The following is a 55,487-nucleotide window of genomic DNA, read 5'->3' on the forward strand; positions in this document are numbered from 1 at the left end:
AGTAGCACCGCTCCTACGAACTCTGCCCCTACTGCTGTTAGTTTAACTAATCAACAAACAGCGATCGCCGAAAACACCAGCACTACAACCCGCATCAAAGTCGCTGATGTTGCCATTACCGATGACGCATTGGGAACCAATAACCTCAGCGTCAGTGGAACCGATGCCAGTTTCTTTGAAGTTGTTGGAAATGCTCTCTACCTGAAAGCTAACACGGCTCTCAATTTTGAAGCCAAAACCAGTTACAGCGTCACTGTTAATGTCGATGACAGCACAGTAGGTTTAACACCTGATGCGACAACCAACTTCATCCTAAACGTCACCAACGTTAACGAAGCCCCTACTGCTGTTAGTTTGAATAATCAGGTAACAGCGATCGCTGAAAACACCAGCACTACAAATCGCATTAAAGTCGCTGATATTGCCATTACCGATGACGCATTGGGAACCAATAACCTCAGCGTCAGTGGAACCGATGCCAGTGTCTTTGAAGTTGTTGGAACAGAGCTATACATCAAAGCGAATACAGCCCTGAATTTTGAAGCCAAAACCAGTTACAACGTCACTGTTAATGCCGATGACAGCACAGTAGGTTCAACACCCGATGCCACAACCAACTTCACCCTAAACGTCACCAACGTTAACGAAGCTCCAGTTATTACCAGCGCTGCCACCGCCACCTTTGCAGAAAACGGTACAAGCACAGTTTACACAGTTACCGCCACCGACCCAGATGCAGGTACAACCCTCACCTATAGTTTATCGGGTACTGATGCTGCGTTATTTAATATTACCAATGGTGCTGTCACCTTCAAAAATGCTCCTAACTTTGAATCACGAACTGATGGCAATTCAGATAATGTTTATGACATTAACGTTATCGCTAGTGATGGTGCATTAAATACCACTAAAGCTGTGGCAATTACTGTTACTAACGTTAACGAAGCACCTACCGTTGCCAATGCGATCGCCAATCAAACGATCGCCGTTAATGCGTCCTTGAATTACAGATTTGAGGCAAATACCTTTAGCGATGTAGACAGTGATCCCCTAACCTATACAGTAACCTTAGCCAATGGCACAGCCTTACCTAGTTGGTTAGCCTTTAATGGTACTACTCGTACCTTTAGTGGAACCCCTACCACCCCAGGCAACCTTGATATCAAAATTGTAGCCAATGACAGTAATGGCGGTACCATCGCCGATGAATTTCAGCTATCCATTGTCACGCCCATTGTTGGCACAGCAGCCAACGACAGCGTATTTGCCATAAGCCCCGCAGAAATCATTGATGGAGCAGGAGGAATTGACGAAGTAAACTATGCCCGTTCCAACTCTGGTGTAACCATTGATCTAGAAACAGGAAAGGGAATAGGAGGTTATGCCCAAGGAGACATCCTGACAAACATCGAAAAACTAACAGGGTCATTCTACAACGATCACTTAAAAGGAAATGCAGCCTATAACTACTTCTATGGTGGAAATGGAAATGACCTCCTCGAAGCAGGTAGTGGAGGCGGATTCTTCTATGGAGAAAACGGCAATGACACCATCTATGGAGGAGAAGGACAAGACCGTCTATATGGACAAACTGGAAATGACCTTTTAGACGGAAAAGCAGGAAACGATATCCTGCTAGGAGGAAATGACCTAGATATTCTCTTCGGTGGAGCAGGTAACGACATCCTATACGGAGACGATGGGAATGATGAGCTAACAGGGACAAATAGCACAGCCAAGGGAATTGGAGAAATCGATATTCTCTACGGTGGGTCTGGCTCAGATACCTTCATTCTAGGAAACACCGCCAATATTTTTTATGATGATGGTAATCCGTTGAATATGGGTAGAACAGACTACGCCCGTATCAAAGACTATAACCAAGCCCAGGACATCATCAAATTAACTAATGGTAAGGACTACTATCTCGGTGGATCACCAGGGGGAATTGTCTTAGGAACTTCTATCTTTATCGACAATGACGGTATAAGGGGTCTGACTAGCAGAGATGAATTAATTGCCAACCTAGAAGGCACGAATCTGATCCTTGGATTAATTACAGGTAGTACTCAAGGTTTCAGTTTTATTTAATATTATCGGAGGAAAAAATGTTCAGCTCTAAAAGGTCAATAAAATCAGCAAGAGCATCTCCTGTTGCTGATTGAATCCAACAATCTCCATTATCCAGACTAAATCCATGCCTAAAAACTTTCGTCTCTTCTTCGCCCTTGCGACATTAACTTTAGTTAGTTCCCTCGGTGTTGCCTCAAAAGCCTCCGCCGATACTGCAACTGTAACTATTTCCGAAGATGTTCCAGCAACTTGTTTATTTAATGATGCGACAAACACGGCAGGTTTATTAGGATACAATATTGCCAGTAAAACATTGAGTACAGCATCAGGAGGTTCAACTGGCTCGATTAGTGTTATTTGCAATGCGGTTACTAGCATTTCAATTTCTTCTGTAACACCAACTATTCCTGTAAACATGACAGTGTCCAGTTTACAGGCAACCATTAGTGATGGTACCAATACTCAGACCAGTAATGGTAATACTACAACTGGAACAGTTCCCTTAGTCAGTGGAACAAACGCTATCACTGTTGGGTTGAGTGTTCAATACGCTGAAGTTTTGGCTCCTGGAAGATATTCCTATGCAATTGAACTAACCGCTAACCCCTAATTTTTTATCAAAAAAAAGGCTCTGTAAATAGCTTGGGTTAAGAAATTAGCCCAAGTTCTTCTTTTGTATTTCGTCTGTTAAAATAAAAAAACAAACCCGTTGTCACTTTCTAATGTGGAAATCTAATGTGGAAATTAATTAACTTATCCCTTCTGAGTTTGGGGTTGCTAGTTCCTATTCTATGTGGTATAACAAAACAAGTTAGAGCAGATACCGTAAATGTTATATTGTCAACCGATGTCCCCTTAGTTGTACTTCTAGATGAAAATTCAATCACTACGGAATTAGTTGATAATGACAAGGAAGTAGTTGAGACTAATCTGTTAGAATATCGCATTTATTCTAGTAGAAATTTTAATATTCACTGCAATACTAATTGCACCGTTGAAATCAGCAATGTGATTAATAACACCGTTGCGGATGACGGTAATTTTAATCCAACTCTAACAGAATTAAAAGCAATTATTTCCAACCAATCAACCACAAAAGAATATAATGCTTTGACTTCTACCTCATCTGGTTTCATTTCCTTGATCTCTGGAGAAAATTCAATGAATCTTGCTATTAAAGCAGTTTATAATCAGATTCCCGAAGCTGGAACTTATAGTTTTGATATCCAACTAAATTTTAACCCTTAAAAAATCAAGACAATGTTTTTTAATCAGCTTTTACAAAATCCAATAGTTCATCATTCTCAACAACTTCTCAAGAATACTGTTATAGCAACAGGGCTAATGTTTAGTTTAGCCTATAATCCCCATCCTGCCCTTGCTCTATCCTTATCTCCTATCTACCTCGAATTAAAAGCAGATAAAACCCAAACAACAGGTATCTTAAAAGTTAGTAATACGAGCGATAAACCCCTTAGAGTCCGTGTTTCTGCCACAGCTTTTAGCTACGACGAGCAAGGTAATTTTAAACGATTAGAGTCGGGAAGCAAAGAAGATTTAACTTCTTATATGCGTTATAGTCCCAAAGAAGTTACTATTCCACCGAAAAGTACGAATAATATTAGATTGGCCGCAATTCTTCCCCCTAGTTTACCTGACGGTGAATATCGAGTAGCTATTTTCGTTAATAGTTTACAGGAAATTAATAACGAGACAACAAACTATCGTGTTAACTTCACAACGAGTATGGGATCTGCGATATATGTGAGAAAAGGAAATATTCACCCCAATCTAAATGTTAATAAAGCTCATTTTAATACTGAAAAATCAGAACTAAGATTAACCATTTCCAATCAGGGTCAAGCAACTGCTAGACCTAAAATAACTTGGCAATTAACCCAAAATAATCAAGAGATTATCAAAGGAGAAGGCGGCGGATCGTTTTTGCCCAATAAAACCATGAGCGTTATTCTCAAACCAAACACCAAAGAAAAAATGATCCTCAATGCAGGGAATTATAAACTATCGGGGGAAGCTGTATGGAATGATGATGGAATGAAAAGTCTTCCTTTTGCATTAGATTTAGTCATTAAATAGTTATCAAAATAGATATTAAAATTAAAAGATAATTTATCAAGTCAAATGAAAATTGGCTTATGGCTAAAGCTACATTTATGCTTATTGATTATCTTAGTTTCACCCTGTAGCCAGCTCCTCGCGCAACCTGCTGAACTCGAAGATATTAATCTATCACCAAAGCAAGATAAATCATCTAATAATTTTGAGCTTATTCCAGTGGGAATTAACCTCAATAAGCGCAATATTATTCCTAGCACTTTTATTCGAGGAGCAGAAGATGGCGAAAAAACAATTAATTTTGAGCAATGGTTAATCCCTCTTTCTGAAATCACTAAAGCATTAAATATTCAAGTTAATTCTTTACAAGATGGACAACTAGAACTTAAAAGTGCAGGTTTTTTGATTCGGATTAAAGCCGAAGATTTAATAACAGATACTCAGTTAGGATTAGTTATTTCTGTTGAACAAATTCAAACCTTATTAGGTATCCCCACAACCTTTGATTTTTCCACTTATGCAATTGATTTAAATCCTCCTTGGTTAAATTTAACTCAAGCAGGAAAATCAAATACACCTTTACCTATTATTATTGAAGGATTGCCTCTAGTGGAGGCTCCCCAATTCAGCTTAACGACAATTAGTAGTAATATTGGTTATTCTAAATTAAATAGTATTAGTAACAGCAATGAACAATTCCAAGGGCAGATAGGATTGGTCGGTAGCCTATTAGGTGGAAGTTGGTATTTAGGCGTAAATCAACCAGAATTAAGCACTAATATTATTGGACGAGTTGGAGAAGCTCAATATTTAAAACAAACTCCCCAGGCTGATTATGTCCTTGGTTCCCATTCAACTTTTTGGAATGGTAATAACTTGGGTCAATATTGGGGATTTACAACGATTCAACGATTCGGTTATAGTCCCCAATTTCAGGATAACTTTGGAGGTTTTAATCCTCGTCAAAGGTTACAAAGTGATGCGGTTTTACAAGATATTATTGGTGATGCCGCTCCTGGTACTTTAGTACAACTAACAAAAGGTTTCAAAAATGAAATTCTTGCGGAAGTTTTAGTTGATGAGTCTGGACAATATCGCTTTGATAATATCCCCACACAAAATCGACAAGGAAATAAATATCGTCTGCTTCTTTATCCCAAGGGGCTTTTGGCGACTAATCCTGAGATTAGAGAAGTTGAGTTTTTAGATTTGCCAGGACAATTAAGTAAAGGCACTTCGGCTCTGATTTTATCAACTGGCTGGAGTCGTAACTTTAACAATGATGATTTTTTCGGAGATATGACTAACTGGAGAGCAGCGATCGCCTATCGTATGGGATTGAGTGATGAGCTAACTGTTGGGATTGGAGCTATCCAAGAGGAATCCACTAATCTAATAGGAGAAATCTTTTATCAACCGAAAGGCATACCCTTAAAAATTGGTGTTTCTGGACTAGCTACCGCCGTGATTGGAGAATTAGATTATGCTATTAATTTTCAATATAAACCCAGTGAAAAATTTAATTTAATTTTACAAAGTGATCCCCTTTCACAAGGCTTTCAACTTAACTTAGGGATATTACCTGGTTTTACTTTACGAGCTAGAGGTAATAATTTTGATAATACAATAGCACTAGGGGCTAACCTCTCTCAAAAAATTGGTAATTTTTTCTTTTTCGGTAGTGGAGAATATGAAATTAATAATGAATGGAATCTTAATTTACGCTCTCGTTTTTATAATTGGGACTTCAATTATCAACAAGATCACGAATTGACCGAAGTTGAATTAGCTTACTATTTTTCCCGTTCTTTTACTAAAGGATATACTTTATGGCTAAACTACCAAAGGAGAAATAATTTTAATAATAATAATAATGATAATGATGGACTTGCCTTTGGGGGGAGATACATTTCTGATGCTAGATCTTTTGATGGTAGAGATTTATGGAGCTTGAATTTTGGCTATAGGATAGGTACAGAAGGTAATGGTTTAGTTACGGCTGCTACGACAGCTATAATTCCAGGATTAGATGTCAGAATTATTTATGAACAAGTTTCCTTATTTTCCAATGATAATCGTTTTGCAATTCAACTTTTGCCCGCTATCAATATTCAACCCCAAATTGGCAATGGGGAACAAAGATTTGAACGTCTGCGTACCCAGGGAGGGATATTTATTCAGCCCTTTATTGACAATAACGAAAATGGTCTGCTTGACAACAATGAAAGAGTTTATTTAGAAGATGTAGAAGCTCTATTGATCCTTAATAATCAGTCTTTAAAACGCTATCCTAAAAACATTGTTGATCGTGGAGTGTATATAAGACTTCCATCAGGAAATTATCGACTAGATTTAGATTTAGCAGGCTATCCTTTTGATACAACCCCTAAAGACTCTGCTCTAGCCATAGAAGTGATTGCAGGGAGTTATACAACAGTACAAATTCCATTCAGCCCTTCTTATACTATTATGGGTGTAGTTTCTGATAATCAAGGAAAACCTATCGCAGGTGCAAGAGTTGAAGCTATTAATCAGAATAATAAAAAAATAATTTTTTCTGTAACAAATGAAGCAGGTATTTATTTTTTAGAAGGTTTAAAAAAAGGAGAATATGAAATTATCATTAATTCTAAGTTTACTGAATCCTTACATTTTAGCATTAAGGAAAATTCAGAAAAGCTTTTAGAGTTGAATCTAACAAAATAATAAAATGTCTATCCTGTATAAACCCACATTCAGCAGGTAATGACATGAGTAAATATACGTTAAGGAAATGTAGGTTGGGTTGAGCGACAGCGAAACCCAACATTACCAAGGATTTCGTTGGGTTTCGTGCCGATTGCTCCGCGAACGTTCACGTTCCACAACCCAACCTACGATATAATGACTTTTCGAGTTGATGCGATTGCATATCACTTCTTTGTCAATTTGTCAATAGTGAATTTTGGCGATCGCTCAAATTAGATCATTCCTGAGCAAATTCATGGCTAAAATTGTTGAGGGAATAGCTATTAATTTGTAAAGTTTTGTATTAGCCTGGGAAATTAATTTCTGAAACTACTGTCAATAAAGGGTTTGAGACTAACATCTTCTGAAAGATCCAAAATTGACAATAACAACCGCATTATGAAATTCTCTGAAATTATAGCAAATCGCTGAAAGTATAGCAACCTCGTTAATAAATAGAAAAAATTCTCAATTAATTATTAAGAAAATCTAAAGGCAATTGCTAAAACTTATAAATATCAAAAGTATTATTGATTTTATATAATTCAAGCTTATCATATAGCCATTATGAATAATATATCTGATAAATAGCATCTAGGATAAAACTAAGAGCATATTATTAGATTATAATTGTGCGATAGCGAAGTGCTATCCAATCTTGTGGAATGTGGGATGGGCATCTTGCCCGTCCTTGTATTATTAGCGGGCAAGACAAGTGAGTTATATTGAAGCCTTATTCAGCAAGCTTTGCAGGACTTATTTTACACCTCATACGACTGAATACTGCTATATATATGAGATTTCTTTGATCCAAAATCAGCCAGTAGTTTTTGATCATAATTTTCCTCAAAAAGTAACTTTTTTAGAAATTTAAGTAACTTTTTTAGAAATTTAAGTAACTTTTATACACTTGCATAATTAGTCTCTTGTATCATACTGTAAGAAATACCAGCAATTCCAAACTCAGAGTGTAGTCAAACAGGCAAAAATCTCGAAGTGCTTACTGGAAAGAGGTTTCATGTCAATATTTAGAATCAAAGTAGGGAAGGGGGGCAGGGGGGTTAGGTTTTTGGAGATTATCGGTTTCATCTAATACTTTTCAAACAACCTCTTAGAGAATGTTTCAAAAGTTGTATCCCGTAATTTTCATCACATTTTTACCCCCCTTTCCCTTTATGAAGGGGGAAAACAAGAAAAACGGGTTCCCTCCCCTTGTGAAGGCTTGTGAAGGGGAGGGTTAGGGAGGGGTGAAACATTTCAAACACCCTCTTAGTTAAGATTAGCATCTACTAAAATTAGCGCCATGAAAATTGTCACCAAAAATCTTTTACAACCAATATTTTCTCTAACTTTCCTTGTGGGACTCTCCGCACTGGTATCATCATGTCAACCGTCCCAATCAAAGGAGACAACAACAGCTATTAAAATTGATGGTTCAGACACTGTTTACCCTATTACCCAAGAAGTCAGCAATGATTATAACTTCCAGAAAAATAATGGTAAATCACCTTCAGTAAAAGCAATTGAACTTAATTCTTCCGGTACTAGTAGCGGGTTTAAAAAGTTTTGTTTGGGAGAGACAGATATTAATAATGCTTCTCGACCAATTCATACTCATGAAATCAAAGAGTGTAATCAAAATAACGTGACATTTCTTGAATTACCCATTGGTTTTGATGCAATAACAATGGTAGTTAACGCTCAAAACAATTGGGCGCAGGATATAACTTTGGCAGAAATCAGAAAAATCTGGGAACCATCAGCCCAAGGTAAAATTACTACATGGAATCAGATTCGTTCCACTTGGCCGAATAAACCCTTGAATCTTTATGGTCCTGACAAAGATTCAGGCACTTTTGACTATTTTACACAAATTGCCGTGGGACAAGAAGGGGCTATTCGTAAGGACTATAAAGCTGATAAAAATTACAAAATCATAGAGAGCAAAGTTAGCAGTGATATCAACGCCTTAGCTGTCATTCCCTACGCCTATTACAACTCTAACAAGGATACATTGAAAGCCCTATCTGTAAATAGTGGTACTGGTGCAGTAATGCCTTCGCGGACAAGTGTGAAATGGGGAAAATACCGACCATTTTCTCGTCCACTGTTTATATATGTCAGCTATAAATCTCTTCGGCAAATCTTAGAGAGCGATTGGTAAAAGAAGGTATAGAGTCAGCATTAAACCGCAAGCCCAGTAAAACGCCGCCTCGTCAAACGATTATTGATGGAGAGGTGGAAGCAAAACTAATCGCCTTGCGTTGTGGAGAACCACCTGCTGGTCAGGCTCGTTGGACATTGCGGTTACTGGCAGACATTGCGGTTGAGTTAGAAATTGTGCCAGCAATTAGTCACGAAACTGTGCGCCAAGTGTTAAAAAAAACGAACTCAAACCTCATCTGCGCCAGATGTATGTGATTCCACCAGCTCCAAGAGACTGAGATTCGAGGAGGAAATGCAAAAAATCTCAGAAATCAGCCTAATCTCTCTTGCTTTTACAGAAGCGAGATTATGTCTGTATTCTATGTTGCCGTTTGAATTTGGAATTGCTGTGTAAATAGATTATTTTTTTCATTATCCAATAAAGTAAAAACCGAGGTATCACCATGTCTAATCTAAATAATATAAGCGGAGTTATTAAACCCACTGGTCAAAATGCTTCTGGTCTTAACTATTGGACTGTAGTTGACTATAACGGCGATGGTGTAGTTAACGATAAAGATTTAGAAGAAATTATCACCAGAGGTTTGAAAAGTGGTGCTGGCTATGATCCCCAAGAGTTATCCGGTTTATTAGGTACACTAAAATCCATTGTAGGCAGTTATATCAATGGGGCAACCGTTACTGAAAAACCTCTCAGTGCGGACGGAAAATATTTCTTTAGCGTTGAGGTAAAAAACCATGATTTTAAACTTGGTGATTTTGTTGGCGGCAGTGAATCCGGTAGTATTGGCGAAGATTTAAAAAATAATATTAATCCTAACGATCCTCAGACTAATCCCAGCTTTAGCAATCCTATTTTTAACTTCACGATTTCCCCTAACTCTAAGCCAACAATGGCTATCACCTTAAACGGGATTCAATTTAGTACCATAACCTCTCTGTTAGCAGTTGCTACTAATCAATTTACCGATGCCATCGGTGTAACTGCCCCTGGTTTGATTAATGCCTTAAAAAGTCTGCCAAACACCACTCTCATTAACTTAATAATAGACGCACGTAGCGAAAATTTTGCGATCGAGTTTGATGTCTCAAATTCCTTGCCCGGTTATCAAATAGATGTAGAAAGATTTATCAACACCTTAAATAAAACAGGTTTTCCCGCTCTACCAACAGATCCAGCAATTCAAGCCCTCAATACTACCCTCAATGGGTTTTCTAAGATTCAAGTAGATAAACCAAAAATATATTTTGCTAAAAGTGATAAAACGACAGGATTTAATATTTCCGTCAAACTGAATACAGATGATATTTTAACCTTAAAATACGAGGGAAACTTAAAATACGAGAAAGACAAAAAAGTTGCTAATCAAGTCATCTATAAAGTTGAATATAAAGATGGCAGTACCACAAACCTTTCCCTGAGTTCGATTTTGGATCTGCCTGGAGGTCTAACGATCAAAAACCCGACATACACAATCAGTAGTGACAACACTAAATTTGATGAAGAAGGGAAAGAGCCGAAATATGTAAAAGGATTTAACTGGACAGGAACAATTGAAATTGACAATCCCATGCCCAAGGAAATAACAAATTTTCTTTCTAAATATGTGGGATTTGATTTAGACAAATTATTTGATTCTCAGTTACTAGCAGGAGTGGGATTTGGCACAGATGGCGCTAAAAGTCTGAATCTTTACCTCGATCTTGAGCTAGATAAGCCCGTAGTTGAGTTTCCTTACCAAATTCCTAATTTTGACGAGTCATTTAAACTATATTTTAATGGATTTGGTTTAGATTACAGTTTAACCCCCATTAATATGGGCTTTACCACCACTCAAGCCCTATCGGGTAATATTACCCTTCAAGGTTATGATCCGGTGCAAAAAAATGAACCCGGATTAAATTTAGTGGGTGGTTTCAAAACAATAGTTTCCAGTGATCCGACCAAAAATGGTGTATTAGGATATTTTAACCTAGATACTTTAGGATCAGGATGGCGTAACCCCTTTGGGATTCCTAATTCAGAATTTCGCCAGTTAGCACTAGAAATAGGTTTTGGACCTACTGCACTAAAATCTATTGGCTTTATTGGGGATTTAAGATTTGGTAACTATGACTTCGATGCTTTTATTTCCCTTGATATTAATGATCCTCAAAAGAACGGTTTTGGACTAACCCTTAATCGCCCGATCAGCGCAATGGATCTATTTTTAGGTCCAGTCGGCTCTTTTACGGCGGGTCAATTAAGCAATACTTTTGACGAAGTAGAGAATGTATTTGATCTCCTAAACTCAATTTTTGATCTTACCCTAGAGTCTATTGATGGTGATGGTGATGGGGATTTAGATCCCCTATTTTACTTTATGCCTCAAGCCACTAGTATTGCCGGACAACCCTTTGATCAAGGGACTCACATTAATGCTGGAATTAGTGCTTGGGGTTGGGATGGTAGGCTTTCCTATAGTGCCACTACTTCATTATTTGGCCTCCCTGTATATAAAGGTTCTCTTTCTTTAGAAAAAATTGATATCGGAGGTCTGGGTTGGTTTGTCCTGGAAGGGATTGATGATCCAAAGACTACTACAGTAGATGAAAGTAAAGAACTCAATTTGGACTTTTCCACTACTGGATTGTCCCTCTCAGCCGATGCTTCTTTGACCCTATTTGGTTTGAATGTAGCTAAAGCCTCTGTTGAAGTGGGTTTAGGTGGCATTGATATTGATGCTAAACTTAATTTATTTAATACTTTAGGCATTGATGCTAAACTCTTTGTCGGGAATCTCAAAGAAGGCCAGTCAGCGCAAGTTACAGTTAATGCTGATGGTACTGTGAGTTTAGCGGAGGGTGTGAATAATCAAGGATTTTTGAGCCTAGCTGGACAACCGCGCACTTACTTGAGTTTAGATGGAATTAATGATTATGTTCAGGCAACACCAACGGGATTGAACCTCGCTAATCAAGACTTTACCATTGAAGCCTGGATTAAAACTATAGGTACAAAAGAGAGCATTCTTGTTAAAAGTGATGGTGATACCATTTGGGAAAAAGGAGAAAAAGCCTTTTATATTAATGAATTAGGTAAAGTTAATTTTGTTGGCTTTGGCAATAACTATATTAAGGGCAATACTGCCGTAAATGATGGTAAATGGCATCATGTAGCAGTAGTTTGGGATTATAGTAGTGGCACTACTGGCATTGGTCAGGTCTTTGTTGATGGAGTTAATGATACTCAAAGTAGTAATTATGCGGCTACTAATCTTGATAATAGTACCGATACCTTAAAAATTGGTAGCCTGAATTTCAGTGAAGCGACTAATTATTTTTCTGGTCAAATTGACGAGGTGCGGATTTGGAAAACTGCCCGTACAGAGTCAGAAATTAAAACTAATAGCGATAATCGAGTCAATCCGGCCACAGAAACTAATCTAGTTTATTATTTACCTGTGGATCAAGGCGATCGCGCTACAATCACCACTACAACAGTTAATAGTGATCCCCTCCCCAGAAAGGAAATATTAACTCTAGAGGGAGAAACAGAACAAACAGCTTTAATATTTGACGGTGTAAATGATTATGTCCAAGTAAAAGCCGGAGATGCTAGTTTTGCTGATTTTAACACCAGTAATTTTACTGTTGAGTTATGGGTTAAAACCACTGATCTGAATGGTACTTTAATCGGTGCTAGTAATACCAGCACTGGTACGGGAGATTATTGGCGGGTTTGGCTAGAAAATGGACAGGCAAAATTTAACTTTCAGCCCGGTGGTAATACCCAACCCTCTGCTAGTTCTATCAATGCAATTAATGATGATTCATGGCATCATATTGCAGTAGTTAGAGATGGTTTCTATACTGGTAAACTTTATGTAGATGGAGTTTTAGACAGTAAACTTAATTTCACCGGCAGTTCCAACGGGATTGATATTAATAGTGATCTATTTATTGGTCAATGGGTATCTGGGACAGATCAGTTTGCTGGGAAAATGGATGAAGTCCGGATTTGGAAAACTGCCCGCACTGAGACAGAAATTAGTGCCAATATGAATCGGCGCTTAGATAAAACTGTCGAAACCAATTTAACCTATTATCTACCAATTGATCAAAGCGATGCCTACGGCGAGCGAAGCTATCGCTCTAGTCGTGAAAATAAAATTCTCAGTGAAACCTTTGACGGTGGTTTACCCAAATCTATTAATAATGTTTCCCTAACGGACAATAATATTGCCTCTGTTAGTGATAGATATCGTCAAATAACCCCCACACTTTCAACTCCTAATGCGATTGCCCACTGGCGTTTAAACGAATCTAGCGGCACAACAGCCACGAATATCGGCATATTAGGTACTGCCGTTAATGGTACTTATGTAGGTAGTCCTACTCTCAATAATCCTGGTTTAGTGGCTGGGAGTACAGGAGTTAAATTTGACGGTGTTAATGATGGAATTGCTATTCCCGATCATAATAATATTAACCTTCTAGCCACCACCGCCCGGAGTATTGAACTTTGGTTTAAAGCCGATGATCTCACAGGTAAACAGGTTATCTATGAAGAAGGTGGCACAGGAAGTGGTCTCAATATTTATCTCGATGGTGATCAATTAAAACTCGGTGCATGGTCTGGAAATGCAGGAGAATGGTTAGCGACTCAAATAGTTAAAGATAATAAATATCACGTTGTCTTGAGTTTTGATCAAGGTAACTTAACCGGTTATCTCAATGGGGCATCATTTGGGACTGTCACCACCAGCTTTACCAGCATACCTGTCCATAGTGAGGATATTGGTATTGGTTACATGAAACAAGATACCCGTTTATCCGATACTGTGAGGCTTACGGGTGATGGTAACTATTTTAATGGCGTAATTGATGAAGTAGCCCTCTATAATGTGGGGTTATCTCCTGAAAGAGCGATCGCTAATTATGCAAGCGGATTTACCCAAGGCTTAAAAGTTGAAACTTTTAATAATATTAATTTAGCAGGTGCTCCCGTTACTATTGACTTAACAACTAGCTTCCAAAACCTGACTGTAGCTAGTAATTCTAGTCAAAAAATCACAGGCTGGATACAAGCACCTGTTACTGGTACTTACACCTTCAACACTACCAATAATTACGGTACTCGCCTTGCTGTTAATGACACTAAGTTAATAGATAATTGGCAAAATCCTGAAAAAGTCATAGATTTTGATGGAGTTGGTGATTATATTCAGATTGAAAACTATGATGGGATGTATGATCGAAGTAAATCCATGACGGTAGAAGCCTGGATTAAAGTTGATCAGTTTAATACCGCATCTCAAGCCATTATTCGCAAAGGAGACAATGGTTGGAGGTTAGAGCGCAACGGCACTACCAACAAGATTGATTTTACCTTCGATGTATATAAAAATACGACAACAACTCAAGTCCTTGATGGAAACAGAAGCGTAGTTAGTAATCGTCAATTTAACGATCAACAATGGCATCATGTTATAGCAACCACTGATGGCTTAAATGTAACTCTTTATGTTGATGGAAAATTGGATAATTCGGTAACATATACTAATCCGAATGATGGCTATAGTCGCTCTATTTTCAATAGTAATGCTCCAGTGATTATTGGGGGTTATCGTGGAACAGCACAACAATACTTTGATGGAAAAATTGATGAAGTCGCAATTTGGAATAAATATTTTACGGCGACAGATGCTCAAACTAATTTTACTCAAAAGTTAACTGGATCAGAAGCTAACTTAGTAGGTTACTGGAATTTTGATCATCCTCAAGGATTAAAAACCATTGTGGATCAAAGTTCTAATCACAACAATGGTTATTTTCGAGGTGTTGTATCTCCTGATCAATCTCAAGTAAATTCTTGGAGTAGTAAACTTGTAGCTTACAAAAATGACTATAGCAGTGTTTTCACTCCTACTACCCAATCAGGTACAAATACCATTGATTTAGTAGCTGGAAAACTCTATAAAGTTGAATTAGACGCACAAAGTTTAAATGGAGTTAGCACACCTCAACTGCAATGGAATTATACTGGAGTAAGTAATCAAATTATTCCTACTTCTGCTTTATTTACCGATGCTCAAGTAGAGACAGATTGGAAAGTTAGTGGTGGTAAAATCGGGACTAGCTTTCTTAATACTGATGCAGATGGAGCGTTAGAATTTTTCAATACCACAGGCGATCGCTATGCCATTTCACAGCCTTATGATCTTAGTCAAGGTGGAAACCTAAGTTTTCGTTTAATTTTAGGTGGTAACAGCACCATTAACGTAAATGGTGGTCAGGTGTCAGTTGCCAATGGTTCAACCAATGGAGATACTGTAGACGACAATAAGGCCATTAAACTGGAATATTCTATTGATAATGGCAATACCTGGGTATTGTTGGATAGCTTTACTTCTAAGTCAGAGGGCGGAAACTGGCATAATGTCCTTATAGACTTACCGAAGCAAGCGCAAACTCAATCTACTCGGTTTAAATGGTCACAACCTAGTTATGTGCTAGATAATTGGGCAATTGATAATGTTGGTGTAGTCACCAACTCCAATAATGTATGGGCGGATATCAAAGGTGCAGACGTATTAAAAGCACAAGGAAATAATGGAACTACCATCAATAATGGCGAAGCCCTTTATTTTACTGGTAAACCCTTTGCAATTGTCACTCCTCTGCCAGATGTATCTCAACTTCTATTAAAAGATTCCTTTGCTAACTTGATTACGGGAGACTTTAATGGTGATGGTAAAACAGATTTTCTTCGTCAACAAAAATTCCAATGGAGTTATGATAACCAATTAGTTACGACTTATCTTTCTCAAGGTGATGGTACTTTTAATACTGTAAATACTAATTACCCGTCCTCTGTTGCTAATGACTTTTCAGCGATAATTCAAACAGGGGATTTTAATGGAGATGGTAAAACCGACTTTATTCGTCAGAATAAAGATAATAAGAGTGGCTCTACCAACTTTCAAGTAGTTTTATCCAATGGTGATGGTACTTTTTATGCCATTACCCCATCTGGTAACACTGGAAGTGGTACTAGTCATAATTACCAAACCGACCTTCTGGGTAATCCGGGTGTCAATCTCATTATGGGAGATTACAACGGCGATGGTAAAACAGACTTTATTCGTCAAGAAAAAAATGGCTGGGATGATAGTGGAAATCAGACTTTTAGCGTCTGGCTGTCTAATGGAAATGGTACTTTTAACCCCATAACTCCTTCCGGAGATGTCTATCAAAAGGATCTTAAGTTTGATGGAGGAGCAAATATCATTACCGGAGACTTTAATGGTGATCGTAAAACCGATTTCATCCGTCAAGAAAAAAATGGCTATGATGATGATAAAAAGAATACTTTCAACGTTTATTTCTCTAATGGAAATGGTACTTTTAATATAGTTACCCCCGGTTCTAATAATGTATCTGGAGATCCCTATCAAGATAATTTGCGGTTTGATCCAGGCGTAAATATCATTACCGGAGACTATAACGGTGATGGTAAAACCGATTTCATCCGTCAAGCAAAAGGTGACTGGGATAATGATGTAAGTAATAATTTCAACGTTTATTTCTCTAATGGTAACGGTACTTTTAATATAGTTACCCCCGGTTCTAATGTATCCGGAGATCCCTATCAAGATTATTTACGGTCTGATCCAGGCGTAAATATCATTACCGGAGACTATAACGGTGATGGTAAAACTGATTTCATTCGTCAAGAAAAAGGTGACTGGGATAATGACATCAGTAATACTTTTAATATCTATCTTTCTAAGGGAGATGGTTACTTTAATATAGTTAGTCCCAACCTCCCCGAATATCAATCGGTGCTTAACTATGATAAAGGGGCAAATATTATTGTAGGAGACTACAACGGCGATGGTGCAGGTGACTTTCTCCGTCAAGAAAGAGGGACTTGGGGTGATGACTATGCTAATACTTTCCAAACCTATCTTTCTAAGCTAAATCAAACAAATCAGCGTTATGCTACTACCCAATCTTTAAATACCACTGACACAAAAGCGTTACAGTTTGACTTTGTTTTTGGACAAAAATATACAGCGGGAAATCCTTTCACTTACGAAGGCTCTACCTATGGTGATGAAGATGTAATATCAACCACAGGAGATGCACCAGAAGCAGGGGAAGATGTGTTAGTTTCCTATTCCACCAATGGCGGTCAAACTTGGACGACTTTAACCACCTTATTAGCTAGTAATTACGCCACTACATACACTAATTGGACTAACCAAGCGATCGCTTTACCCGATGCAGCTAAAACTGATCATACTCAATTCCGTTGGCAACAAACTAATTTTACCAATACGGGTGATGATACTTGGGCGATTGATAATATTACCCTAGCCTCAAATACTATTATGAGTGGAGTACAGTTTTATACTCCTATCACTCAAATAGATAACTTTAAAACTGTTAATACTACCAATCCAAATTCAGGTAATAGTAACAGTAAATTTGTGATTATGGGTAATGGCAACATTAGTTTTCTAGGAGAAACCATATCCAGTGTATCCTTGGATGTGAGTGAAAATGGATTAAAATTTAACCTGTTTGATACTTTTGCTTATGCTATACTGAATTGGGTTATAACCCCAATGCCTGTGACAACAGCTATAAGCAGTGGCGCACCAATCATTGGAATATTATCTAAAGACATCAGTGTTATTGCGGGAAAAAATGGTGTTAGTGTAACAGGAGCATTAGGTTTTGAATTTCCTTTAAGCTTGAGTGTTCCCTATTTCGGTACTCTTAAACTAGCAAGTTTAGGAGCAGATGGGGTATTAAATTTAACAGTGGGTACAGATGGCAAAATATCTGGTTATATCAAAGATATTGACTTTACTGTATGGGGTAAAAACCTCTCTATTCCTAGCTTTTCATTTAGTAGTAATGTCAATTCTTGGGATGACCTCATTGTTGAAACCTCTCAAGCAGTAGCTGATAAAATCCAGAAAGAATTTCTTAATCTCTTTGATGATGCAGAGCAATTATACAATGGCATCAAAAATGGCACGATTGATTTTGCGAAGGATGTCGAAAGTTTCTTTGCTAATTATGGTCAAACGGGAATCAATGCTTTAAAAGATTTGGGAAGTAATGCGGCATCACTCTACACTGATGTTGGGATTGGAGATTCCTACAATACTTTTAATAAGTCTCTTCAAAACATCGCAAATGCCGTTGGTAGTGGTATAAGTGGTGGTGTTAAAAAAGCAGGCAAAGCACTTAAAAAAGCCTTTAATGGACCGATCGCTGATGCTAAAGTTTTCCTTGATATTAATGGCAATTTCATCCCAGATCAAAATGAACCGACCGTAACAACCGATAATTATGGGCGTTTTAATCTGCAATATAACCTTAACGATTATGACACCAATGGGGATGGTAAATTAGATTATACAGAAGCCTTAGTCATAGGTATAGGCGGTATTGATACCACCACCGGACAAGAAGTTAAAGTCCCCTTTATGGCTACGGTAGGTAGTGAAATTAGTCCTCTGACTACCCTGAAAACAGGTTTAATACTGCAAGGTTTAACGGAAACAGCAGCCGAAACGATCATCAAGAAAAGTTTTGATTTAGACAAATTTGGCGATATTTTACTAAATCAATTTGATGCCTATAGCGAAATTGGTCAAGGTAATTTGGTTGGTTATGATGTGGCGATCGCTCAAATTATGGCTCATAACCTGTCATTATTTGGCAGTGCCGTTATTAAACAAATTCAACCCCAGTTATCTGATTCTGAGGTTCAAAATCAACTATTCAAGGTCATTGCCCAAGTAGTAGCAGATCAAGGGAGTATTGATCCTACTAACCCAGAGGTTAACCGCAGTTTAATTAAGGCCTTAACTCAAAATAGTCCCACACTTATTAGTGATGAAATTGTATCAGCATTTTCATCTTTGGTGATCGAAACTGAAGCTCAACTTCATAAAATCGTTGGTGATACTTCTCATCCAGATAACTTAAGGTTAATCTTACCAAGCCTTAATTACATTAAAACGATCCTGGTGGAAAATCTACCTGCGATCATGCAAAAGGTGATTAGCAAAGAAATAAAACCCGCAGATGTTATGGATAGTTTCCACGCCATTTTAAATCAGAATAATCATCTCATTCAATATGGTTTAAATGAGGCGCGGACTGTCACCATCAGCACCGAAGGAATATTAAAAGAAGGTGATAGTTCTTTCCATCATGGTAAGTTTATTGTCAATCTTGGTGAGACAGCACCCGCACAAGGTTTAACTATCTTTTATACTCTTTCGGGAACTGCAACTTTAGGGGAAGATTATCAATTACTGTATAATCCCACAGTAGGACAGCTAAATATAGCACCTTATGAAAAAACAGGGATTATTGATTTAGAAGTCTTGGATGATACTTTAAGTGAATCTCCTGAATCAATTACCCTCACTCTTCAATATGCTGGTGATGGTTTTGCTATCAATCCTAATCAAAATACAGCTTATTTCGTGATCAAGGATGATGAAAATTCAGGTAATAATTCAGTTTTCCGACCAGATCAAGTGATAGCTGGAACAATCAATAATGATATTCTCACTGGTACTGATCAATCTGAATGGTTAAAAGGTAGCTATGGTAATGATCAAATTTTTGGTTTAGGGAATAACGATAAAATTGATGGTGGTTTTGGTAACGATATTCTTTACGGTGGATCAGGTGATGATATCATGGCTGGTCAATTTGGTGCAGATCAACTTTGGGGTGAAGATGGTAATGATTTGCTCCAAGGAGGTACGGGCAATGACATCCTTAACGGTGGTGCAGGTAACGATATTCTTCACGGTGGAGAAGGTGATGATCAACTCACAGGTGATGTTGGGAATGACCAACTAGAAGGTGATGCTGGTAATGATCTGATTAATGGTAATGCCGATAATGATTGGTTAAGTGGTGGTATTGGTAATGATATTCTCATTGGTGGCGCAGGAGATGATGTCGTTAGTGGTGGTATCGGTGCAGATCAATTTGTGATTACTTCTGGTAATGATGGGTTTGATATCTTTAGTGATTTTAATCCCGCAGAAGGCGATCGCATTGTCATTGACTCTAAACAATTTGACTCTTTTGATCTGAGTAAACTTACCTTTGCTCATGGTTTTCTTAAATATGATGGTCAAAACCTCGCTTTAATCCAAAATCAAGGTAATATTTATGCCCTGCTAAACTTAAAATCAGTGGTAGATGTGGTATCTGAGTTAACCTTCCCCACTGTTTTCCCTGCTAATAGTAATATTCTGACTACAGGTGACATACCTAGTTTAGCAACTCTGACGCATACAACAGTTGATCCTACTCAATCCGAAGGTTTATTAGGCAAGATTTTGACCAGAGGTTATATTAAAGTTGCGATCGCTCAAAATACTCCTCAATGGCAAAAAGAACAAGCTAAAGCCTTAGCTGCGGCTCTCTTTGGTGATTCTCAAGCACTGCAATATGTCACCTTAGATGAAAAAGATATTTTTGCAGCAGTAGCCACTCAACAAGTAGATATTTCGGCGCATCTATTCCCCAATACCTATGAAAATCAAATAGATTTTGCGCCCGCGACTTTCTATGACAGTGAAGTTATTGTTGTTAAAAATAATAGTCATATCACTCAATCTCAAGATCTACAGAATGTCACCATCGGAGTGATCGCCAATAGCGACTCTCGCCAAAATCTCCGCGCTGTTTTAGGTAACGCTGGTATTAACTACAAACTAGCTGAATTTGCTGATAATCAGACATTAAGGTTGGCTTATGACAATAATCAAATTGGTGCAGTAGTTCTCAATCCTAGTCAAGTTAAGGATTTACCCACAGGTAACTCTGTCTTAGATTTAGAACTATCTACTCAAGCCATGAGTATGGTATTACCAGAAAATGAATCTTCTTGGGCTGATGTGGTACGCTGGGCAATTACCGCACCCATCGCAGCAGAATCTTTAGGTATTACTTCCACTAATTTGGATAGTTTGGTAAATAGTAATGATCCAGTAATTCGACGCTTTTTAGGTTTAGAAGGTAATTTAGGACAATCTCTCGGTATTAGTAATGATTTTGCTAATCAAGTTATTCGCACAATGGGTAACTATGCTGAGTTTTGGCAAAATAATTTTGGAGATTTATCGAGAAGTCGCAACCATCTTTTTGCTGATGATGGTTTACTCTATTCTTTACCCTTCGCTGGTAGCGTCAGTCAAAAACCGGAATTAATTAACAATAATGATCGCAATGTCTTAACAGAAATCAAAGCACGAGGTTTCATTAACGCGGGTGTATCATCGAGTCAATATCCAGGTTTGTTTTACCAAGAAAATGATCAATGGAGTGGCTTCCATATTGATATTCTCAAAGCCCTATCTGTGGCTTTATTTGGCGATGCAAATCACTTAAATTTTAGTAATCCTACCAGTTTTTTACTGAGCAGCTTAACTAATACGGCTAACGGTGTTGTGGATATTTCTTCTAATAGCACTACTCATAATTTAGTCCGGGATGGCTCTGTGGGTATTGATTTTAGTAAGCCTTATTTCTTTGATGGACAAGCTATTTTAGTAGGTCTTGATAGCGGTATTAGCTCTCTTGGGACGCTGACAGGCAGACGTATAGGGGTAGAAGCAAATACGACTGCTTTCGCTGGTTTAGATGATAATTTGGTTGGCATTAACTTCACTAAGGTAGAGTATACTAGCACTACTGATCTTTACAATGCTTACCAAAATGGAGAAATTGATGCTCTAATTGGCGATCGCTCGATTATTGCTAGTCGTCTGAGTACCTTTTCCAATCCTGAAAATCATAAGATACTGGATCAAGTATTATCAAGAGAACCAATCGCTTTTGTAGTGGATGAAAATCAGTCAGATTGGTTAGATGTGATCAATTTGATCATTGATACCCTCACCAAAGCCGAAGAATTAGGCATTACCAGCGCAAATGTAGATCAATTAGTTAAGGGCAATAATCCTGCTATCCGTGAATTTTTGGGTGTTAATGGCAAACTTGGCGAAAAATTTGGTTTAACTGCTAATTTTGCCCAAAATATCATTAAATCTATGGGTAACTATGGAGAAATTTATCAACGAAATCTAGGGGCGATATCCATTCCCAGAGATGCTAATCAGAGTTTTGCTGATTTTGGATTACAATCTGCTAATAGTTATACCAGTGCTTTGAGTATTGCCAACCCTGAATTAGAAATCAGGGGTAATGGTATTTTCCAAGTGATGGATAATTTAGCCAATCTTAAATTTAACCTCCTCAAGCATGACGGGAGAACTCAGGCTGAAATCGGTCTATATAAAACTGATGCAGATGGCAGCATTAATGGCATTAATCGCAACAGCACAGGTTATCTAAGTGAAGTTTTAAAACACAGTCAAACCATCTTCTCTATTCTGGACAAAAACCCTAATGGTTTTGATAGTAATAGCTTCAGCAGAACATTAGGAGAGTTTGATAACAATACCTACTTTGGCTTATATATGATCCAAGGTAGGGATGCTACCACCGTTCTTAACACTGGAGACTATAGTTCTTTGGTGTTGTCCCAAAATGTCAAAGCGCTGCAAACCCTTGATAAAGGAGCAAATCTTGTTTTTAATTGGGAAACCAACGGTGATAACAGTTACGATGATCTAATTATCGAAGCTGCTCCCACCTTAGAAGGAACTGTATTTGGTACAACCCTTGATAAAACAATTGATCTGACTGGTTTGGATCATCAAGGCCATAACATCAGCTTTACCGTAAACCGCGAAGCAGCCTATGATAATTTAATCGGTTTCTATCGAGTTAATGAACAGGGTCAGGTGCTAGATAGCCAAGGTAAAGTGGTTTCTGGTAATCCAAATCAGGATAGTAACTATGCTCAATTAGCCATAAACAATCGTTTGGATATACTTCTGAGTACAGGCAATCAACAAACTGCTGTCTTTAATGAACAACTCATGGGTGGTGTACGTTATGCTCCCATCCTCATCGCTAATGGTGGTTCAGCTTCCAGTCCCAATTTCAGCAATACCTATTTTGCCTATAGCGGAGCTAATAGTGATGGAGTTAATCATGTGCGACGCATGGCAGATAATATTTTTGGCTTTGAAGATATTCGCGGCGGTGGAGATAATGACTTTAATGATGTGATTGTGTCGGTAAAAGTCATCTAGTAATCTGTCAACCCGAAAATGACGGGTGAGGGGGGGTAGGGGAGGTAGGGGAGGTGGGGGAGGTGGGGGAGGTGGGGGAGGTAGGGGAGGTAGGGGGCGTAGGGGAGGTGGGGGAGGTAGGGGAGGTAGGGAGGGTAGGGGAGGTAGGGGGAGAAGAGAGGTAGGGGGAGAAGAGAGGTAGGGGGAGAAGAGAGGTAGGGGGGTAGGGGAGGGAAGAACAGAAGTTTTTTCTGATCATTACCCGTCAAAATAAATTTGACGAACTACTAGTAGTCTGTCAAGAGCTATACTCAAAACGGTTGGAACCTGGACTTTTATAAAATCACGAAAAACCTAGATTTGTAGGGGTAAAGCAAGAGCTTAAGCTCTTGTTTTACCACTACCCGCTTAAATCAAATAATTAATTAAGCCGTGTTGAGTGTGTTGAGTATAATTGACGTACTCCAATTTGTGTGTTCTGAACACCTCAGACCAATTACGGTCTGTCCTACCCGAATTGAGGGGATTCCGCTGCTCGTCTAGCCTACTTAGGGTTTGACCTCGACCTCCCTTAGACCTTCAATCCGTTTTTATTCGTTCCCTCCGTCCTTCGTGGTTCATTTCTTCTTTATCCGTCAAAATTTATTTGACAGATTACTATTGTTAATGAGATTTTGGAACCTTACGCATATTACATAGGATTTACGCATTTACAAAATTCCCCAAATATGCAAAGTGAATTTTATCCCTTGTAGGGTGCGTCAGACACGATATTTTGACAAAAAAACAGATTTCCTCTATCTGACGCACCCTACTCAATAAGTTATTCCCAAAGCCGAAAACGACGCAATTTCGTTCATTCATAAGTAGTGAGACAGAATTAATTACACAATGTCATTGCGTAAGCGTGGCGTTAGCCATATGGAACGAAGTGAAATGAAGCAATCGCAAGGGTTGTGATTGCTTCCCTTCGCCCGCAATGACTGTAAATATTTTTGTCCAATTACTTATCATGGCAAGTTAGTGAGCGTGCGTAAGTCCTATTACATAATGAAGTACGGAAAGTCAGGGTAAAAAAATTTTGCTTATTGACTTTTATTCTTAAAAAGTCTATAGTTTTCGATGGAGTTAATTGCAAATAATTTGCAAAAGTATTGAACATAATTCTTAGTGGGGTAAAAAAATGGTAGTAGGTAAAAAAAGCTTTTGGGGTGTTGGTGGCGGATTGTTAGCCTTGACAGGAATAGTGTTGAGCGGTTTGGATTCTCCGCATCTAGCCATAGCTAACCCTTTGCAAAATCAACCAGCACCACGCTTAATTGCTCAGAAAATCAACCCTTTAACTATAGTTTTTCCTAGTCGCTCTGATTCTACAGACTTGCAAAATAAAGCTAATAATGTAGCTGCTTTTTTATCTAAGGAGATAGGGATACCCGTTAAAGCGCAAGTAGGTGATGAGACAGCCGCAGTAGAAGCTTTAAGAGCGAATCGGGCTGATGTAGCATTTTTAAGTAGTCGTCCGGCTTTAAAGGCTGAACAATTAGCAAATTCTCGGTTATATTTGGCAGAAGTTCGCAAAAATTACTCTGGTAGGTATACTTATAATTCTATTTTTGTTGTTCCCAATAATAGCCAATTAAAAAGTAAAAATTCTCCGAAAGCAACTTTAGAACAACTTAGAGGCAAAACTATTGCTTTTACTTCTCCTACATCTGGTTCCGGGTTTCTTTTTCCAGTGAGTGAGTTAGTTAAACAGGGTTTTGTCCCTAACCGCGATCGCTTGGAAAGCTTCTTTGGTAAAGTTAGTTATGGTGGAAATTATAGTAAAGCTTTAGATGCTGTAATTAGAGGTCAAGCGGATGTAGCTGTAGTCTCAGAATATGCTCTTTTCCCTCCCTATTTGGCGGCTGAGAATAGAGGTAAAGTCAGGATATTACATAAAATTTCTGGTGTTCCGGCTCATGGTATTGCCATTGATGATGATGTTCCAGTTGTGATCAGAGAAAAGCTAATTAATGCTTTATTGAAGTTAAATAAATCAGAAAATAATCAATTACTAAGCAGTTTATATAATTCCACAGAATTGGTAAGAGTTGATCATAATCGTCATCTTCAACCAGTGCGAGAAGCTTTGAAAAACGTGGGAATGGAATAATATAACCCCACCCCCAACCCCTCCCCGCAAGCGAGGAGGGGAGCAGGATAGAACAAAAATTATCATATTCCCATTAGCCATGACTATTGATCAAGTAGCACATAAAAATTATCATTTATCCAACTTATCTCAAAGTAACGTGAATTTTATTGAATGTTGTAATTTGGAAACAGGTTATATTGCATCTCTACAGCGACCAATTTTAAATAATATTAATTGCCAAATTAATCAAGGTGAATTTGTAGTATTGCTAGGACTGAATGGAGCAGGTAAATCAACATTATTAAAATCACTTGTGGGGTTAGTTCCCTTGATTAAGGGGGAAATTAAAATTAATGGTGTGTCTGTAAGTGAGCAAAACTTACCGCAAATCCGTCGAGATGTGGGAATGCTATTTCAGGGAGGGGGCTTAATTCGCCAATTATCAGCAATTGATAATGTTTTGTGTGGCAGGTTGGGGGTGAGAAAAACGAGGCAAACTTTATGGGGATTTGGGCAACGCGATCGCACCTTAGCCTTAGAATTATTAACACAACTAGGTTTGCAAGAACAAGCATATCAAAAAACTAGTAAATTAAGCGGTGGACAACAACAAAAAGTAGCGATCGCTAGAGCATTAATGCAATCTCCACAAATACTTTTAGCCGATGAACCCACCACAGGTTTAGATGTGGTAGCCTCACAACAAGTCATGGCAACTTTATCAGAATTGCATCAACAAGGATTAACTATAATTACCGTTTTACATGACTTAGCTCTAGCTAAAGAATACGCTCAAAGAGCGATTATTTTAGATAATGGAAAAGTAGTTTATGATGGCAAATGTGAAAATTTACAACAGCGATTTTTATCAACTAAGTAGGTTGGCGTTGAAAATTGTCGTTATGGCAAGGCAAGAGGCAAGAGGCAAGAGGCAAGAGTGAAGGGGGTTTAGGCGATTTTACATTTCTTTACACAGTTTGGTTTTATTGTGTTCACCTACTTATCTAAATAGGGTTTGCTGAAAAAGTTATCTGTGAGGGCTAGAAGTATGGCTAACGCCATGCTGCGCTATCAGGAGTCAGGAGTATGGCTAAGGGACTTCCAATTAAAAAAATACCCAAAAATTTCTTGTGGTGCGGGACGAATTGCCTGCTAATCATCAAGGACAGGCAGGATGCCCATCCCACAAAATTGGGTAATTTATTTTTTGGTGTTCCCTAACGCCACGCTACGCTATCAGCAAACCCTAAATAAAATAATTAAAATTATATGGAGTAATTTAAAAAAATGAAAAAATTTTCTAATTCACAAATTTTTCATCGTTATCCTTGGTTTATGCCTTCACTTGTCTTCCTATTAATGATAGGAGTTTACACTTGGGCATTACAAGGATTAAAAGTTGATCTGAAATTATTAAAAGATAGCTGGCCTTTTATCACAGACTTCATTTCTCGGTTATTTCCTCCCAACTTGCAAGTTTTAGACATTGCCATTAAAGGATTAATTGAAACCGTGCAGATGTCCGTCTGGGGAACATCCATAGGTGCAGTTTTATCCTTACCAATTGCCATAGCCAGTTCTAATAATATCGCCCCTTTATGGTTAAGATGGATAGCAAACTTACTGCAAAATGCTGTGCGTTCCGTACCTTCAATTATCTTAGGTTTAATCTTTGTCGCAGCTACAGGTTTAGGCGCACCCGCTGGAACATTGGCATTATCAATATATACTATTGGCTATCTTGCTAAATTTTATCAACAAGCGATAGAATCAGTAGATTATCATTCCTTAGAGTCTTTACAGGTAATTGGAGCATCAAAAATACAAATTGCTCAGTATGGGATATTGCCGCAAATATTACCTTTAGGATTAGGTTATACCCTATGGATGTTTGAATATAACATTCGTGCTGCTTCAGTTTTAGGAGTAGTTGGTGCTGGGGGAATAGGATTTCAATTAAAAAGCTATATAGATGGTTTTGAATATACCAAAGCCACAACCATGATGTTAGTGCTATTAGTAGTAGTCACAGTTATTGATTGGTTTAGTAGTAAATTACGCCGATACTTAGAGTCAATTTAGTATTTATCTGCGTTTATCTGCGTTTATCTGCGTTCAATTATTCCAAAAATCTTACCAATTCTTCCTCCTGACTCCTGACTGGGCGCGGGGCCCGCGCCCCTACCTACTGATTAATAAAATCCCAAATAGCTTCAGCGACAACACTGGCACAAGTTTCTGGTAAATTACTTTCTCCATGAGCAATATTATGTAACTGAACTTCGGGAATTAATCGGGCATAAGTATTACTTTTGGATATAGCAGATTGTGTATCTTGACCACCTTGCAAAATCAAACAGGGAACATTGATTTCCGGTAAGCGTTTTTCTAATAATTCTGCTGCTATTTCTGGTTGCTGGCGATTAAAAAGTAATTGACAAGCTGTGGAAGATTGTAACAATGTTTGTCTTAATTCTAAATCTCTAGCAATTTTTCCCTCCCAACCAATCAATTTGATAAAAGGCATAATTAAGCGTAAAAATTTAATTATTAAGGGTGAACAATTAAATAACCGCCGTTTTTTTTGCCATTCCTCTTTTTTATCTTCCGCTGCAACACCCTCTGGTGATAACAATATTAAGCCAGATATTTGTTCTGGATATTTTAAAGCATAACTAGCCGCAATCCAACCTCCTAGAGAATTACCAGCTAAATAGACCTTTTCTAATTTTAAAGCTTTTAAAAAATCAGCTAAACACTCGACTTGTAAATCTATGGAATGGTGAATTTTAGGATTTGCTGATTCACCAAAACCTAACAAATCTGGTGAAAAGCAATGGATGTTTTCAGCTAATAATTCCATTGTGGATACCCATTCGCTACCATCATTCCATGCACCATGTAGAAAAACTACGGGTATTCCTGTACCAACTTCACGCCAAAACAATACCCCTTGACTAAGTTTTATGCGGGAGTTACGAAATAAAATATTCATTTATTTTAACTTACTAATTTAGGTGTCTAAGTTGTGCAATTTCCAATTATAGACTTTAGAGTTAATTTCCCAACCCAGAATTTTAAATTTTCCATCTTTTATGCAAGTGTTGTTAAACCATTTAAGTAGTCTTGTAACTGACGAAAATGATCATGAGACATATCTGGTTTTGGCAAAGAACTAGGAGGAAAAGCTTGAATTTCCATAACTTCTAAAGTATCTTTGATTGCCATTTCTCCTTGAACTTCAGCTTCAACAGTAATACAGATAGAATGAATCCGAGGATCACGATCTGGTGAAGAGTAAACCCCCACTAAACGGCGGATTTTAACTACTTCTAACCCTGTTTCCTCTATCAATTCCCGACGGACTGCATGAGGAACATCTTCTCCCCAATCCACCATACCACCAGGTAATGACCAACGACCATCATCCTTTCTCCTAATAAGGACAATCTGACCATCAGGTAAAACAGGGATAATACTTGTACCAGTAATGGGGTGGCGGAATATAATACCCAGTACCGTTTGTCCAAAGTGCCATAGGCTGCGTGTGGACTGAATCATTGGTGTAAAAAAAGCAAAAATGTTCAAGTTGAAAATTACTTTGTTGTATTCTAAGTAGGTTAGCATTGAAAATTGTCGTTATGGGAGGGCAAGAGGCAAGAGGCAAGAGGCAAAAGGCAAAAGGCAAAAGGCAAGAGGCAAGAGGCAAGAGGCAAAAGGCAAGAGGCAAGAGGCAGTAGTGAAGAGGGTTTGGGCGATTTTACATTTCTTTACACAGTTTGGTTTTATTGTGTTCACCTACTTACGAATTACGAATTCCGGCGTTGCTGATTAAGGGTATGAATTTTAGTCTCACGCAAAGGCGCAATCACGCTTCGTGATCTCGAAGAGTAGACGCACTGAGGTTTGATTTTTAAAGGTTCAATTTGGAAATTTCATACCTCGATTCAGCAACGCCCGAATTCCAAATTCCAAATTACGAATTACGAATTACGAATTACGAATTACGAATTACGAATTACGAATTACCAATTAATGTTGTTTCTGCAATCTGGAAAATTATTTCTTCTAATGTCCGTAATAATTCTTGCTCATTGTACGGTTTAGAAAAATAAGCTTTTGCTCCTAATTGCATAGCTAACTGACGATGCTTACTACTACTACGGGAGGTTAACATAGCGACAGGAATATTTCTCAACTCTGTATTGTTGTTGATTCGCTCTAAAAAGCTATAACCGTCAATACGAGGCATTTCAATATCACAAATTACCGCTTGGACTTGCAAACCACTTTCTAGCTTTTCTAAAGCTTCTTGACCATCTTTAGCCTGTTCTACTTGATATCCACCTTTTTCCAGGGTTAGTGCTAGATAACGACGGACGTTAATGGAATCATCAACAATCAAAATTATGCTTTTTTGGCGACTAGGTTGATTGATAGTGGGTACTTTTGGCGGTTTGAGGAATGCAGTTTGTAATCTTGTTGTTGGTAATTTATTACTGATGTGGGGACGTTCATTTTTTGTAATCCATGATACTAAATCATTAGTATTAATGAGGGGAACTACTCGACCATCACCCAGAATTGTACAGTTGTTAAAACCACTGGGAAGGGGAATATTACCTTCTACTTGACGAATAGCTACTTCTTGTTCACCCCAGCAGCGTTCTACTTGAACTGCGACTTGTTGATGATCATGTTTGACTATCAATACACTTATAGCATTAATGATCGGCAGAGTTTCTAATTCCAGGTTATTGTAGCGGGAGCAATTAAATTCAAAGTAACTATTGAGACGCAGTAATGGTAATTGATTGTTTTGCCAGTTAATAAATTCTTTCCCGTTTTGGGAGAAGATTTGTTCCTGTTCTAGCAAGAAAATTTCCTCGATTACGTCTGTAAAAAATGCTAACACCAAGCGATCGCTCTCAACCAATAAAACCCGCGCAACTGACAGGGTAAATGGTACTGATAAGGTAAACTTCGTCCCCACTCCAGCTTGGGTGTCAACATTCACATCTCCTCGCGCTAATTTCAGGTTATTACGGACTACATCCATGCCTACACCACGACCAGATAAAGCTGTTACCTGTTCTGAGGTGCTAAATCCTGGTTCAAAAATTAATGATAGTAGATCTTCATCACTAGCGCTCGCTAATAAAGAATCGTCCAAACCCATTTTTAAGGCGCGGTGACGAATTTTTTCTAAAGAAATACCTTGACCATCATCACGAATAGTAATAATCGTGCGGTTACTATGGTAGACAGCTTTCATTTCAATCAAACCTTGTTCACTTTTTCCTTGCTTTTTCCGAGTAATAGGATCTTCAATTCCATGATCAAAAGCATTGCGTAACAAGTGCATTAAAGGCTCATTTAAAGCCTCCAAAATACCTCTTTCAATTAAAGTATTTCCACCTTCAATTTTTAATTGCACATTTTTTCCATACTCAACGTTTAAATCCCTAATAGCTCTAGGAAAACGTTCTACTAAATCGGAAAAAGGACGCATTCTCACCTGGGTTAATTGTCTTTGTAATTGTTTAGAAGTTTTATTTAGTTTTCTTGCTATTTGGTCTGTATCGTCCACACTTAATTGGATATCACTGGTAACTTCTGCCACTTGGACAATAGTTTCCATGACATTTTGAGATAATAAATTCAATTTTTGATAGCTATCTTGTTCTATAAAATTATTTTCTACTTCTTGATTACCATGATTATGAGTTATTATTTTTGCGTAAGCTGTTCGCAGTTCTTGATTTTCTTGATCAAGAATTTGGACTCTTTGACTGAGATTACGCACCAATTTACGTAATCTTTCCATTTGCACATTTAACCCATTACGTTGAATAATAACTTCTCCAAATAAATCATTAATTTTTTCTAAATGTTTACTAGGAACTCTAACTGTATTTTCCTGGTTTTCCCTTTCTTTAGGCAGTGAATTAATATCACTTTTACGTTCAGTATATTTATAATCTATGGGGAGATTTTCTGAGGTTGATACTCTATCAGCACTTTCTGGAGATAATTCAACATTTTCTAATAAATCAAAATCAGAAATAGCTGATTTATGCAATAAATAATCTTGCTGATTTGATGAAATAGGAGGAAGATCATGAATAACTTCACCAAAATCAATTCTAGTTGGTAAATTACCTCGTTGATTACTTAATACTAAAGTTTGAGATTGTCGCCATGCTTTTAATGCTAAATTAGCAATTTCCAAACAACTATCAGGGTAAGTTTCTAAATAATGGCTAACTGATTGACATAATTTGGTAAAAGCTGTTAATTGCAGCATTTCTCCTAACCCACTCAACTCAGTTGCCATCATTACCAACTCTACTCTTAACCCCGATTTATTGCTATTTTTTAATCTAGCTTCTAGGTGTTGTAAATACTCTTCAACTTCAGTTTCAAATAATAAAGGGATAATTTCTGTATCATCTTCAGATGATAGTAAAGTTGTAATATTTTCTGGAGTCGGTTCACCTAAACGCTCATAAAGTTCGTCAAAAACTGGATAACAAAATTTTCTTAACCAACTATCATCCAGATTATTACCCTTTGCCAATAACTCAACAATCTGTCGTAGCCAATCAACACTAGATAGTAATAAACTTTGTAAATGAGTATCAAGTTCCAAAGAATCTTTTTGAGTCTTTAAGACTTTAAAGGCATCTTCCAATTTATGAGCTAAATCACTTAATACGCGAAATCCCATCATTGCTGCTCCACCTTTAATAGAGTGGGCAGCTCGCATTGCAGCGTTAATATGTTCTAATTCAATGCGTTTGCTAATGTCAATTTCCAGTAATACCCCTTCTAAAGTATTGAGGTAATCAGTTGCTTCTTCCAGAAATTGCATCTGGATTTCCAATTCTTTATCTTTAGTCATTAGTCCTTAGTCATTAAGTAGGTTGGTGTTGAAAATTGTCGTTATGGCAAGGCAAAAGGCAAAAGGCAAGAGGCAAGAGTGAAGAGGGTTTGGGCGATTTTACATTTCTTTACACAGTTTGGTTTTATTGTGTTCACCTACTTATTTATTAATTCAGAACAAATGAGAATATCAATTAGGTGGGAAAGTCTCAATAGTATCTTTTAACTCTTGAGAAATATCTACTGCTTTTTGTAAAGATTGGGAAACTTGACGCGAATTATGAATATTACGTGCTGATACAAGGGTAATATCTTTAATAGTTTGACTCACAATTTGTGATGTTTGAACTTGAGATTGAGTAGAACTTAAAATTGACTGAATCAGGGTATCTATTTGCTGGGATACATCAGTGATTTTTTGTAAATTATGCTTGGCATTTTCAATAATATTGCTGCTTTGGGTAACTTGATTAGTTCCCATTGTCATTGTTTTTAATACTTCACCTGTTTCTTGTTGGATTTTGGCAATTATTTCCTCAATTTCTTGAGTAGCGGCTGCACTTCTGGCGGCTAATTCGCCAACTTCTTCAGCTACCACTGCAAAACCTTGACCTTCCTCTCCGACTCTTGCAGCTTCAATTCCCGCATTAATTGCTAATAGATTAGTTTGCATGGAAATTTGATTGATTATAGAAACCACACGGGAAATTTGTTGAGAAGATTCTCCTAAACGTCTCACTTTTTTAGCTATTTCATCAACTGTTTCTTGGACACAGAAAATATTTTGCAATGTTAAATCCATCTCTGCTCCAGTTTTAGTAGCTGTATGGTTAGCATCATTAATAATGGTGACAGCTTGCTGTGCTATATCAGCGGTAGATTGAATAGCAATGGTCATATTTTCAATGGTTTCTAAGCTTTGGTACATTTTTTCAGGTTCTAGAATTGCCTCTGTGGCGAATTTTTCTAAATAAACATTTACTTCACTAACAGCTTGTTGAATTTGATTGACAAGCTCAATACTATCCTGAAAATTCTGGAGTTCTAGGGAGTCTTGATTAATATTTGTTTGACTATGAGCTTTCAATTTTCTGATCTCTACTAGCAGATGAGATTGTTCTAAAGCATAGCCAATTTGTGTAGCAATTTGGGTTAAAAAATTAATTTCTCCAACTTGCCAAACATGAGGATTATAACAATGATGAGCAATCAAGAATCCTTGAATTTCTCCATGACTTAAAATTGGTGCTGTTAAACTACTTTGTACAGAAAATTTCTTTAACCACTCGATATAACTACTGGTTAATTTTACCTCTTGTTCAATGTCTGATATAGCCTCAAATTGATTACTTTTCCCAAGTTCTCGCCAGTGAGAATCATTGTTATAGACACCGAGCATTTTTTGACAATCATCAAGTACCGATTCAGCAATTACTTTGACAGATTGCGTTTTCCGATGGAGTTTATAAACGATGACTCTATCTGTTTTTAGAACATGAATAACTTCAGATATTGCTGTTTGATAAATAGCTTCAGACTGAAGATTTAGCCGAATTTTTCTAGTCACTTCTAGCAGTAATTTTAGCCATTCAATTTCTCTTTCTTGATCTTCTTGTTTGTTGACTACGCTTAGATGTATTTGCTCTTGAATTTCCTGAGCTTTTCCTATAGACGTATTCGCAATTTTAGCATTAATCCGCTGACTTAACCAAGCTACAATCAACGTCATTAATAATGCAATTAATGATGTTGTAGTAGCAGTTAAGTTTAAAAATTCTCTTTGTTGCTTAAAAGCGATCGCTGTATCTTTTTCTATGATTAATTGCCACTTGATCTCCGGTAAACCTGATATCTTGGAAAATGGTATATAAGTAATAAGTTGCTGCTTTTGATTATTTTTGGCAATGGCTGTAAATGTATCAATATTTTTGGTATTCAAAACATTAGTTAAACTCGGATATATATTTACGAGTTTTTCACTAAATATATCTTGATAGGAACTAATTAAAATTTTTCCTGCTGCATCTAAAAAATAATATTGATTATTCTTATCTATATAACCTTGTATTACTTTTTTTAAAGCCTTCAGAGGTATACGAGTTCTGACTATACCAATAGTATTACCCTCCACTGCATCCTTAATTGGTGCAGCTATATAAATCACTGTGCCGATATTTTTAACTATTTCTGGTTGACTAATAATAGGAGTATTTTGTTTAACTACCTCTTGAAAATAGATAAGTTGTCTTTCTGGACTTAAAGATTCTCCTGATGATTGCATCATCACTTGTCCATTCAGGTCAAATATGGCTACACTATCATAAACATTACTATTTTTGATCAAGCTATCCAAGGAGGCTTCTGTTTCTATATTAATTGTGCTGGGATCAACTTTCGATATTTGCCTAGATTTTTCTGCTATTGCTTTTTCTGTATCTTGTATCGGACTTGAAAAAGATATATTAGATAGGATCTGAATATCTCCATAGCGTTGTCCAATAAAGTTATTAACTTTATCACTTAAATTAATTGCTGTATTTTCTTGGGATGTAATAATTTGCTTTGTAATTAACTTACTACCAAACATATAAGCGATCGCCCCAATTCCCAAAACTGGTAAAGTACCAATAGCGATAGACAAAATTATAGATTTGGTACTTAACTTAAATTGTCGCAAATAGTCTAATCTCTCATACCAAGACCTCTGATCACTGGAACTTTTTCCTCTATTATCAACAACTTTAGTTGGAGAAATCAAAGATACTTGATTTTGAGAATTGCTACTTTGTTTGATATCAGTCTTATTCAACATATATTCCTCACACCACAACTATAAAATAAAAAATTACCACTTTTTTCGAGTATTAATTATTAGTTAATACAAAAAACATCTGAACTTAAAATATGTACTGCATTTAATACCAATAAAATTTCTTCTTGTTGTACCACACAACCACATAAGTAAGGTACTAAACTAGATGCTACTTGTCCGACAGGGGAACGGATATCATCAGCAATAAACTTGGTTGTTCCTTTAATTTCTTGAACGACTAAACCTAAAATTATTGATTCTATTTGAATAACAATAATATTATACTGACGCAATCGGTGATCAAGACATTCTAGATTAAACATCCTCGGTAAATCAACCACCCAAATTATATGACTGCGCCAATTCATCAATCCTAATATACAAGCAGGCATATTCGGAATAGCCGTAACCGATGTCACAGGTACAATAATTGCTTCCTGCGTATGAGCAATGGATAAAACAGCACCAGTTTGTTGATTAAGTTGAAATTTGAGATAGCCATCTTCTCGACTATTATGTATGGCTTGATGGTTAAAGTCAATTTGCACCTTTTTCATAAGTAAATGTAAATGTAATTAAAATCAGTTTATTTTCGTTTTATGGGATAACCATAAGTTTCTCCCATACTAAGTAGGTTGGTGTTGAAAATTGTCGTTATGGCAAGGCAAAAGGCAAGAGTGAAGAGGGTTTGGGCGATTTTACATTTCTTTACACAGTTTGGTTTTATTGTGTTCACCTACTTAACTTACTTATCATTCCAGTCCAGTAATTTCTCCATCTCCTCATCTGTGCCAAGTATACAGTAGGACTATCTCTCCCAGAAGCGATCTCCGAATGTATCAGCCATAACCCAACATTATCAAGGATTTTGTTGGGTTTCGCTATCGCTCAACCCAACCTACATTTCCTTAACTATTGCCTTGCTATAACGACAATTTTCAACGCCAACCTACTTAGCAATCCTATTTGATTTGTGAACATTGTAATAGCTAGATCCCCAACTTAGGGACTTCCAATTAAAAAAATCCCCAAAAGTTTCTTGTGGTGCGGGACGAATTGCCCGCTAATTACCAAGGACAGGCAGGATGCCCATCCCACAAAATTGGGTAATTTATTTTTTGGTGATCCCTTATCTAAGAGGGTGTTTGAAAAGTTATGGTTGATGTATCAAATATTTTTTACCCCACCCTAACCCTCCCCTTGTAAAGGGGAGGGAACTGGATTTTTATTGTTTCCCCCCTTTACAAGGGGAAAGGGGGGTAGCAATGTGATGAAAATTACGGAATAACACTTTTCAAACATCCTCTAAGAAGTCAGGGATTTTATTGTTCATAACTATACTAAAAACGGGTCTTAGCCTTACCATTAAAATCGCCAATAGTATTGATATAGAAAGATTTTTGCCGAGGCAAAAGTCTAGCAATCATCCGTCTTCAGTATAATTTAGGAGTGTCAATTCTGTACCTGTTCTCTATCTCATATTTTGCTTTTTCTCCGCTTTGGGATCACGATTGGCTACAGCGGCTAATTCCGCATCCATTAAGGTTTTTCCGGTGGCTGCTAGGTAAACATCATCTAAACTAGGACGAGATTGAGCGATGCCAAAAATTGGTAAATTGGCATGATTTAACGCCTGTTGAATCGTGATCAAAACGTCATTTTGCGGAGTAACTACTAAATTTAGAGAGTTACCTTGGGCGCTGTTGATGATGATTTCTTGAACAAAAGGTAAGGCTGCTAACAGGTTTTTGGCGGTTTCGGCTTCTTCTAGAGGTGAAAATTCACGGATTCTTAAGGTGATGCGATCGCCTCCTACCTGATCTTTTAACTGAGAAGGTGTACCATTAGCAATAACTAAACCTCTATCAATAATTGCCACCCTGTCAGCTAAAGCATCAACTTCTTCCAAATAATGACTGGTAATTACCACAGTAGTTCCCCCAGCCCGCAATTGCCGCAAGAAATCCCAGACTACAACCCGGCTTTCAATATCCAATCCTACCGTTGGTTCATCTAATACCAACACATCAGGCGCATGAAGTAAACCAGCCGCTAAATCTAGCCGTTTGCGTAAACCACCGGAATAAGTGCCAGTTTTTTTGTCTGCGTATTCTTGTAACCCCAGCAAATCCAAAATAGTATTAATTCGCTGTTTAATCAGCGCACCAGGAAGATGATACAGTGCCGCTTGTAATTGTAGTAACTCCCGTCCAGTTAGCACCTTATCTAAAGCTACTTCTTGGGCTACATAACCCAGTTTTTGCCTAGCCAATTTGGGGTGCTTTAAGACAGAAATGCCGGAAACCTCAATTTTCCCAGTATCAGGCGTTGTTAGCGTACATAAAGCCCGGAGAGTGGTCGTTTTCCCAGCCCCGTTGGGTCCAAGTAACCCAAAAATTTCTCCAGGTTGGACTTGAAAGGAAACATCCTGGACTGCAACTAGATTACCGTAGCTTTTTTTGAGATTTTCGATGAAAACAGCGGCAGTCATGACAGCTATAATCCTTAACTATACAATTCGCAACAATCTATCTGTTATTGTACAAGTTAGGCGATCGCTATGATGAGTTGAATATTTCATTTTCAGATAATTCTCAGTACAGATTTAGCCAAATGATAAATTATAGTTGCCGATAGCGTAGCGTGGCGTTAGCCATAAACTGTTCAAACACTTTATTACTGTACTGTTAACCCTATTTTTATTTTTTGACAATTCCTAACTTAAGAATGATTGTTATATTTATTACTCCTTATTGAGAATACATTTGAGCAATTTTTCTATCCAAAATCTATTTTTTTTGAGCCAAAGGTAATTTTTTACTCCTTTCTCATGAAGTAAATTCCGTAATAACCGATTGTGACAGTTAAGGGTGCGGAATGTGGGCTTTATCAGTTCTGGTTTTGGAGCAACATCAAACATGAGATCATAAGAATTATGAATAGTCATTAAATCTAAATTAAGTAGGTGAACACAATAAAACCAAACTGTGTAAAGAAACGTAAAATCGCCCAAACCCTCTTCACTCTTGCCTCTTGCCTCTTGCCTTTTGCCTTGCCATAACGACAATTTTCAACGCCAACCTACTTACTCATCCTCATCAAATTCATCAATTATTGGTTTTTGAGCAGCGTGTCTTACAAAAACAATCTGAACAGTATCATCTAAAATAGTAAAAAGAATCCGATAAATATTTCGTCCTTTCCCATAAATAATCTGTCGAATTTCTTGATCCAAAAAATCATTTTCAAATGCCAAAGAGCAACGAAAAGGCATTATCTCTAGTGATAAAATAACTTTATATAATCCCTCCAACCACTTTCTAGCCTGACGAGAAGAATCATTGCTAAACCAAAAATATGCTTCCTCTATTGCTTTTTGTGCTGCGGGTTGGATGACAACTTGATATTTTTGATTCATTAGTCAATATCTAACTTATCAAATAGTTCATTAAAAAAATCCTCTGCTTTTTTTCCCTTTCTTTCCTGCATCTGTTCCAAACCAAGTTTAATTCCCTTTAATGTTTCTACCAACTCAGCAGCATCTAAAAGTTCCTGGTAAGATTCGGCATCTTGAACAACTAATTCTGCTTTACCATTGACAGTTAGAACCAGAGGATGTTTTGTTTGCTTAATCCGCTGTAAAAACTCAGTCGTATTCCGTTTAAACTCTGTTAAAGAATGTATATCTTTTGAAAGATTGATCATGACTTAACATTTGATTAGCATTTAATTGAATGTTAATATATATTTGCTGTGTTTGTCAACAATCGTGAATTAAGTAGGTTAGCATTGAAAATCGTCGTTATGGCACTAGGCTTGAGGCACTCATGCAAAAGGCAAGAGTGAAGAGGGTTTGGGGGATTTTACTTTTCTTTACATAGATTGGTTTTATTGTGTTCACCTACTTAGGAACGCAAATTTAATAACCTGCAATTCTGATGTAACCTGGAATGGTGCGTTACGCTGTCGCTAACACACCCTACTTTTGCACCTTATTTAATTCACATTCCTTAGAAAAAATCAGGATAAGTAGGTTGGCGTTAAAAATTGTCGTTATGGCACTAGGCTTGAGGCACTCATGCAAGAGGCAAGAGTGAAGAGGGTTTGGGCGATTTTACTTTTCTTTAAGTAGTGAGACAGAATTAATTACACAATATTATTGCGTAAGCGTTGCGTGGCGTTAGCCATATGGAACGAAGTGAAATGAAGCAATTCCAAGGGTTGTGATTGCTTCCCTTCGCTCGCAATGACTGTAAATATTTTTGTCCAATTACTTATAATAAACGATAGGGACAAGGTCATCCCTATCGTTATTGTTGATACTTCAGCTATACAGTACGTCTATCACCTCGACTTAGTTGTTAAAAGATCAACAACTACCAGCCCAAGTTATCCATTTATGGGATAAACCTATATGCAAAATTTCTCCAGTTCTCTCCAATTCCGTGATAATTGTTGTTGTTAAATCAACGCCCATTAATTCGGCTTCATTGACATTACTATCAATTAAATTGGCATGATGGAGATTAGCACCTGTAAAGTCAGCACCACTCATTTCTGCTTGGTTGAGATTTGCGCCGACTAAGTTTGCTGAAGTTAAATTTGCAGTTCGCAAATCAGCACCACTCAGGTTAGTTTTTCTGAGGTTGACTCTAGTTAAATCAGCACCAATTAAGTTAACTTCACTTAGGTTGGCATTTTCTAAATTTGCTCTACTTAAATCAGCATTAGTGAGATTGGCTCTACTGAGGTTACACCCACTCAAATTTGCTTGAGTAAGATCCGCTCCGCTTAAATCTGCTGCTTCTAAATTTATGCCTCTCAAATCGGCACGTCTTAACATAGCTTGGTGCAGATTTATTCCTGGGAAATTCTTTTCTCCTGATTTATAAGAATTCAGAAGTTTTTGAGTATCCATATTTCCACCTCATTGTGTCTACAGGTGAGTTATTACACTTCCCAAACCACAGACAATTACTTGAGATTCTAGCGATCGCACTTTTAGGTGACATACTCCACACACTCCCTTATGCCTTGCGGCACGCTTGCGCGAACAGGTGAGTGTGGGCTTCTCGGCGACTCTTCTATGAAGACATTAACCGAGCTTTAAAGCCCTATGCCCTAGGGACTTTTTGAGATAATTTTTAACTTTTGTGATAGGCTGCTTTTGGTGCATTTAATTGAGTTACACCTACTATTGAAAATTATATCAAATATTTGAAAAAAAATCAAGAAAGTGTTCATTCCGCACTTCGTGCCGCTGCGCTAACATCGCCCAACAACACTGATTAAGCTGCGCTTAATTTTGCTCGTTGGGCAATTCGTCACTTACGCATATTCATCTCATCACCTCCCTATCGGGTAGGTGAGAGGCTTCTACTGTTTAAGCTAAAAACATGGAACTATACTTAATCCGTCATGGTATCGCCGAAGAACATCAACCGCAACTAAAAGACGAAGAACGACAACTCACCCCAGAAGGACGACAAAAAACCGAGAAAGTCGCTCAAAGATTAGCAAAGCTAGAATTACACTTTGATCTCATTCTTACCAGTCCCCTAGTTCGCGCTTATCAAACAGCAGAAATACTCATTGCGGCTGGATTGAGTTCCCAGTTAGAAACATCAGATCATCTGAGCTTTGATGGTAATATTCAAAATTGGTGGCAAGAATGGCTTCAACCCAGAAAATATCCCCAAAAAACCAAACTAGCATTAGTCGGTCATGAGCCTAGTTTAAGCCATTGGGCAGAAATTCTGCTGTGGGGAGAAGCAAAAGAGAGCCTCATCCTCAAAAAAGCAGGTATGATGGGAATAAAACTACCAGATGATGGTTCAGCTTGGGGTCGTAGTCAACTGTTTTGGTTAACATCACCCAAGTACCTGCTGTAATAGTTGTTACATCTGCAACTATTGTGGTGAAAATAGTCTCTAGTAGGTTAGTGTGAGCAGATATTTTACAAAGTAAATGGTGTTGCCATGACGGTATGCGAATACAAGCCTGGTTTAGAAGGCATTCCCGCAGCCCAGTCGAGCATTAGTTATGTAGACGGGCAGAAAGGAATTCTAGAATATCGTGGTATCAGGATTGAGGAATTAGCCGAGAAAAGTACATTCCTAGAAACTGCATATCTGTTAATTTGGGGTGAATTACCAAATCAAGAAGAACTAAAAGCATTTGAGCATGAAGTTCTCTTCCACAGGCGCATCAAATACCGCATTCGGGACATGATGAAATGCTTCCCTGAAAGTGGTCATCCAATGGATGCACTTCAAGCCTCGGCTGCTGCTTTAGGTTTATTCTATTCTCGTCGGGATTTACATAATCCTGTCTATATTCGGACTGCTGCCGTCCGGTTAATCGCTACTATTCCCACGATGGTAGCAGCATTCCAGTTAATGCGGCAAGGTAATGACCCCGTTAAACCCAGGGATGATTTAAACTATGCGGCTAACTTCCTGTATATGCTCAATGAGAAAGAGCCTGACCCCCTAGCCGCCAAAATATTTGATATCTGCCTAATACTTCATGTTGAGCATACAATGAATGCTTCAACATTTAGTGCTAGAGTCACAGCTTCTACATTGACTGATCCTTATGCAGTAGTCGCCAGTGCCGTCGGTACTTTAGGCGGTCCATTGCATGGTGGAGCGAATGAAGAAGTAATTCAGATGTTAGAAGACATCGGTTCTGTAGAAAATGTTGTCCCCTATGTAGATGATCTTCTCAAACGCAAAGCTAAAATTATGGGCTTTGGTCATCGTGTCTACAAAGTCAAAGATCCCCGCGCTACAATCTTACAAGGCTTGGCAGAGCAATTGTTTGAGAAGTTTGGCTATGACGAATACTATGAAATTGCCGTAGAAATGGAACGGGTAGTTTCAGAAAAACTGGGTGGTAAAGGGATTTATCCTAATGTTGACTTTTATTCCGGCTTGGTGTATAGGAAAATGGGAATCCCTACAGACTTGTTTACACCAGTATTTGCGATCGCCCGTGTAGCCGGTTGGTTAGCACACTGGAAAGAACAACTGGTAGAAAACCGGATTTTCCGTCCCACTCAAATTTACAATGGTCGTCACGAAATCGCCTACACTCCGATTGACCAACGTTAACTGACAAACTACTCAACTGTAGATTTGGGATGTTCAATTCAAGTCCTCCAATGGACAGATTGATAACCGTCACATCTTCCATTGAGGCTTGTATTCCAAAATCACAACCCGCTAAAATTGGCAAACTTACAACAGCACCGAGTTTGGGAAAACCGTTACCACCTGAGTTCGGTGTTAGGAGTTCGGAGTTTCTCCTTCGGAGACGCTACGCGAACAGAGTTATGATTTTTTCAACGAGATCATAAGGGTTTGAGACTCATATTTGGGGCAGTTTTCCAGAAATTATCTTATCTTATGTCGAACTCAGGTGTTACCAACCCGGAAGCGGCTAATTTGCCCTACCTGATGACTATTAAGTCATCAATCATCAATTCCTAATCCCAACCATAAGTAGAAGTTGTCTTGTAGAGTCTGATGGGGAAAACCATCCAAGGATATACTAAACTCATGAATTAGCCCAAGTATTGAAGGGAATAAACTTCAATCGGGCATCATCTCAGCAGAGCAGGGATTGAACTTAAAGCTGAAGCACAAAAGATGAAAGTTGAAACAACTAATTTTATCTTGGACAGTTCATCAGAACGTTGACTTAAAGAGCAGCAAACATGAATCCAGGAATTGACCTCCAAGGAACTTTTATTCAATCTGTCAAAGACTTGGGCGTACCCCCTGGTGCGGCCAAAGCTCTATGGATGCCATTACCAATGGTATTGATGCTAATTGGGGCTACAGTAGGCGTACTAGTTGCCACATGGCTAGAACGGAAAATTTCTGCGGCAGCACAGCAACGGATTGGTCCTGAATACCAAGGACCATTTGGATTACTAGTGCCTGTAGCCGATGGTTTGAAGCTGGTATTTAAAGAAGATATCATCCCCGCCAAGGCAGATACTTGGCTATTTACCATCGGTCCAATTATTGTCGTCTTACCAGTATTTCTGTCTTATTTAATTGTGCCATTTGGACAGAATATCATCATTGCTAACGTCGGCATGGGCGTGTTCTTGTGGATTGCACTATCTAGTATTCAGCCCATTGGTTTATTAATGGCAGGTTATGCCTCTAATAATAAATACGCCTTATTGGGAGGTTTACGGGCAGCAGCACAGTCCATCAGCTATGAAATTCCCTTAGCATTGAGTGTACTAGCGATCGCCATGATGTCCAATAGTCTTAGTACCGTTGACATCGTTAATCAGCAATCTAACTTTGGCATTCTCGGCTGGAATATTTGGCGACAACCATTAGGTTTCGTGATCTTTTGGATAGCCGCCCTAGCGGAATGCGAGCGCCTACCCTTTGACTTACCAGAAGCCGAAGAAGAACTAGTTGCCGGGTATCAGACCGAATACTCAGGCATGAAATTCGCCCTCTTTTACCTCAGTTCTTACATTAACCTTGTCCTTTCTGCCCTATTAGTAGCAATTTTATACCTTGGTGGTTGGCATTGTCCTATACCCTTGGAGATGATCACTGGTTGGTTAGGAGTCAGCGAAAGTGACCCAGCCATTCAGGTAGTCACAGCGGTGATAGGCATTACCATGACCGTGATTAAAGCCTACTTACTAGTATTTTTTGCCATCCTCATTCGTTGGACAGTACCACGGGTACGGATTGACCAATTGCTAGACTTAGGATGGAAATTTCTCTTACCAATAGGCTTGGTAAATCTCCTATTAACCGCAGCCTTCAAACTAGCCTTTCCCTTCGCCTTCGGTGGGTAAGGCAATTTTAGATTTTAGATTTTGGATTGAATCTGAAATCTAAAATCCAAAATCCAAAATCCAAAATTGTAAAGAGAGAGACACAAAAATGCTTAAATTCCTTAAACAAGTTGGTGATTACGCCAAAGAAGCAGTCCAAGCAGGTCGTTATATTGGTCAAGGATTATCTGTTACTTTTGACCACATGAGACGGCGACCTGTTACCGTTCAATATCCCTACGAAAAATTGATTCCTGGGGAAAGATTTCGCGGTCGCATTCACTATGAATTTGACAAGTGTATTGCTTGTGAAGTCTGTGTGCGTGTTTGTCCCATTAATCTTCCTGTCGTTGACTGGGAAATGGACAAAGGCACTAAAAAGAAAAAGCTCAAACACTACAGTATTGATTTTGGAGTTTGTATCTTCTGTGGTAACTGTGTGGAATACTGTCCCACCAACTGTTTATCCATGACAGAAGAATATGAACTAGCCACTTATGATCGCCATGAACTTAATTACGATAGTGTAGCCCTGGGACGATTACCCTATAAAGTTACAAACGATCCAATGGTGACACCACTGCGCGAACTTGTTTACCTACCTAAAGGCGTAATGGACCCTCACGGAGTCCCCGCCGATGCCCCCCGTGCAGGTTCTCGTCCAGAAGACCTAGTAGTCTGTCAACCCGAAAATGACGGGTGAAGGCAAGCAGGGGGAGAAGAGAGGTGGGGGAGGTTGGGGAGGTGGGGGAGGTAGGGGAGGTAGGGGAGGTGGGGGAGGTTGGGGAGGTGGGGGGGGGAGGGGAGGGAAGAAGAGAAGTTTTTTCCGATTATTACCCGTCAAAATAAATTTGACGAACTACTAGTAGAAACAGAAAAATAATTAGTTATTAGTCATTAGTCATTAGTCATTAGCAAAGATAATTTACAACTGACAACTGACAACTGACAACCAACAACTGACAACTAACAACTGACTAAGGACAGAAAACAGTGAATCTAGCAGAAGGAGTACAGTCTGTATCACTTGGCATTCTTGGTGTAATGATGATTGGGACAGCGCTCGGTGTAGTGTTATTCTCTAACATTGTTTATTCCGCCTTTTTGCTGGGAGGTGTATTCATCAGCATGGCGGGAATGTACCTATTGCTAAATGGTGATTTTGTCGCATCAGCACAAATACTAATTTATGTTGGTGCTATTAACGTTTTAATTCTGTTCGCCATCATGTTGGTAAACAAAAGACAGGATTTTTCACCATTACCTAGTGCTGGATTAAGAAAAGTATTTACAGCTATAGTCAGTTTTGGACTATTTGCGCTTTTAAGTACAATGGTATTAGCTACACCTTGGGCTTATACAATTAATCCCGTAGTTAATCAAAATTCCATCGTTGTCATTGGTGAGCATTTCTTCAGTGACTTTTTGCTACCCTTTGAATTAGCTTCCGTCCTCTTGCTAATTGCGATGGTAGGCGCAATTATTTTGGCGCGTCGGGAATATCTCCCTGACCAAGTACCAACCACTGAACTACAACAAACAATTTTAACCCTACCAGAACGTCCCAAAGAACTCATCTCCACTGGTAGCACCACTACAAATGCCGAATAGCAACTGGAAAGAGATATCAAGGTTAAAAAACTTCTGTCTTTTGCCTTTTAACTCTTGCCTCTTGCCTTTTGCCTCTTGCCTATTCCTTGACAACTGACAATCATGCAACTCCAATACTTTTTATTACTAGCCGCAGCTTTGTTTTGCATTGGGATTTATGGCTTAATTACCAGTCGGAACGCAGTGCGGGTACTCATGTCAATTGAGTTATTGCTAAATGCCGTTAATCTAAATTTAATGGCATTTTCCAACTTCCTGGATTCAACCTTAATTAAGGGTCAGGTTTTTACCGTTTTCGTGATTACCGTAGCAGCAGCAGAAGCAGCAGTAGGTTTAGCGATCGTTCTGACTATTTATCGCAACCGCGATACCGTTGATATGGAGCAGTTTAATCTTCTGAAGTGGTAATAGTTAGTGCAACTCAAGCAGGTAATCATTGCTTATAAAGCCCGAGATCCCCAGAGTCAACGCTGGGCTGAACTCTGTGCTAAACAACTAGAAAATCGTCATTGCCAAGTATTGATGGGACCTAGTGGACCAAAAGATAACCCCTATCCGGTTTTTTTGGCCTCTGCTAATCAACCAATTGATTTAGCTTTGGTACTCGGTGGTGATGGTACTGTCTTAACCGGCGCTAGGCATTTAGCTCCAGCCGGCATTCCCATTCTCGGAGTCAATGTAGGCGGACATTTGGGGTTTTTAACCGAGTCAGTAGATGAGTTTCAAGATCCAGAAATAGTTTGGGACAGGCTGTTAGAAGATCGTTATGCTATCCAACGGCGGATGATGTTACAAGCAGCGGTATATGAAGGAACTGGCTCAAATTTAGAACCCGTAACTGAAAGTTACTTGGCTTTAAATGAGTTTTGTGTCAAACCCGCTTCTGCTGACAGAATGATTACCTCAATTCTAGAAATGGAAATTGATGGTGAAATAGTAGATCAATATGTGGGAGATGGGTTAATTATCTCTACTCCCACAGGTTCTACTGGTTATACTGTTTCTGCCAGCGGACCAATTATCCATGATGGGATGGAAGCAATTACCATCACTCCCATTTGTCCCATGAGTCTTTCTAGTCGTCCTCTGGTTTTACCCCCCGGTTCGGTGATCAGTATTTGGCCTTTGGGCGATTATGATTTAAGCACCAAACTCTGGATGGATGGTGTTTTATCTACTTCTATTTGGCCAGGACATCGTGTTGATGTGCGAATGGCTGATTGTCGCGCTAAGTTTATTGTCTTACGGGCAAATAATTCATATTATCAAACATTGCGGGAGAAGTTACTGTGGGCGGGAACAAGAGTTCGTTACAACAATAATCACCGCAATTGATGTTTATGTTTATTTTCTAAACTTTCACCCTCACGCTTGTAATCCTCAATCAATTTTCGCCCCCAATTGCAATTTATTTGGGGGTTTTTTATGTCTACTCTTAGAGGGTGTTTGAAAAGTATTATACTCAAAAGGGCTTGATTGTTTGATTCTTAACGTAAAACATCTATCCCGCAAAGAACTTAAGTCGTCTCGTTCCCAGTCTCTGACTGGGAATGAATTCTAGAAGGCTCTGCCTTCAATGATATTAGAGGCAGAGCCTCATCAACTGCATTCCTAGTCAGAGACTAGGAAAGAGATGTGGTAGGGATTTGAGCTTAAGTTGACACATATCAACACTGCTAAACCCCTTGTAAAGGGGGGAAACAATAAAAATCCAGTTCCCTCCCCTTTATAAGGGCAGGGTTAGGGAGGGGTAAAACAATGTACACAGAAAATGCAAAAAATCGTCTAATTAGATACAATTTATGAACATTAGAAGAAGTTTTGGAGAATAACATGGTCTTATTAAAAGGCTTTGAGATTGAGATATACACTGGCACACCTCAAGGTGACATTGTGGGACTATCGGACAAGATTGTTACAAATTTAGATGGATTTATGCGTGAACCGGATAGCCGGAATGTGGAGTACATAACTCAACCATCTATCAATTATGACAGTTTATTGTGTGCTTTGTTGCGACCCAGAAAGACGTTGCGGAATTATCTCCAAGGTTTAGATAATTATACTTTGATACCAGGTAGTACATTATCTTTGCAAGGAAGCCAAAGCTTTTTGCGTTCTGACCCTACGAATCCCTATCATGATTACATTGAACAAACCTATGGCACAAAGGTAGTTACAGCCAGTGTCCATATCAATATTGGTATCAGTGACCCAGAAATATTAATGCGTGCCTGTCGGGTTATCAGAATGGAAGCACCTCTATTTTTAGCTATGAGTGCCTCTTCTCCTTTCCTGGATAGTAAAACCACAGGTTATCATTCCACTCGCTGGGGACTATTTCCCCAAACCCCTGATTATGTTCCCTTATTTGCTAGTCATGCTGATCATATTCAATGGGTAAATGAACAGTTGGCGGCTGGAACAATGCAAAATGTCCGGCATTTGTGGACATCAGTACGTCCCAATGGCGATCGCCGACCTTATGATCTAAATCGCTTAGAATTGCGAATTTGTGACTTAGTTACAGATCCTATTGCCTTGTTAGCCATGACAGCAATGCTGGAAGCGCGGTTAATCCAAATTATTGATAACCCCAGTATTGATCCTTTAACTCAAAGTCCATTTTCTCCCGAAGAACTCATTACCTTAACCAGAAGCAACGAAATGGCTGCTGCTACTGACAGTCTGGATGCAAAATTACAGCGATGGCAAGATGGTAGTAGTATCCTGGCTAGAGATTGGATAACACAAATCTATCAAGAAGTTTGGAGTATCGCCAAACAACAGGGCTTTAGTTGTTTCTTATCCCCTTTACAAAAAATCCTGCGAGAAGGCAACGAAGCTCAACAATGGTTACAACTGCATAAGATAGGCGTTGATACTCAGCGTGTAATTGCTCAAGCTATTATTGCTACCCAAGAACGGGAAACCGAACTAGAAAGCAAACTATGTTCATCTGTGAGGTAATAGGGGCAAGAGGCAAGAGGCAAGAGGCAAGAGGCAAAAGGCAAAAGGCAAGAGGCAAGAGGCAAGAGGCAAAAGGCAAAAGGCAAAAGGCAAGAGGCAAGAGGTAATAGGCAAGAGGCAAGAGGCAAGAGGCAAGAGGCAATTTTTTAAAGTCGAGAACATTCTTCCTGATTCCTACTCCTTCTTTCCCTCCTGACTCCCGACTCCTGCTGAATGATTTAAAAAAATAATCACAGGGAAATACTTCGTACATATTAAAAAAAACTATATATCGCCTCTACATTTTGGTAGATTTTTAGACAGTAAGAAATTTCCTAATATACAATTTAGAGCTGAGAAAGATGCCCCAGATAGTTTTAGTCAACCCACAAATTCCTCCTAATACTGGCAATATTGCCCGGACTTGTGCTGCTACAGGTACGGAATTACATCTAGTTGGTCCATTAGGATTTGAAATTAGCGATCGCTATCTCAAACGAGCCGGGTTAGATTATTGGCCTTACGTTAAATTCCATTATCATAATTCCATAGAAACATTTCAAAACGTACATAAACAACGTGGAGGTAGATGCTTAGGTTTTAGCGTTCGTGGTAATTTTAACTACATTAATTTTGAATTTCAACCGGATGACTGGCTACTCTTTGGCAGTGAAACAGCAGGATTACCAGAGACTATTCTTTCCACTTGTGACTCCACCTTATATATTCCCATGGATGAACCTGGCGTGAGGAGCTTGAACCTATCAGTCAGCGTTGCCATAGGTTTATTTGAATGTCGTCGTCAGTTAGGCTATTTACAATAATTCATATTCACCAACAGAAATTTAGGATTAACTGTGATAGAAACATATTTATCAGCATCAATCATGCCAACACCTTTGAAAATAATGTTGCGTAAAATACATAAGCAAAAAGTTAATCATGGTAAATACTGATAAAATCTGCTAACATGACATAAGAAATTTGTATAGATACTTTCAGGGTGATCTAACCAACAAGGATAGATTTTAGTTAATTCTCAACTTATGACTCAAAAAAGCAGAAAATCTCCAACACCTTGACTCTTAATGAATCGGACAATATTGTATCCAGAAATACAACAAAATCATGCAAAAATCGCGGATGTTGTATACGGTTGTTTTTTAGGGAAGAATAAAAGTAGAATCTCGTATTGATAAAACGGATTTAGTCAAAAAATCTTGAAAACGTCTACAGCGGGATCATTGCTATTGTAGAAATTGTCCCAGATCATGAGCTAACGAAGACAATAAACCTAGCCAAGTTATGATATTTGTTTAGTTCTGTGTTTTTGCAGCAAAATGACTGAGGATGACTCTCAACAGTGAAAATTTCTAGGTTGTGAGGAGTGACTTAGACAAGACAGCACCAAAAACTTTAGGGTTTACAAAAGTGTGGAACTTGTTTAAATCAGAGAAGCACGTTAATCTTGCGTAAGTGTCTCTGGTGAATGTGATCTTGATGTATGGTTTAATGTGATATCAATCATGGATTAATATCCAAACTTAAAAATCAAGATTCAGTTAAACGCTAGTGATCATTAGGAGGTCGTCTTTGAAACGAGCATTGAAAAAAAGAGATAAGGCTGTGTTGAACAATACCCCCAGCGGCGATGATGCCCCGGTAGAGCAAACAAATTATGAGATCAATCCCAAAATGACTCGCCGGGCGCGGACTCATCGGGCAGCCATGATTGGCTTGGCAATATCCATGGGAGCAACCAGCCTTTTGGTGACTCGACAAAGCGATCAAGCCCAAGCAGCGGCTCCTGTTGGCAGTCAAAAAGCAGCTTCAACAAATCCATCTGTTGCTGAGACTGAGATGAAATTTGCCGCCACTAAACTGGAAGCCCCAACCGTATCACCCACAGGTGGGTTAGGCAATCCAGTGATATTGGAACCAACAGTAGTCTCACAAGTACCTGGGCTTGAAGCTAAATGGCAAATTGCAACCAACAGCACAGCCGTCGAAGGCACTGCATCCAACGTAATTTCCCCAGCCAAATCAGTTAACAGAAATTCTGTCCACTCACAATTAGCGCCGGGAGTAAGCTATAGCCCAATTCAGGCGACATTACCAACAAATAACCAACAGCCTGAGACAGCATCAAAGTTGTCTACAGTGGAAGAGGTTACTGGCAGTACCCAAAATTTGTCAGCAGGCGAGTTAGCCGGCGGTAATGTTGATGCCCAATTAAAAGCACAGCAGGAATTTGCCCTGAATCGCTTACAGGAAAAATCAACCCGCTTAAGAAATAGTTTGGCAAACTTACGGTCTGAACAAACTCAAGATTTATTAAAAACTGGTATTCAAGAAGTACAGCCAACCACTGTAGCTAATAGATCCGTACCAGAACAATCGGAGAACTTGACTGATTTCCAACAATCCGATCTGATTTCTCGGTTGAAACAGAACAAAGAAACAAGTGCGACGATACAGCAAATACCTGTTCCTGCATCAGCTTCAACAAAAGTTGTTGCACAATTGTCTCCTTCAACGTATCAAGTGAAGCCTGGAGACACCTTAGCGGAAATTGCTAACAGTTATGGTACTTCAGTTTCTGAGCTAGTTAGAACTAACAACCTGAGTGATCCTAATCAACTGCAAATTAATCAAAGGTTAATTATTCCTGCCGACAAGATATTAGAAGCCTCCAGCCAGGTAGATAATTCTTCTTTAAATAACCCTAGTTTTAACCCTAGATCATTTGTTGCCAACAATACCAGTGTAACAATTCCTGCCCCAAAAATAAATGAGCAGGTAGAAGGGATTGAAACTCCGGCTATCAATAGCGTGGCTATCCCAGTCCCAGTGGTGACACAAGAGCAAGAACAGACTAATTATCCTACTATTGCTAACCAAATTAATGTTCCTGCACCAATAGTCCCAGATAGCCAAGGGCAGCCGACTATTCCTATTGTTATTCCCAAAGCCTTACCTACTCCCAGTAACTCTTACGGCTTAGGCGGTGATGCTCCATTACCAAGAGCTTTTTCCCAAAAGCAGGGTTCACAAAAACCCGTGCAAAAGGTATCTAAAGCCAAAGGTAATGAACGTATCCGTAGCTTGCAAGCAGAAATTGAGAGATTGCGTTATAAATACCGCGCTCAACAATCTGGTGTAGCTGTTACAGCCCCTGAAAACAATATTCAGTCTGTACCTGTTGCTATTGAATCATCTAATAACTTCACAGTATCTCAAGCGAATGCCATCCAGATTGCCGTACCTCAAGCAATATTGCCCAGCTACAGCAATCAACCGCTTAAGACTCTGGTAACAGCATCCGCTCCCACCAACGAGCCAATTAACCCAGAATTTCTGCCTAGCAAAACTGGCGCTAGATGGAATTCTCCCCCCAAATCATCTGGCATTAAGTTAACAGTACCTCCTGCTCGTACTAGTGCCTCTGACTCTTTAGGAAAATTGCGAGGAACTTCTGTTTCTCCCGCTTTACCACCTATAGCCGCAGTGGATATCCACTTGCCTCAGACCACTGAAGACAATCCCAGTTTCCCAGCTAATTCTTCCACCACAGGCTACATTTGGCCTGCTAAGGGAGTTCTGACATCTGGTTATGGCTGGCGCTGGGGAAGAATGCACAGGGGGATTGATATTGCTAACTCAACCGGCACACCTATTTATGCTTCATCTGCTGGTGTAGTGGAGAAAGCTGGCTGGAACAGCGGTGGTTACGGTAACGTTGTGGATATCCGTCATGATGATGGTAGCCTGACTCGCTATGGACATAACAGCCGAATTTTGGTGCAATCTGGTCAAAGAGTGCAACAAGGTCAGCCAATCGCGGCTATGGGTAGCACCGGTTTCAGCACTGGACCTCATAGTCACTTTGAAGTTCATCCATCTGGTAAAGGCGCTGTTAACCCAATCGCTTTCTTACCCAATCGCATTTAATTTCCGCTTCTTGGAAATTTAGTGATTCTTTGGTTAATTGAGGGAGGTGAACTCCCTCTCTTTATTTTGAAAGTAAAAATTTGGAAATTGATAGTTGTCAAATGCAAATTGGTATGCTATCTTAATATAAGTTGATAAAACAACGTGGCTCAGTAGCTCAGTTGGTTAGAGTACGGGACTCATAAGCCTGGGGTCGTCAGTTCAAATCTGACCTGAGCCATTTCCAAACTATAACATTTCATCCAATAGTCTTTTGTTGTTGATATAATTGCTTAAACAGAGCTTGCTGTTGTTTATGATCAACAATTGGCTGGGGATAATTTGTTCCATAATAATCTAACGGGGGAATTTTCCCAGTTACCAAGTATTCTGGAGATACATAACGCAATTCAGGTATCCACTGACGAATATATTCTGCTTCGGCATCAAATTTTTGGGTTTGACTGGCAGGGTTAAAAATCCGTAATGGTTGAGGGTCCATACCACTAGAAGCGCTCCATTGCCAGCCTCCATTATTAGCAGATAAATCACCATCAATGAGTTTCTGCATAAAATATTTTTCTCCCCATTGGGGGTTAATAATTAGATCTTTAGTCAAAAAACTGGCAACAATCATTCTACATCTGTTGTGCATCCAGCCAGTTTCATTTAATTGACGCATGGCGGCATCTACTATAGGATAACCTGTTTTCCCTTCACACCAAGCTTGAAAATACTTTTCGTTATTTTGCCAAGGGAAGGTTTTAAAAGTGTCTCTATATGCACCCTTAGCTAGTTCTGGAAAATGGTACATAGCGTGTTGATAAAATTCCCGCCATGCTAATTCCTTTTGCCATGTTTGGATACTGGCATTTACTTCTTCACTGTTACTATTTGCCAGTGCTTCTATCGTAGTTTGCCAAATAGTTCTCATACCAATGACACCAAACTTCAAAGCGGCACTTAATTGAGATGTACCATCAATTGCCGGGAAATTCCGCTGTTCTTGGTATTCATTAATAGCAGATTTGGCAAAATTATCTAATTTTTCTTGCGCTGCTAATTCTCCGGGAGAAATTATTAATTCTGCATCCCAAATAAAACCTAAATCTGCGGCAGAAGGTAAATTAATAGTTCCTGTGAGTTGAGAAATTTCTTGTTCTTCCGCTGTTAAATTTTCCAGATTTGCTAAAGTTTTAACTGGTTTAGCTTTAGATTTAGTAATCCAATTTTTCCAGAAAGGAGTATAAACAGTATAGGGAGTTTTTGCACCGCTAAAAATTTCTGTTGGTGAATGCAATAACTGATCCCAATTGTCGTTAAGAAATTCAATTCCTTGAGTTTTCAAAGCCTCAATTACTGCTAAATCTCGTGTTTGGGAATAGGGTTCAACATCCCAATTCCAAAATACGGCTTTTGCTTTTAATGCTGTTGCTAATTTGGGAATTGCAATCACAGGATCATTTTGCAAAATTAATAATTGACTACCTGCTTGCTGATATCTTTCCTGAAGAGATTGCAAACAGCCAATCATATATTCTACCCTAACGGGGGCAATATCATCACTTTGGAGAATTTGGGGATCTAGACAAAATACACCTACAATCTTCGCACTTTTTTCTCTAGCCGCAGCTAGTCCTGTATGATCAGAAATGCGTAGATCTCGACGATGCCAAAACAGAATTAAATCAGACATTGAATATTAATATAGTTCTGATGTACTAAATTATAGTATACCAATTTTATGTGAAGCTGCCCAGAATAATTATCATCCGTATTTATCTGCGTTTATCCGCGTTCATCTGCGTTCAATTATTCTTAAAATCTTAATTCACGCAGCTTCACTTTAAATTAGTATCACACCAAACTTGCACAACCCGACCTGTAACTTCTTGACCAAACCAAGGAGTATTATAAGCAAGTGTCTGGAGATTTGCCTTGTTTATATGCCAAGTTTGCAACGGATTAAATAAAGTTAATTCGGCTATTTCCCCGGCTTGAATGGCTTTAACTTCTTGTTGCAAACAAGCTGCTGGTTGATGACTCAAAACGCGCCATAATTCTGAAGCTGTAAATTCTCCAGTGGTGACGAGATTTTGCCAAAGTAAGGGTAATGCTAATTCTAAACCAATTGCCCCCGGTGGTGATTCCCCAAAGGCTTGAACTTTTTCTTCATAAGTATAAGGTGCGTGATCAATAGCGATCGCATCTATGATCCCAGTTCGCACAGCATCCCGTAAGCATAACATATCTTGGTGGTTTCCCAAGGGCGGATCTAAATGTAAGGATGTGTGATAGCTTCTAATAGCTGTTGTATCTAATAAAATGTGCATCCAGGTGGTACTAGCGGTAATGGGAAGACCTTGAGCTTTAGCTTTAGCAATTAATTCTACACTACGAGCAGTAGAAACACGCATAATATGAACTGGTGTACCAATATCCGCGACTAATTCTAATAAAGCGGCAATTGCTGTTGTTTCCGCACTAACTGGAATGGGAGATAAACCTATTCGCAAGGCTTCTGCACCGTCTCTGATTTTACCATTAGCGGCCAAATGGCGATCGCAAGGCCAAAAAGCCACAGGTTTACCAAAGGGTTGAAGATACTCCAAAATCCGTCTGACTATCCCCAAATTCTCCCAAGGTTTAGCATCAGTAAAACCCACAACCCCCGCTGCGGCTAAATCTGCTACCTCTGTTAATTGTTTACCTGCTAGATCTAAGGTAATTGCTCCCCAGATATGCAAATGGGGAGAAGCTTTTCCTCTATCTCTCTGTTGCTGTAACTGTGCTACTAAAGCAGGTTTATCAATGGGTGGTGATGTATCTGGTAAAACACCCACTCTAGTAAAACCACCCGCTTTAGCAGCTTGTAAGAAAGAACTTAAAGTTTCTCGTTCTTCAAATCCAGGTTCGCCTGAATGACTATATAAATCAACTAATCCAGCACCAAGAATTAAACCTTGACAATCACGAATAGAAGTATCGGCACTAAAATCTGTAATTTGCGGAGCGACAGCTTGGATATAGCCATCAATAATTAATACATCTGCTACGGTATCAGTTTTCTGAACAGGATCAATTACTCTTACTTGTTTTAATAGTTCTTTAGTCATTGGTCATTAG

Annotated in this window: 32 protein-coding genes and 1 tRNA gene; 22 read left to right on the top strand and 11 right to left on the bottom strand. The window is 38.6% G+C overall.

Annotated features, from left to right (window positions below; all coding sequences use genetic code 11):
* The 11 genes from FJR37_RS10340 to phnE all read left to right on the top strand — a co-directional run.
* The coding region (locus FJR37_RS10340; protein ID WP_174763412.1) for a putative Ig domain-containing protein at positions 1–2,091 on the top strand (2,091 nt) is incomplete at its 5' end.
* 106 nt (positions 2,092–2,197) lie between these two features.
* Positions 2,198–2,683 carry a hypothetical protein gene (locus tag FJR37_RS10345; protein ID WP_152608963.1) on the top strand — a complete coding sequence of 162 codons (486 nt, stop codon included), beginning with the start codon at positions 2,198–2,200 and terminating at the stop codon, positions 2,681–2,683.
* 125 nt (positions 2,684–2,808) lie between these two features.
* Positions 2,809–3,321: a hypothetical protein gene (locus FJR37_RS10350; protein WP_168465969.1), complete on the top strand. Its 513-nt coding sequence runs from the start codon at positions 2,809–2,811 to the stop codon at positions 3,319–3,321.
* 12 nt (positions 3,322–3,333) lie between these two features.
* Positions 3,334–4,170 carry a hypothetical protein gene (locus FJR37_RS10355; RefSeq protein ID WP_168465970.1) on the top strand — a complete coding sequence of 279 codons (837 nt, stop codon included), beginning with the start codon at positions 3,334–3,336 and terminating at the stop codon, positions 4,168–4,170.
* Between the two features lie 45 nt (positions 4,171–4,215).
* Complete coding sequence (locus FJR37_RS10360) at positions 4,216–6,855, top strand: carboxypeptidase-like regulatory domain-containing protein (RefSeq protein WP_168465971.1); 2,640 nt, start codon at positions 4,216–4,218, stop codon at positions 6,853–6,855.
* Between the two features lie 1,324 nt (positions 6,856–8,179).
* Positions 8,180–9,040 (top strand): PstS family phosphate ABC transporter substrate-binding protein, encoded by an 861-nt coding sequence (locus tag FJR37_RS10365; RefSeq protein ID WP_168465972.1) that lies wholly within the window; start codon positions 8,180–8,182, stop codon positions 9,038–9,040.
* Positions 9,034–9,297, top strand: coding sequence for a helix-turn-helix domain-containing protein (locus tag FJR37_RS10370; RefSeq protein ID WP_168465973.1), 264 nt, complete (start codon positions 9,034–9,036; stop codon positions 9,295–9,297). The genes FJR37_RS10365 and FJR37_RS10370 overlap by 7 nt, the downstream gene beginning before the upstream one ends.
* Positions 9,298–9,485: 188 nt before the next feature.
* A complete protein-coding gene (locus tag FJR37_RS10375; RefSeq protein ID WP_168465974.1) occupies positions 9,486–23,240 on the top strand; it encodes a LamG-like jellyroll fold domain-containing protein in 13,755 nt (4,584 codons plus the stop codon).
* A gap of 1,162 nt (positions 23,241–24,402) precedes the next feature.
* Positions 24,403–25,374 carry a phosphate/phosphite/phosphonate ABC transporter substrate-binding protein gene (locus FJR37_RS10380; RefSeq protein WP_168465975.1) on the top strand — a complete coding sequence of 324 codons (972 nt, stop codon included), beginning with the start codon at positions 24,403–24,405 and terminating at the stop codon, positions 25,372–25,374.
* 79 nt (positions 25,375–25,453) lie between these two features.
* Positions 25,454–26,236, top strand: a complete 783-nt coding sequence (locus FJR37_RS10385; RefSeq protein ID WP_081981513.1) for a phosphonate ABC transporter ATP-binding protein — start codon at positions 25,454–25,456, stop codon at positions 26,234–26,236.
* Between the two features lie 407 nt (positions 26,237–26,643).
* Positions 26,644–27,438 (top strand): phosphonate ABC transporter, permease protein PhnE, encoded by a 795-nt coding sequence (gene phnE, locus FJR37_RS10390; protein ID WP_053538224.1) that lies wholly within the window; start codon positions 26,644–26,646, stop codon positions 27,436–27,438.
* Positions 27,439–27,541: 103 nt separating this feature from the next.
* On the opposite strand, the gene FJR37_RS10395 is transcribed toward phnE, so the two are convergent.
* From FJR37_RS10395 to FJR37_RS10435, 9 genes are all read right to left on the bottom strand, one after another.
* Positions 27,542–28,351: an alpha/beta fold hydrolase gene (locus FJR37_RS10395; protein ID WP_053538223.1), complete on the bottom strand. Its 810-nt coding sequence runs from the start codon at positions 28,349–28,351 to the stop codon at positions 27,542–27,544.
* 98 nt (positions 28,352–28,449) lie between these two features.
* Complete coding sequence (locus FJR37_RS10400) at positions 28,450–28,944, bottom strand: NUDIX hydrolase (RefSeq protein WP_168465982.1); 495 nt, start codon at positions 28,942–28,944, stop codon at positions 28,450–28,452.
* Positions 28,945–29,374: 430 nt separating this feature from the next.
* Positions 29,375–32,260: a hybrid sensor histidine kinase/response regulator gene (locus FJR37_RS10405; protein ID WP_168465976.1), complete on the bottom strand. Its 2,886-nt coding sequence runs from the start codon at positions 32,258–32,260 to the stop codon at positions 29,375–29,377.
* A 171-nt stretch (positions 32,261–32,431) separates the two neighbouring features.
* Positions 32,432–35,053 carry a methyl-accepting chemotaxis protein gene (locus FJR37_RS10410; RefSeq protein ID WP_168465977.1) on the bottom strand — a complete coding sequence of 874 codons (2,622 nt, stop codon included), beginning with the start codon at positions 35,051–35,053 and terminating at the stop codon, positions 32,432–32,434.
* Positions 35,054–35,112: 59 nt separating this feature from the next.
* The gene (locus FJR37_RS10415) at positions 35,113–35,610 is read right to left on the bottom strand and encodes a chemotaxis protein CheW (RefSeq protein WP_039203530.1); all 498 of its coding nucleotides are present in this window, start codon (positions 35,608–35,610) and stop codon (positions 35,113–35,115) included.
* A gap of 914 nt (positions 35,611–36,524) precedes the next feature.
* On the bottom strand, positions 36,525–37,544 hold the full coding sequence (locus tag FJR37_RS10420) for a daunorubicin resistance protein DrrA family ABC transporter ATP-binding protein (protein ID WP_039203532.1): 1,020 nt from the start codon (positions 37,542–37,544) through the stop codon (positions 36,525–36,527).
* Between the two features lie 594 nt (positions 37,545–38,138).
* The gene (locus tag FJR37_RS10425) at positions 38,139–38,471 is read right to left on the bottom strand and encodes a type II toxin-antitoxin system RelE/ParE family toxin (RefSeq protein ID WP_039203533.1); all 333 of its coding nucleotides are present in this window, start codon (positions 38,469–38,471) and stop codon (positions 38,139–38,141) included.
* Entirely contained in the window at positions 38,471–38,758 is a 288-nt protein-coding gene (locus tag FJR37_RS10430; protein ID WP_039203534.1) for a type II toxin-antitoxin system Phd/YefM family antitoxin, read from the bottom strand. The genes FJR37_RS10425 and FJR37_RS10430 overlap by 1 nt, the downstream gene beginning before the upstream one ends.
* 664 nt (positions 38,759–39,422) lie before the next feature.
* The gene (locus FJR37_RS10435) at positions 39,423–39,971 is read right to left on the bottom strand and encodes a pentapeptide repeat-containing protein (protein ID WP_039203537.1); all 549 of its coding nucleotides are present in this window, start codon (positions 39,969–39,971) and stop codon (positions 39,423–39,425) included.
* A 478-nt stretch (positions 39,972–40,449) separates the two neighbouring features.
* Between FJR37_RS10435 and sixA the strand changes: the two genes are divergently transcribed.
* The 11 genes from sixA to FJR37_RS10490 all read left to right on the top strand — a co-directional run bounded on the left by sixA (position 40,450) and on the right by FJR37_RS10490 (position 52,602).
* Positions 40,450–40,944, top strand: a complete 495-nt coding sequence (sixA, locus tag FJR37_RS10440) for a phosphohistidine phosphatase SixA (protein WP_039203539.1) — start codon at positions 40,450–40,452, stop codon at positions 40,942–40,944.
* A gap of 87 nt (positions 40,945–41,031) precedes the next feature.
* A complete protein-coding gene (locus FJR37_RS10445) occupies positions 41,032–42,168 on the top strand; it encodes a citrate synthase (RefSeq protein WP_039203540.1) in 1,137 nt (378 codons plus the stop codon).
* Between the two features lie 605 nt (positions 42,169–42,773).
* Positions 42,774–43,892: an NADH-quinone oxidoreductase subunit NuoH gene (gene nuoH, locus FJR37_RS10450; protein WP_039203541.1), complete on the top strand. Its 1,119-nt coding sequence runs from the start codon at positions 42,774–42,776 to the stop codon at positions 43,890–43,892.
* A gap of 88 nt (positions 43,893–43,980) precedes the next feature.
* A complete protein-coding gene (ndhI, locus tag FJR37_RS10455; RefSeq protein ID WP_027402454.1) occupies positions 43,981–44,574 on the top strand; it encodes an NAD(P)H-quinone oxidoreductase subunit I in 594 nt (197 codons plus the stop codon).
* 290 nt (positions 44,575–44,864) lie between these two features.
* Complete coding sequence (locus FJR37_RS10460) at positions 44,865–45,482, top strand: NADH-quinone oxidoreductase subunit J (RefSeq protein ID WP_039200070.1); 618 nt, start codon at positions 44,865–44,867, stop codon at positions 45,480–45,482.
* A gap of 102 nt (positions 45,483–45,584) precedes the next feature.
* On the top strand, positions 45,585–45,890 hold the full coding sequence (nuoK, locus tag FJR37_RS10465; protein ID WP_015080280.1) for an NADH-quinone oxidoreductase subunit NuoK: 306 nt from the start codon (positions 45,585–45,587) through the stop codon (positions 45,888–45,890).
* Between the two features lie 6 nt (positions 45,891–45,896).
* Positions 45,897–46,817 (top strand): NAD(+) kinase, encoded by a 921-nt coding sequence (locus FJR37_RS10470; protein WP_039200064.1) that lies wholly within the window; start codon positions 45,897–45,899, stop codon positions 46,815–46,817.
* 498 nt (positions 46,818–47,315) lie between these two features.
* A complete protein-coding gene (gshA, locus tag FJR37_RS10475; protein WP_168465978.1) occupies positions 47,316–48,452 on the top strand; it encodes a glutamate--cysteine ligase in 1,137 nt (378 codons plus the stop codon).
* Positions 48,453–48,793: 341 nt separating this feature from the next.
* A complete protein-coding gene (locus FJR37_RS10480) occupies positions 48,794–49,255 on the top strand; it encodes a tRNA (cytidine(34)-2'-O)-methyltransferase (RefSeq protein ID WP_039200046.1) in 462 nt (153 codons plus the stop codon).
* A 769-nt stretch (positions 49,256–50,024) separates the two neighbouring features.
* Complete coding sequence (locus FJR37_RS10485; RefSeq protein WP_168465979.1) at positions 50,025–52,382, top strand: peptidoglycan DD-metalloendopeptidase family protein; 2,358 nt, start codon at positions 50,025–50,027, stop codon at positions 52,380–52,382.
* A gap of 146 nt (positions 52,383–52,528) precedes the next feature.
* A tRNA-Met gene (locus FJR37_RS10490) sits at positions 52,529–52,602 on the top strand.
* Between the two features lie 18 nt (positions 52,603–52,620).
* On the opposite strand, the gene FJR37_RS10495 is transcribed toward FJR37_RS10490, so the two are convergent.
* Both FJR37_RS10495 and FJR37_RS10500 read right to left on the bottom strand, forming a co-directional pair.
* The gene (locus tag FJR37_RS10495; RefSeq protein WP_168465980.1) at positions 52,621–54,057 is read right to left on the bottom strand and encodes an FAD-binding domain-containing protein; all 1,437 of its coding nucleotides are present in this window, start codon (positions 54,055–54,057) and stop codon (positions 52,621–52,623) included.
* A 145-nt stretch (positions 54,058–54,202) separates the two neighbouring features.
* On the bottom strand, positions 54,203–55,477 hold the full coding sequence (locus tag FJR37_RS10500; RefSeq protein ID WP_168465981.1) for a dihydroorotase: 1,275 nt from the start codon (positions 55,475–55,477) through the stop codon (positions 54,203–54,205).
* Positions 55,478–55,487 lie beyond the last annotated feature (10 nt).

The sequence above is a fragment of the Aphanizomenon sp. UHCC 0183 genome (assembly GCF_009712065.1).
Taxonomy (GTDB): Bacteria; Cyanobacteriota; Cyanobacteriia; order Cyanobacteriales; family Nostocaceae; genus Dolichospermum; species Dolichospermum heterosporum.

What these genes read in the sequence shown, in the direction of transcription:
- FJR37_RS10415 (WP_039203530.1), bottom strand. Translation starts at nt 35,610, where the DNA reads ATGAAAAAGGTGCAAATTGACTTTAACCATCAAGCCATACATAATAGT.
- FJR37_RS10360 (WP_168465971.1), top strand. Translation starts at nt 4,216, where the DNA reads ATGAAAATTGGCTTATGGCTAAAGCTACATTTATGCTTATTGATTATC.
- ndhI (WP_027402454.1), top strand. Translation starts at nt 43,981, where the DNA reads ATGCTTAAATTCCTTAAACAAGTTGGTGATTACGCCAAAGAAGCAGTC.
- FJR37_RS10385 (WP_081981513.1), top strand. Translation starts at nt 25,454, where the DNA reads ATGACTATTGATCAAGTAGCACATAAAAATTATCATTTATCCAACTTA.
- FJR37_RS10395 (WP_053538223.1), bottom strand. Translation starts at nt 28,351, where the DNA reads ATGAATATTTTATTTCGTAACTCCCGCATAAAACTTAGTCAAGGGGTA.
- sixA (WP_039203539.1), top strand. Translation starts at nt 40,450, where the DNA reads ATGGAACTATACTTAATCCGTCATGGTATCGCCGAAGAACATCAACCG.
- FJR37_RS10410 (WP_168465977.1), bottom strand. Translation starts at nt 35,053, where the DNA reads ATGTTGAATAAGACTGATATCAAACAAAGTAGCAATTCTCAAAATCAA.
- nuoH (WP_039203541.1), top strand. Translation starts at nt 42,774, where the DNA reads ATGAATCCAGGAATTGACCTCCAAGGAACTTTTATTCAATCTGTCAAA.
- FJR37_RS10435 (WP_039203537.1), bottom strand. Translation starts at nt 39,971, where the DNA reads ATGGATACTCAAAAACTTCTGAATTCTTATAAATCAGGAGAAAAGAAT.
- FJR37_RS10495 (WP_168465980.1), bottom strand. Translation starts at nt 54,057, where the DNA reads ATGTCTGATTTAATTCTGTTTTGGCATCGTCGAGATCTACGCATTTCT.
- FJR37_RS10420 (WP_039203532.1), bottom strand. Translation starts at nt 37,544, where the DNA reads ATGACTGCCGCTGTTTTCATCGAAAATCTCAAAAAAAGCTACGGTAAT.
- FJR37_RS10350 (WP_168465969.1), top strand. Translation starts at nt 2,809, where the DNA reads ATGTGGAAATTAATTAACTTATCCCTTCTGAGTTTGGGGTTGCTAGTT.
- FJR37_RS10500 (WP_168465981.1), bottom strand. Translation starts at nt 55,477, where the DNA reads ATGACTAAAGAACTATTAAAACAAGTAAGAGTAATTGATCCTGTTCAG.
- nuoK (WP_015080280.1), top strand. Translation starts at nt 45,585, where the DNA reads ATGCAACTCCAATACTTTTTATTACTAGCCGCAGCTTTGTTTTGCATT.
- gshA (WP_168465978.1), top strand. Translation starts at nt 47,316, where the DNA reads ATGGTCTTATTAAAAGGCTTTGAGATTGAGATATACACTGGCACACCT.
- FJR37_RS10375 (WP_168465974.1), top strand. Translation starts at nt 9,486, where the DNA reads ATGTCTAATCTAAATAATATAAGCGGAGTTATTAAACCCACTGGTCAA.
- FJR37_RS10380 (WP_168465975.1), top strand. Translation starts at nt 24,403, where the DNA reads ATGGTAGTAGGTAAAAAAAGCTTTTGGGGTGTTGGTGGCGGATTGTTA.
- FJR37_RS10425 (WP_039203533.1), bottom strand. Translation starts at nt 38,471, where the DNA reads ATGAATCAAAAATATCAAGTTGTCATCCAACCCGCAGCACAAAAAGCA.
- FJR37_RS10480 (WP_039200046.1), top strand. Translation starts at nt 48,794, where the DNA reads ATGCCCCAGATAGTTTTAGTCAACCCACAAATTCCTCCTAATACTGGC.
- FJR37_RS10430 (WP_039203534.1), bottom strand. Translation starts at nt 38,758, where the DNA reads ATGATCAATCTTTCAAAAGATATACATTCTTTAACAGAGTTTAAACGG.
- FJR37_RS10405 (WP_168465976.1), bottom strand. Translation starts at nt 32,260, where the DNA reads ATGACTAAAGATAAAGAATTGGAAATCCAGATGCAATTTCTGGAAGAA.
- phnE (WP_053538224.1), top strand. Translation starts at nt 26,644, where the DNA reads ATGAAAAAATTTTCTAATTCACAAATTTTTCATCGTTATCCTTGGTTT.
- FJR37_RS10345 (WP_152608963.1), top strand. Translation starts at nt 2,198, where the DNA reads ATGCCTAAAAACTTTCGTCTCTTCTTCGCCCTTGCGACATTAACTTTA.
- FJR37_RS10355 (WP_168465970.1), top strand. Translation starts at nt 3,334, where the DNA reads ATGTTTTTTAATCAGCTTTTACAAAATCCAATAGTTCATCATTCTCAA.
- FJR37_RS10365 (WP_168465972.1), top strand. Translation starts at nt 8,180, where the DNA reads ATGAAAATTGTCACCAAAAATCTTTTACAACCAATATTTTCTCTAACT.
- FJR37_RS10445 (WP_039203540.1), top strand. Translation starts at nt 41,032, where the DNA reads ATGACGGTATGCGAATACAAGCCTGGTTTAGAAGGCATTCCCGCAGCC.